Consider the following 45686-nt stretch of genomic DNA (forward strand, 5'->3'; position numbering starts at 1 on the left):
AGTGCGGCTCCCGAAGCTCGCCGGCTCCATCGCGCACCGCGCGCCTGAACGCCGCGACGCGAGCATCGTTCGCGCGCATCCCGATCGCCCTCCCTTGTGGCGACAGGAGCGCCCCTCGTACCACTTCGGCCTGCTCGTCGAACCGTGGAAAGACGGTGCGCGCGGCGGCGACGAGATCGGCTCTGCTCTCGGGATAAGGCCCCTGTCCGATCGAGGCCTGGTGCGAGGTCCACCAGGCGTCGAAGAGCGCCTCGCGCGTGGGGAAGTGGCGGTAGATCGTGCGCTCGGTGACCCCCGCCTCGGCGGCGATGCGCGCGAAGCCGAGCTCGCTGATGCCGACGTCCTTCAGGCACCGGCCGACCGCCTCGAGAATGAGGTCTCGGGTCGCTGCCTTCTGGCGCTCGCGCAGCGACCGGCGCGGGCCCGGCCGCGCATCTGTCAGTCGTAGTGCCCTCATGTCAGTACTACTGACACGAGAACGGATCGGTTGTCAAGCCGTGTGCGCTCGATGACCGAGCACGGCCAATGACGGCCTCCGGAAGCGGGTACGCTCGCTCATCCGCCCGCGCACGAGGAGCGTCGGGCAACGCAGGCGGCGCGCGCCGAGGTTTCGCTGGCTGCGCGCGGCTTTGCGGACCTGAAGGTGCGGAACAGCCTGAACTGGACGTCGTCGAGATTCAGGAAGGGATACTTACTCTTGAACTCGGCAAGGAGCTTCGGGAGCTCCCCGCGAGGCGTGTATTCGCGCCAGAGGATCGGGCCGCCCGAGCAGGCGAGATTGAAGTTCCCCACGTAGACGGTCTCTCCGGCGCCGACCGTGCGACACTTCCTCTCCAGGCGCATGCGCTCGCGAAGAGACACAGCCCGAGACACACCATCGACAGGCCGAGTCGCGGGCTGCGAATCACAGCACGTTGCCCTTTTTCAGCATCCGCGATCAGCGGCTATGGTTCTACACATCGAGCACCCCCCGACGGGAGAGGAGAAAAGCGATGAATCGGCTAGTTGCGCTGGGTGGAGTGTTTGTCGTCGGAATCGTGTTGGGTGGCCTGTCGACCGAGTTGGTTCATGCGCAGGCTCCCCCTCAATACGAAACGAAGCAGGTTCTGCAGGCGGATCTGACCAATCTTCCCGGTCAAGAAATCGTCGTCTTTGCATCGACGTGGCAGCCGGGCTTCAGCCTGCCTCTGCACATGCATCCGGACGGCCATGAGATCACATACGTCGTCGAAGGAGAGCAGACCTTCGAGATCGAAGGCGTCGGGACAAAGGTCGTAAAGGCAGGCGAGGCGATCTACACGCCGCCCAACACGCCGCACTTCGGTCGCAATGCCACGGACAAGATATCCAAGACCGTAGTGATCCGAGTCAAGGACAAGGCCAAGCCGATCATGGTCGAGATCAAGAGGTAGCTCGCCGAGGTCAACGAGGAGTCGAACTCACTCTCTCGCGCGATGTCCGGCCGCGGTGGCGCGGTTCGCGAGCGCGCGGGCGATCGCGTACGGCGTGGCGATCAGGGTCGGCCCGACCACGAGCGCTGCGCCTGGATAGGACGCTCCGAGGATCAGCCATTGGAAGACGGAGTCCATCAGGACTCCCATCAGAACGAGATTCGAGACGCTCTGCAGGCCGCTTCGCAGGAGCTGTCGCCGAAGGCTTCGCTCGAAGAGGAGTGCCCGCAGATACGGTGGCTGACCGGTGCGCGCATCGACTCGGCCCGCTCGAATTCCGAGCAGCGTCGCGATCAGAGGCTGGAGCAGGAAGCGGAAGCGGCCCGGGCCGACCAGCCGTTTGGGAATGTCGCTCAGGAACTCGCGAGAGAACAGGTAGAGCTGCCCTCGATCGAGGGCGTCGCGCAGTGACTGCGGCACCGATATCGCGAGCACGAGCAGCGTGAGCCCCGCGAGAGCGAGCGTCAGCCGTCGACCTCTCATCGCTGCGGGCGAGCCGGCCCGTCCATGCCGGCTCACTTCCGGCGCGGAGCCGGCGGCTTCTCCGTCTCGACGATGCCGGCGAGCTTCCCGAGGCCCAGTGCCTGCTCTGCGGTGGTCGTCGCGAACAGGTGCATGATGCGCGCGATGATCCCGGTCCAGCCCGTCTGGTGACTCGCGCCCAGCCCCGCGCCGTTGTCGCCGTGGAAGTATTCGTAGAAGAGCAGATGGTCGCGCCAGTGAGGATCTTCCTGGAACTTCTGCGCTCCGCCGAAGACCGCTCGCCGGCCGTGCTCGTCGCGCACGAAGATGCTCGCGAGCCGGCGCGCGATCTCCTCGGCAACCTGAAACAGCGTCATCTTGTGACCCGAGCCCGTCGGGCACTCGACGGTGAAGTCGTCGCCGTAGTACGTGTGGTAGAGCAGCAGCGCTCGGATGATCAAGCCGTTGACGGGCATCCAGATCGGCCCGCGCCAGTTGGAGTTGCCGCCGAACATGCCCGAGTCGGACTCCGCGGGCTGATAGGACACGCGATACTCCGTGCCCCCGGCGTCGAACACGAACGGGTGCTCGGCATGGTGGCGCGAGATCGAGCGAATCCCGTAGTCACTCAGGAACTCACGCTCGTCCAGCATCTTCTCGAGCACGCGCCGGAGCTTCGCCTCGTTGAGGATCGAGGCGAGCATGCGGCCCGAGTGACCGCGCGCCGTCGGATCGTGAATGAACGCCGTGAGCTCGGGCCGGGCGCGCAGGAAGCCGCTCAGGCGGTGCGAGAGCTCGGGATGGGCCTTCAGCACGGCGCCGTCGAATACGGTGACCGCGCACAGCGGGAGCAGACCGACCATCGAGCGCACCTTCAACCGCTGCGCGTGACCGTCGGGCAGCCGGAGCACGTCGTAGAAGAAGCCGTCTTCCTCGTCCCACATGCCGACGTCGTCGCCGGAGTGGAGCATCGACGAGGCGATCCACAGGAAGTGCTCGACGAATTTCAACGTCATGTCGAGATACGACGGCTTCTCTTGCACGAGCTCGACGGCGATCTCGAGCATGTTCTGGCAGAACAGCGCCATCCACGCGGTGCCGTCGGCTTGCTCGAGGTGACCGCCAGTCGGCAGCGGCGAGCTGCGGTCGAAGACGCCGATGTTGTCGAGCCCGAGGAAACCGCCTTCGAAGACGTTGTTGCCCGAGCGGTCCTTGCGATTGACCCACCACGTGAAGTTCAGCGTGAGCTTGTGGAACGAGCGCTCGAGCCATTCGACGTCGCCCTTGCCGCGCTGCAGCTTGTCCAGCCGATAGGTGAACGCGGTCGCCCAGGCGTGCACCGGCGGATTCACGTCGCCGAAGTTCCACTCGTACGCCGGGATCTGGCCGCTCGGGTGCAGGTATCGCTCCTGCAGCATCAGGTCGAGCTGCTGCTTGCCGAAGTCGACGTCGACCAGAGTCAAGGCGATGACGTGGAAGGCCAGGTCCCAGGCGGCATACCAGGGGTACTCCCACTTGTCTGGCATCGACACCACGTCGGCGTTGTACATGTGGTGCCAGCGGTCGTTGCGCACGCCCAGCCGCCGGTCGCGCTTGAACGGATCCGCGCCGCGCTCCTCGAGCCAGCGGTCGACGTCGAAGTAGTAGAACTGCTTCGACCAGAGCATGCCCGCAAGGGCTTGGCGCATGACGTTGCCCGCGTCCGCGCCGAGCGACGCGGGAATGACCGACGCGTAGAACTCGTCCGCTTCCCGGAGGCGCGCCCGAAACGACGCGTCGAAGCCGCTGCCGAAGGGCCCCTCGCCCTTGGCGGCGGGCCTCTTGTCCGAGAGCCTGAGCCGGAGGGTCCGTGACTCGCCCGGTCCGAGCTCGAGCGCGTAGTGAGTCGAGGCCTTCGTCCCCTGATGCTCGGGGTTCACCGCTTCCTTGCGGCCCGCGATGAAATACTGGTGGAACGCGTCCTTCACGTACGCGCTCGGATTGGGCTCCCCGAAGATCCGCTCGCGATTGGTCTCGTTCTCGCTGAAGAGAACCTGCGTCGCGCCCTCGGCGGCGAGATAGCGCTCGCCGAGATCCGGGTGCGCGGCCGAGATCAGCGCCGTGCCGCCTGCATGGGCCACCTGGCGCAGCACGGGGCGCGGCGCGTCACCGCCCCGCGACCAGACGTTCCGAAACAACAGCGTCGGCAGCACGTGGAGCGACGCCGCCTCGGGACCGCGATTGAAGACCGTGATCCGGATCAGGACGTCCTCCGGCGACTCCTTGGCGTACTCGACGAAGACGTCGAAGTAGCGATCGCCTTCGAAGACTCCCGTGTCGATCAGCTCGTATTCGAGCTCGTCGCGGCCGCGCTTGGCGTTCGTAGCGACGATTTCGTCGTAGGGGTACGCCGCCTGCGGGTACTTGTAGAGATACTTCATGTACGAGTGAGTCGGAGTCGAATCGAGGTAGAAGTAGTACTCCTTGACGTCCTCGCCGTGGTTCCCCTCGCTGTTCGTGAGTCCGAAGAGCCGCTCCTTCAGGATCGGATCCTTGCCGTTCCACAGCGCGAGCGAGAAGCACAGGAGCTGTTGGTCGTCGGAGATGCCCGCGAGCCCGTCCTCGCCCCAGCGATAGGCGCGCGAGCGCGCCTGGTCGTGGTTGAAGTAGTTCCAAGCGTCACCCGAGTCGCTGTAGTCCTCGCGCACCGTCCCCCACTGGCGCTCGCTCAGGTACGGGCCCCACTTCTTCCACGCGCTCTTGCCGGTCCGAGCGTCTTCGAGGCGCCGCGCTTCGGCGTTCACCGATGTACTCCTCCTGATTTCCTCGGGTTCCGCAGCGGAGCGCACTGCCAGCCACGTGCCAGCCTGCGCCGGGCGCGCGGTCTCACCAGTGGGGAGCGTTGCCACAGCCGGGCGTGGCTGAGGCGCGGAGTCATTCCCACCGAACGGGTCGGGATCGAACTCATGATAGGATCATCCGGGGAGGGCTGCCGCCGCAGTGAGTCGAGAATGAGCTGGCTGCTGCGCTTTCGGCTGAGACGGTTCGTTCGCCGCTCGCTCTGGCTCACGCCGGTGCTGGCGCTCGGCCTGGTCTGCATGGTCGCGCCGCTTCTCCTCCGGCTCGACCGCGCCATGGGCTGGGAATGGTTCGGCTTCACGCCGGATGGGGCGCGCGCGGTCCTGAGTGCGTTCACGGCTTCGATGCTCACCCTGGTCGTGTTCGTCGTGTCTTCGTTGCTGATCATCGTGCAGCTGGCCAGCGCGCAGCTGACTCCGCGGATCATTGCCATGGTCTTCGTCGACCGGCGCCTCAAGTGGGTGCTCAGCATCTTTGCCTTTGCCTACGGTTACACCATTGCCGCGTCGGGGCGAATCGAAGCGACGGCGCCGCAGCTGCCGGTCGCGTTCGCCATCTTCTGCAACCTGGCCTGCATCGCGCTCTTCTTCTGGTACGCGCAGTGGCTGGGTTCCTCGATGCGGCCGATCGCGGTGCTCCAGGCCGTGGCCAGTGAGGGGCACGCCGTGGTGGAGAGCGTCTATCCCGATCCGTTCGAGCCCGACGAGAAGCGGCCCGGCTGGTCCCCGGCTCCAGAAGCCGACGTCGTGGTGGTCGATCAGACCGAGAAGTCCGGCGTCGTTCTCGCGTTCAGTCTCGGCGACCTGCTGGCGTTGGCGCAACGCGCCGACGCGGTGATCGAGCTCGTGCCGCAGGTCGGTGACTTCGTGGCCCGAGGAGATCCGCTGTTTCGCATACGCAGGGGCGCTCGCGCCATCGACGTCGCTGCGCTGCGCGCGTGCATCGCCACCGGCCCCGAGCGCACGGTGGAGCAGGATCCGCGCTTCGCCTTTCGCATCATCGTGGACATCGCCAACAAGGCGCTGTCACCGGCCATCAACGATCCGACGACCGCCGTCCTGGCACTGGATCAAATCCATCACTTGCTGCTGGAGGTCGGCAAGCGCCGGCTCGACGCGGGACAGACGCGAGATGCGCAGGGTCGGCTGCGCCTGTGCTACCGGACACCCGACTGGATCGACTTCGTCGGCCTGGCCGTCACCGAAATTCGCCACTTCGGGGCCAGCAGCATGCAGGTGGCCCGCCGACTGCAAGCCATGATCGACCACCTGTTGAAGGTGCTGCCCGAGGCCCGCAAGGCGGCCTTGCGAGACGAGCTCGCCTTGCTGCGCGGCTCGGTCCAGCGCGTGTTTCCCGACGAGCAGGACCGCGCTCTGGCTCAGGTCGGCGACTTGCAAGGCTTGGGCAGCTGAGAGCCTGGCGCCACGCGCACTGACTCGTCGGCGCGTGCTAAGCTGCGCTCCTGAACGGAGGGAGTCAGTCATGCGCATTTTCGCAATTGCAGCCGCACTCGGTCTGTCACTCGCCCTGGGCGCGAGCGCTCACGCGGATACGGTGATGGCGACGCCGGTCTATCTGATCGCCGCGACCGGCACGACCTGTGCCGTCACCAACGTGGGCAAGAAGCCGGTCACGGTGACGATCCAGGTGATCAAGTACAGCGAGGCCGGCGACGTGCTGCAGCATTCCACGCAGCAGGTCGAGCCCAATGGGTCGACCGGCCAGGGCGCGAGCACTCCGGATCCCACGTACGTCTACTGCCGGGTCAGCGGCAAGTTCTCGAGGAGCAGCCTGCGCGTGGCGGGACTCGTAGGCGCGACCAGCACCACGATTCCGGGCTACTGACGGGAGTCACCAGCCGCCGGTCCGCAGCCATTCTTCGACCATGGGGATCCGGTCCCAGCCCCAGAAGGGCTCGCCGTCCACCACGAAGAACGGCGAGCCGAAGATCCCGCGCGCGACCGCGGCCTCACTCAGCGCGCGTGCGCGGTCCTTGATCACCGGCGCTTCCATGCCGGCCCGCACGAGAGTCACGTCGAGACCCAGCTCGCCGGCGAGCGCCGCCACGGCTTCCGCGTCGCTCGTGTCCAGCCGCCCGGAGTAGTAGCGGCGGAAGGTCTCGCGCGCGAAGGCCGTCTCGACGCCGGGTCGAGTCGTCTCGAGAAAGTAGAAGGCGCGCGTGGCGGGCAGGGCGACCTTCGGATGGTCCGCGGGTGGCTGGAAGGGCACCTGCAGGCGCCGCGCCGCCCGGGCCCAGTAAGGCCGTGCCCGACATGTAGGGGCGCCAGAGGATGGCGCGGCCGACGCGCGCGCCCAGCGCATCGACCTCCTGCGCGGCGAGATAGGCGTAGCCCGAGGAGAAGTCGAACCCGAATTCGATCGGCGCGCCGGCGGTCATGGCGAGCGCTACACGAGCGTCATGCCGCCGTCGACGATCAGGACCTGGCCGGTCGAGTAACTCGCGCGCATGAGGTGCAGGTAGGCCTCGGCCACTTCGTCCGGTGCGCCGGCGCGCGGCAGGGGCAGGCGCGCAGTCATGCGGCGGAGCTGCTCTTCGCGGCGCTCTTCGGGGATGCTGTTCCACACCTCGGTGAGCACGAGGCCCGGGCACACGGCATTCACGCGCACCGGGGCAAGGTCGACCGCGAGCGCACGAGTCAGGTGCTCGATGGCCCCCGCCATCGCCGTGTTGAGCGCCGCGCCCTTGCGCGGGCGGTGAGCGACCACGCCGTTGGTGAGGGTGATCGAGCCATCGGGCGAGATGCGGCCCTGCGCGTGCTTGATGGCCGCGAGCGCGCCCCAGAAGCGGACGGCGAACACCGCGGTGGCGCCGCTGAAATCCAGCTCGGCGACGGGCGTGCCGCTGCGCAGCGCGGGCCAGTCTCCGGCGGTGAACACCAGGTGATCGAAGGGGCCGAGATTGGCGAAGAAGGCGGCGACGCTGGCTTCATTCTTCACGTCGACTGCGGATCCGGACGCGCCGGCGCCCAGACGCTTCACTGCGTCCTCGACGTGGGCCGCGTGGCTCGACCCGACGACGACCTGCGCCCCCTCGCGGATGGCACGGTCCGCCACGGCAAAGCCGATGCCGGAGCTGCCGCCGATCACGACGACGCGCTTTTCCTCGAGCGTGGCAAGCGGCATGACGACACCTCCTGTGGGCTGCGAGAGCATGGCACACGGCGCTTCCGGTTCGGGCATTCTGTGCCCAGGAGGACCCCAGATGAAGCTCGCGCTCTACCTGCCCAACCTTCGCGACCGGATCACCGTCAGCGAGATCGTCGATCTCTCGCACGAGGCAGAGGCGCTGGGCTTCGACTCGGTGTGGTCACTCGACCGGATCGTGGTGCCCGAGGCCTCGGACCGCGCGGCGCTGGAGAAGCCGTTCGGCTTCATCCAGGAGTTTCCGCGCGCGCTGCCGGTGCCGGCGCGCGGGGCCTTCCTGCACGGCATGCCACTCATTCCGTATCTCGCCGCGATCACCAAGCGCGTGCGCCTGGGCGTGAGCATCATCGTCACGCCGTACCGCGCGCCGGGCGTCCTGGCTGCCGAGCTCGCGACCTGGGATCACCTGTGCAACGGGCGACTCAACGTGGCCGTGGGCTCGGGCTGGATGCCCGAGGAGTTCGCCGCGGCCAGCGCCGCGCACGTGTACGAGAAGCGCAACAAGCACGTGCGCGAGACCATCGAGGTCATGCAGGGCGTGTGGACCCACGAGCTGTTCGAGTATCACGGTGAGTTCGCCGACTTCCCGCTCTGCGGCTTCGGCGCGAAGCCGTTGCAGAAGCCGCGCCCGCCCATGTTCGTGGGCGGTCTGGCCAAGCCCGAGCTCGCGGCGAAGCGCGTGGCGAAATACGGCCTCGAGGGCTGGATCGGCATCATGGACACGCCCGGCGTGATCGCCGAGTGGCGCAAGGCGATCGAGAGCGAGCTCTCCAAGCTCGGACACGCGCGCAAGATCGACGAGCTCGAGATCATGAGCATGCTGCCGTTCGAGATCACGCGCGAGAAGACCGACCAGACCGACCGCGGCAAGGCGACGCCGACGCTCGTCGGCACCGCGCAGCAGCTCACCGACAACCTGAAGCGCTACCGCGACGCGGGACTCACCATGCCGCTGCTCTGGCCGCCGTTCAGCGGTACCCCGACCGCGAAGACCATCGGTGACATGCGGCGGCTGGTCGAGGAGATCCTGCCCAAGGTCTGACGAGGCTCGTGACCGAAGTCTGACTTCTGCAGAAGGTGATGCGCGTTTAATCGTCGCCGGTCCGCGCGGTCCGTAAGATCGCGCGCATGAGACACACGAAGATCCTCGGCATCGCGCTGGCGCTGTGCATGGCCCAGGCCCTTCCCGCCCGAGCCGCGCAAGTCAGCTTCCAGCTCTTCGGCAAGGTCACCAAAGTCACGGGCACGGCGCTCTCGGGTCTCGCCGCGCTCGGCGTGAAGAAGAACGCGCCGGTCACGATCGAGTGGACCGAGGAGCTCACGACGCCCGTCCACGACACGAATCCCGCGATTCACAGCACGAGCTACTGGGCCACCACGCCCGACAACGGGATCACCGCCTTCACGATCCAGATCGGAAGCTGGACCGCCACGGCCGCGAACGCGCCCGATCCGAATGCGATCACGGTGAACGTGATCAGCGTGGTCGACGGCTTCGAGGGCGGCTCGCAAGATACGCTGGACCTGTCCCACACGTCGACCGACACGGGAGACCTGATCAGCGACGGCGGCTCGCTCGGGTCGGAGATCGTGGTCAACCTGCTCGCCAAGCTCGGCGGCGGCAGCACGAGCCAGGCGCTGGGCGACCAGACGCCGAGTCAGTACCCGGACAGCTCGGGCTTCGTGAGTGGCTCGGGCGGCGAGGTCGACTTCACCATCCCCGGCCCCGACCCCACCGTGAAGTGCCGCGCGGCGCAGATCGCGAGCGCGGGCACGCTGTGCAAGAGCGCGCTGGGCTGCCTCGCGAGCCACGCGAAGGCGCCGGACAAGGATCCGATGAGCGTGAAGGTCGAGGCCTGCCTGGACAAGGCGCGCCAGAAGTTCATCACGGCCTTCGACAAGGAGACGTCGTCGGCGCTGAGTCACGGGCTGAGCTGCGGGACCGCCGAGGACGGCGCAACCTTCGAAGCCCACTTCGAGGTCGCCGCACTGGCGACCAAGAATCTCATCGATTCGGTCCAGCCTCAGGATCCGCCGGTCATCGCGCCCTTGTTCTCGGGCGCGGGCACGATGTGCAGCACGGGCGCCAAGGCCGAGTCCAAGAACGTGCAGAAGCCCTCCTCGAAGGTCGTGCTGTTGCGCGAGAACGCGCGCATCAAGCTCGGCAACGCCGCGAGCCAGCTCGTCGCGAAGGCCGAGAGCAAGGGAGTCACGTTCGATCCGGCGCCCGACGTTCCCGGAATCGTGTCGTCGGTCGACGCGCTGATCGACGACATCGTCGCGGAGGTCGACGGCGACTGAGCTACGCGGCCCGGATCAGCCGTCCCGGCAGCGCGCCCGTGGGCTCGTCGCGGAGTGACACGACCTCGCCCGAGACCAGAGTCGCCTCGTAGCCGCGCGCCCTCTGCAGGAAGCGCGCACCGCCGGCGGGCAGGTCGTGGGCCATGCGCGGCGGCTCGAGCTGCAGGCGCGTGAAGTCGACGAGGTTCAGGTCCGCCTTCTGGCCCGGCGCGATGCTTCCGCGGTCGGGCAGCCCGTACAGGTCGGCGGTGTCGCGCGTCATGCGCCGGATCACGAGCTCGAGCGGCAGGGTCGGGCCGCGCTTCCGGTCGCGCACCCAGTGCGTGAGCATGAACGTGGGAATGCTCGCGTCGCAGATGATGCCACAGTGCGCGCCGCCGTCGCCCAGGCCGAGCGCGGCACGCGGGTGCAGCAGCATCTCGCGGATCGGGTCACACGAGAGATCGCTGTAGTTCAGCACCGGCACGAGCAGGAGCTCCAGCCCGTCCTTCTCGAGCAGCTTGTCGTACAGCACGTCTTCGGGCTCGCGGCCGGCGCGCTTCGCCAGTGCCTCGATCGAGGCCTCGTACGGCGGCTCGTAGTCGGGCGGGTCGCCGATCGGGAAGGTCTTTCCGTACAGCGCCGCGAGCATCGACGGCACCTGCGCGCGCTCGGCCAGGATGCGCCGCTTCACCTCGGGATCGCGCAGCCGGGCCACGCGCTCGACCAGCGGCAGCGGGCGCAGTGACTCGAACGCGGGCCGGCCCGCGAACGGGTGGATCTTGGTCTGGTGTCCGATCAAGAGGCCGAACGGGCGGCCGGCGACCTGCGGAAACACCTGCGCGCCCTCGCGCGTGGCCTCGGCAGAGACTTCGAGCAGCTCCCGCCACAGCTTGGGGGCCGCGTCGAACTGCAGCATGGCGAACGTGACTGGCCGGCGGATCTCGGCCGAGAGCCGCCGCATCCAGTCCATCTCGCGCATGGGGCCGGCGATGTCCTCGCCCGCGGCACCGGCGCCCGCGAGCTCGAAGATGCCGCGGCCGAGCTCGCCCAGCACGCGCCCGATCCCGAACAGCTCGTCCTCCGCGGCGAACGTGCCCGGCACCGGCTCGCCGGTGATCGCGCGATGCACGATCGTGCGCGAGGTCGAGAAGCCCAGCGCCCCCGCCTCGAGCCCGCCGCGCACCAGCTCCGCCATCTGCGCGATGTCCTCGGCCGTGGCGGCCTCGTTCCGCGCGCCGCGCTCGCCCATCACGTACGCGCGCACCGCGCCGTGCGGCACCTGGGTGCCCACGTCGGCCGCGAAGCGGCGCCGCGCGAGCGCGTCGAGATACTCGGGAAAGGTCTCCCATTCCCACTGGATGCCTTCGGCCAGCGCCGCGCCGGGAATGTCCTCGACGCCTTCCATGAGTCCGATCAGGAACGGGTGCTGGTCCGGGCGCACGGGCGCGAAGCCCACGCCGCAGTTGCCCATCACCAGCGTAGTGACTCCGTGCCAGGTCGATGGCGCGAGCTGCGGGTCCCAGGTGGCCTGCCCGTCGTAGTGCGTGTGGATGTCGACGAAGCCGGGAGTGACCAGCAATCCGTCGGCGTCGAGCGTGCGCCGCGCGTCGCCCGACACCCGGCCCAGCTGGGCAATGCGCCCGCCGGTCACGGCCACGTCGGCCGTGCGCGGGGGCGCGCCCGTGCCGTCGACGACCGTCCCGCCGCGGATCACGAGATCGAACGACATCGGCGCTCTCCTCGAGCTGACTCAGGCGTTGAAGTCGAGCCGCAGCCCCGGCTTGGGCCAGGGCATCTTGAGCAGCAGCCCGCGGCCCGACACGGTGATCCACGCGGTCTTCATGTCCTTGCCGCCGAACGCGATGTTGGTGACCAGTGGGTCCTTGTACTGCGCGAGCGAGGTGAACTTCACCTTGCCCTTGGGTGAGATGGTCGAGATGCCGCTGTTGATCAGCGTGGCCACGCACACGTCGCCGTTGGCCTGCACCGCGAGTGAGTCGTAGAGCGAGTAGCCGGGCGTCTGGCCCACGTACACCCCGCCCGGCAGGAGCCCTTCCGATTTCGCGAGCTGGCCGGGCTTGCCGATCTTCGCGGCGAACAGCCGACCCGAGAACGTCTCGGCGTAGTACACGGTCTTCTCGTCGGGTGAGAGACCCACACCGTTCGGCCCGGCGAGCTCGTGGATCTGGCAGGAGATGTGACTGCCGTCGGGCCGCGCGTAGAACAGGCCGCCGTGCACGCGGTGGTGACTCGTCGACTTCGCGTGGTCGGTGAACCAGAAGCCGCCGGTCTTGTCGAACACGATGTCGTTCGGCCCCGAGAGCATGCGGTCGTCGCAGTGCGTGTAAAGCGTGTCGACCTTGCCGGTCGAGAGGTCCACGCGCTGGATCGAGCCGCTCTTGTAGTCCTCGGCCTGGTGACCCGGCAGCAGCACGCCTTGCACCTTGGCCCAGGCGAAGCCGCCGTTGTTGCAGATGTAGAGCGCGCCGTCGGGGCCGATCGCGGCGCCGTTCGGCCCGCCGCCCACGTGCGCCACGAGCTGCTTCTTCCCGTTCGGAAGCACGCGCGTGACGTCGCCGGAGTTGATCTCGACCACGATCACCGAGCCGTCGTCCATGACGACCGGCCCCTCGGGGAACTTCAGACCGGAGGCAACCTGGGTGATGGCCACGTGCGTGCTCCTCGTTGGTTCGAGGCCAGCATACACCGCGCGCGGTCGCGGCTCAGTGGGCCTCGAGCGCGTTCGCCGCGCCGTCGATCGCGTCGTCGACCGAGCCGACGAAGCCCGGGACGTCGGGGTCGGGGTCGAACACGACGCCCTTCTTCTCGGCCTTCTCGACGGCCTTGCCGGCGGCGGTGCCGAGTTTGTCGCGGCCCTTCTGGCGCGCGACGGCGAGCTTCGACGCGTCGGGCTTCGCGCTGTTCTTGCCCTCGGCCTTGATGCCCGCGCCGCAGGCGCTGGCGGCCGCGCCCAGCCACGACGACTCGAGCGCGGGGGTCGGAGGAGTCACCGCGTCGGCCCGGACGGCCGAGAAGGCGACCAGGTTGCCGATCACCATGCGCGCCACGTCGCCCGAGACGGAGAGCGGGCACGCGAGGTGCTTGCGCTCGGCGCCGACTCCGGCCTTGTCGAAGGCGGTCAGGAACTTGCCATCGGCCTTGGCCGTGCAGGCGTTCAGCACGGCGCTCGCGGGGTCCTTCTCGGGCGCCTTGGCGCGCCTGGCGAGACACTGGAAGCGCGACTGACAGAGCGCCGCGGCGGCGTTCAGCCGGGCCGTGTGACAGGCCGCCTTCGGGTCCTTGGTGCTGCCGCCCCCGCCGCTGCCTGGCTTGAACTCGAAGTACACCTGTCCGTAAGTGCCGGTGGCTGCGCCGACGAGGGTCGTGTACTTGTTCGGGTTCTGATCCAGCGCCTGCCCGTTGCTGGCGCTGGCCGAGCCCACGAACTGCAGCGAGAGGACCAGCTCGGGGGCGAGGTTCGGGTCGCCCAGCATGACGTGATTCGTGTCGTCGCCGGGCGCGGTGAGATACAGGATGTCCGCCGACGCGTTGTCACTCACCGAGACCAGATTCTGCATGGCCACCACCGCGTCGCTGCGGGACGCGGTCCAGCTCCCGATCTGGAGCTTTAGCTCCGCGATCGCGCCGGTGTAGTGGGTCTGGTCGGCGGCGTCCTGCGAGCCGGGTGTCGAGAGCTCGAGCGTGTAGTCGACCTGCACGGTCGCACCCTCGCTCACCCCCAGGTCGTGGAGAGCGCCGGTGTGGTCGCCGCCCAGCCCAGCCAGGACGTGCAGCACGCGCCCGGTGACGTGGTAGCTCTTGGTCGCGGCCCCGGCGGGGTCCGTCCAAGCGAAAGCCAGCAAAAGAAACGCGAAGACCCGCCGCACGCCGCCCGCCTCCGGATGAGAGCGCGCTCATTCTTTCAGAGCTCGAGGCTTCGCGCAAAGCTGGATCAGCGCGGCACGGCGGCGGCGATCGCCGCGAGCTCCTCGTCCGACAGCTTCCCCGAGAGTGTCTTGTGGCGCGGGCTCGTGCGCACGTGCTTCACGATGTCGTCGGCGCTGAGCTTGGTGCCGGCGAGCGCGGGCACCTTCATGGCCTTGGCGGCGGCGCTGTCGGCCTTGCCGTCGGCGCCGTGACAGCCGGCGCAGTTCTTGGTGAACAGCGCGGCGCCTTCGACCGCCGCCCCCGAGACGCGGGCCGTGAAGGGGAATGCGAGCACGAGTGCGAGGACGGCGAGGCGTGACTGCAGGGTGCGCATGAATTTCTCCCTTTAGAAGTGGTAGACCACACTCAGACTGAACAGGTGGGCGCCGTAGTTCTCGAGCCCGTCGTTCAGGAACACGTCGTTGTTCGTGCCGAGCAGGGGCTGTCCCTCCACGTTGCTCGTCAGGCGAGTCACTCCGAGCCCGTCGAACTGCCAGTCGTGCTGGTCGTAGCTCTCGTAGCGGTAGCGCGCGATCAGGCTCAGGTGCTCGTCGTAGCGATAGCGGAGGCTCGTGTTCGCCGCCCACAGCGTGTCGGCGATCTCGGGGAAGTCGACCGCGTCGGGCGGCGTGCCATTGGTCTGGTTGCGGCCGTTGCCGGCCTGGATGAAGAATCCGGCGCTGAACAGCACGCGCTCGGGCACGAGCTGGAGTGTCAGGTCGATGCCGCCGGTATGCGCGGTGTCCTGCTCCTGGCTGCGCCACACGGCCGTGCCGCCCGACGCCGCGCTGCGCATCAGCATCGCGATCCAGTCGTAGCTGTAGTAGGCCGAGATCTCGACGCGCGGATGCGGGTGGTAGCTGAGCTCGAAACCCACGTCCCAGCGGTCGTCGGAGAGCAGGCCGAAGTCACCCTGGGTCCAGTCCGTCAGGTGCATGTCGCCGGTGAGCGTGAGGTCCACGTTCTCGCGCAGGAAGAACTGCGACAGGAGCTGCAGGTTGTGACTGTGGTTGTCGGCCTCGTCGAACTTGCGGATCGGCGGAGTGAGTGGCGAGTGCGGCACGCCCGGCTCGATCGCGTCGAACGGGGCCAGCTCGTCGTAGCTGCTGCCGGTGCGCGTGCGATAGACGTACGACGTCTGGAAGCGCGCCCAGCTCCCGGCGCGGTAGTCGAGCCGCGCCTCGGGGCTGAACTCGTCCAGGTGCCGCACCTCGCGCTCGGGCCCGCGGTCCCAGTGCTCCCAGTTGAAGGCGAGCGTGGCCTTGGCCGCGCTGGTGATCCGGTAGGCGCCTTGCACGCCGGCGTTCTGCGTGATGAAGCTCGGCGCGAAGGAGCGGCGGGTCTCGGCGGTGAGTCCCGCGTCGGTGGTCGAGGTCTGCGTGAACAGGATCTCGTTGCTCTTGTTGTCGTAGTCGTAGATGCGGTAGCGCGCGGTCACGTCGAACGCGCGCGCCGGCCGCGCGGTGAACACGAAGTTGGCGAGCAGCGGGCGGACGTCGCCGCCCAGGTTGCTCGCGGGCAGCGGCGCGGGAGTCGACAGCGGATTCACCGTGAGCGCCACGAAGCTCTCGTCCTGGCGCCGGAAGCCGTAGGCGATCGTGCCCGCGAGACGTGACACGAACGGGGTCGGCAGCACGGTCGAGCCGCTCAGCGAGATCATGTGCGACAGGTTGTCCGGCGCCGCTGCGATCGCGCCCAGCGACGAGCCGCCCGCGAACGGCGCCGGGTTCTCGACCTGGAACGAGCGGAAGTGATTGTCGAAGTAGCTGAGCGTGTAGCTCGCGCCCAGGCTGTACGAGTCACGCGCGAACAAGAGCTCGGCCGAGCCCTCGCGCGTGTGCTCGTCGACCGGCTCGGGAAAGTGCACGAAGTTGCTGAAGCCGAAGGTGATCTGATCGGGCCGCCGCCCGTCGCGGTCGAGCGCGCGGTAGCCGGCGCGCAGCTCGGTGTCCTGGTTGGGCTTGTAGAACGCGCCGACGTTGGCCTCGTTGGCGTCGAAGCCGAGCTTCGCGTCCACGGCCGAGCTCGTGACCAGCGACTCGAAGCCCGCGGTGTCGGCGGGCGGAGCGCCGGGCAGGAACAGCTTGCCGCTGTCGACGCCGAGATAGGGCGACAGCGCCTGGTTGCTGTAGTTGTGCGGCAGGAGTGAGTACGCCCCCGAGATGCCCCAGTGACCAAAGCGCCCGCCCTCGAGGAAGTAGTCGGCGTCCTTCTCGCCCATGTCGAAGCCGCCGAAGTGGAGATAGTGCAGGTCGTCGAGATCCTGCAGCGTGAAGTCGGCCGCGCCGAACACTCCCTCGTGCGGGTCGCGGTATTCGAGGAACTTCGCCGAGTGGTCGTCGCCGAGGACTCCGCGCCCGCCCATCTCGAGCCAGCCCGAGAGAGTCGTGGGGCCCAAGTCCACGTCGGCGCGCGCCGGCGCGGCCCAGAGCGCCAGCCAACCGAGCGCGAGCAGCCATGGCTGGAGTCGGCGCATGCGGCGTCCTCAGCGGGTGAGCGCGAAGCCCGACGGGTGGTTCGAGCCGTGCACCTGGGTGTGACACTGCAGGCACGACGTGGCCACGGCGAAGCGGTCGTTGGGGTTGCGCGGACTGGTCGCGTGGCCGGTCGACACGTGACAGGTCTGGCAGAGCCGCGGCACGTTCATCTTCAGCATCGCGTGCCGCGTGCTGCCGTGGGGGTCGTGACAGTTCAGGCAGTCCTCGACCACCGGCGAGTGCTCCCACAGGAACGGGCCGCGCTTGTCGCCGTGGCAGGAGAGACATTCGTCGTTGACGGTGACGTGGCGGATCAGGTTCGGGTTCACGGTGCCGTGCGGCTGGTGACAGGAGCTGCAGCGCATCTTGCCTTCCGCGGCGGTGCTCACCTCGAACGAGCCCGGGCGCAGCGGCATGTGCGCATTGCGGAACGCGCGCGAGTACTGGGCGGGATGACAGCGCGCGCACGTCTCGACCTCGGTCGGCCCGGCGAGCAGGCGCGTCTGCGAGACACTCTCCATCAGCGTGTGGCACTTCGTGCACGCCACGTCGGCGGCCTGGTGCGCGCTGCCCGCCCAGTAGGTCCGGTCACCCCCGTGGTGACAGGCCATGCAGGCCGTGTTGATGCGCTGGGTGGCCTCGGGTGAGTCGTCGCCGAAGGGCACGAAGCCGCCGACGCCACGCCCGCCGCCCTGGCTCACGTGCGCCTCGCCGGGGCCGTGACAGGCCTCGCAGCCGTGCGCGGCCAGGGCCCCCTGCGCGTTCTTCGCGCTCAGCACGTGCGCGTGCGCGGTGTGTCCGTACTTCGCGCTGAAGCCGGGCTTCATGGACTCGTGACACGCCAGACAGGCCTCGTCGCCCACGTAGCCCGAGGCCGCGGCCTCCGGCTCGGCCGGCTTCGCCTCGGGGGTCTGCGTCCGGCACGCGCTCACTGCGGCGAGCAGCGCGCCGAAGAGCAGCCCCAGGCCGCGGCTCAATCCGAGCTCCGCGTGCGGAAGCGCGCCAAGAGAGCCAGCGCCACGCCCAGCACGACGCTGGGCGTTCCCAGGAACGTCGCGCGCGTGGCGGTGTCGCCGTTCAGATCGAAGAGTGACTGCGCCAACGGCACCAGACCCAGCGCGATCAGCACGCTCGCGAGCCGGATCATTTCCTGCTCCCATTCAGCGCTTCGGCTGGGTGCGCGGAAGGGTGACAGGCCCCGGTGCACGACATCTCGCGCGAGACGAGCGCCTTCTGGGTCTCGGGGTCGGTGTGGAACGGGACGGCGCGAAACTTCGGCGACTGCATGTGACACTCGAGGCAAGAATCGATGTCGAAAGGCTCGTTCATCGCGAGCGGGTACTGGTAGCTGCCCCAGAGCTCGTGCCACATGTGCCGCAGCCCGGCGCGCTTCGCGCTGAAGTCACCGAGCAGGCCGTACCCGCTGTGACACGTGTAGCAGGCGGTGTCTCCCTTGATCGCGCCGCTCTGGTAGTGGATCGAGGCCAGCGAGTCGTTGGCTTGCTTCATGCTCGCGACGACCGGGGCCATGGGCTCGTGGCAGGAGCCGCAGAACACGACCTCCTGGGTGCGGTCGAGCATGACCAGGTTCGCGATCAGGAGCGCGAATGCGGGCATTGCGACCAGCCCGAACAGTCCGACCTCGCCAGACACCCGGCCTCGGACCAGCGCGAACAGTGCAAAGCCGAACGCTGCGGCCGTCGCCGCGATCCCCAGCGCCCAGAGCAGGTGGAAGTGCGGCTTGGCCGCGAACAGCGGTCCCAGGTCTTCGCCCATCGGCGCCCCCCGGCGCGATGATATCAGCGCGCCGCGCCCCAGAGCAGGAGAATCCACGGCGTGCCCGCGATCAGGAAGATCGCGAGCAGGACCGCGGTCGACACCGCGCCCACGCGATACAGCTCGCGCTGGGTCACATAGCCGCTCGCGGCGAACAGCACGTTGGCGCTCGACGCCTGCGGAGTGAGTCCCGAGAAGTAGTTGCTCGCGAACAACAGCCCGAAGGCGAGCAGCGCCGCCGGCACGCCCCGGTCGACGCCGACCTCCAGGAACACCGGGAGCAGCGCCATCAGGTGCGCGGTCTGACTCACGAACAGGTAGTGCAGCACCACGTAGAGCGCGACCAGCAGCGCGTACACCGCCGGCCAGGGCAGCCCGGCGAGCGCCGCGGCGAGCTGGTGGCCCGCGAAGGTGGTGAAGCCGTAGCGATCGAGCGCGCTGGCCAGCGCGAACAGCGCCGCGAACCAGATGAACGTGCCCAGCGCCTCGCCCTCGCTCTTCAGGTGGTCGGCGGTGTAGACGCCGGTCGCCATGAGCAGCCCCAGCCCGAGAAACGCGACCGCCGTATTGTCGAGCCCGAGCACAGACGAGGTCGCCCACGCCAGCACCATGAGCACGAAGATCAGCGCGACCGTGCGCTCGTCGCGGGAGAGCGGTCCGAGCCGTGCGAGCGCCTCACGCGCGCGCTGCGGAGCATCGGGTGTGCGCTCGATCTCGGGCCGCGCGAGCCGGTACACGACCCACGGCATCGCGGCCAGCGCCACGAGCGAGGGCACGATCGCCGTCGCGAGCCAGCTCGCGAAGCCGATCTCGACCCCGTGCTCGCGCGCGAACTCGGCGCCCACCGGGTTGGCCGCCATGGCAGTCAGCCACAAGCCCGACGAGACCGCGAGACTCGTGATGCCACACAACATGAGATATTTGCCCATGCGCCCGGCGCTCCCGTCGTCGGGCCGCGAGTCACCGTGCAGCGCGAGTGACAGCGCGAGCGGATAGATCACGCCCGAGCGCGCGGTGTTGCTCGGGAAGCCCGGCGCGATCAGCGCATCGGTGAGGAACACGCTGTAGCCCAGTCCGAGCGTCGAGCCGCCGAAGCGCGCCACGACCAGGTGGCCGATGCGCGCGCCCAGGCCCGAAGTCACCACCGTGCGCGCCACCAGGAACGCCACCATGATCAGCAGGATCACGCTGCGCGAGAAACCCTGATAGGCGTCCTCGGCGGTCAGAGCGCCGGACAGCACCGCAATGGCCAGCGCCAGGATCGCGACCACCAGGATCGGGAAGGCCTCGAGCAGGATGGCCAGGATGGCGGCTGCGAACACGGCGAACGCGTGCCAGGCGCGCGGATCCAACCCCTCGGGCGCCGGCACGAGCCAGAGCGCCAGGCCGAGTGCGAGCGGCACGGCGACTCGCCACGGCTTCAAGTCCCATCACCCTCGAGGTCGGCGCGGCCCGTGTCCCGGATTCCTCTCACCAGATTCTCGCGCGCGCTCCTGGCCAGCCTGCGATAGGTGCTGCGCACCTCGTCGAACTCGCGCTCCTCGAGCTCCTCCAGGTCGAGCAGCGCGTTGTGCGCGCCCTCGGTGACTCGAATGAGCTCGTCGAGCTTGATCTGCAGAGACTCGGTGTCCCGGTTCTGGGTGTTCTGGATCAGGAATACCATCAGGAAGGTCGCGATCGTGGTGCCCGTGTTGATGATGAGCTGCCAGGTGTCGCTCCACTGGAACAGTGGACCGGTGGCTGCCCACGTCAGCACGATCGCACAGGCGAGGACGAACGACGCGGGCCGGCCGGTCGCGTGCGAGGTCGCCTTGGCGAGCCTCGCGAACCAGGAAGAAGCTTTGGTGGGTCTCATCGGGAACCTCCGCTGCGCAGGGTATGCTGGTGAGGATGGTCACCCTCTATCACGCTCCGCGCTCGCGCTCGACGCGAATCATCTGGCTGCTCGAAGAGCTCGGCGCCCCTTATGAAATCACCTACGTCGACATCCAGCGCCCCACGGGAGGCGCGCGCGATCCGCGCAATCCGCACCCGGACGGACGTGTGCCCACGCTCGTGCACGACGGAAGGCTCGTGACCGAGTCGATCGCGATCGCGCTCTACCTCACGGACCTGTTCCCGGCGAACGGCGTCGGGCCCACCGTGGCCGACCCCGAGCGCGGGGAGTATCTGACCTGGCTCGCGTACTACGCCGGGGTCATGGAGCCGGCGCTGATCGACCGCGCCAACCGCGCCGAGGAGGCGGCGAAGGTGGACCGGCGGGTGACCGACGCGCTGGCCAAGGCTCCCTATCTATTAGGTGAGAAGTTCTCGGCGGCCGACGTCTTTCTCGCCAGCATCATGCAGTTCCAGCGCAGCTTCCTGCCCCAAGTGAAGCTCCTGGACGACTTCATGGCGCGAGTCAGCGCGCGGCCGGCGCTGCAGCGCGCGATCCAGCGCGACGTCCCGCGTGTATGATGGCGGCCCCGTGAGCACCGAGACGATCACCACCGTACAGACCGCAGACGGGCCGATGGACCTCTACGAATCGCTGCCCGACGGCAAGCCGGTCGGGGCGGTGATCGTGATCCAGGAAGCGTTCGGCGTGAACGACCACATCCAGGACGTGACTCGCCGCTTCGCCGCCGCGGGCTACCGCGCCGTGGCGCCGACCCTCTTCCACCGCGCGGGCGGCGGCACGGCGGGCTACACGGACTTCGCCAAGGTCATGCCGCTGTTCAAGGGCCTGAACGACGACGCGATCGGAATGGACGTGGACGCGGCGCTCGCGCACCTGCGCGCCGCCGGCTTCCGCGACGCGCAGATCGGCATCGTGGGCTTCTGCTTCGGCGGGCGAGTCACCTTCCTGGTCGCGACCCGGCGCAAGCTCGGCGCGGCGGTCGGCTTCTACGGCGGCGGCATCGCGGTCGCGCGCCGGCCCGGCTTCCCGGTGCTGATCGGCGAGGTGGCCAAGCTCGCCACGCCCTGGCTCGGCCTGTTCGGCGACAAGGACCAGGGCATCCCCGTGGAAGACGTCGAGTTACTGCGCGAGACACTGAAGCGCGAAGCCGGGGTTCCGAACGCGATCGTGCGCTACCCCGACGCCGAGCACGGCTTCCACTGCGACGTGCGCGCGTCGTACCACGAAGCCTCGGCCAAGGACGCCTGGGCGCGGACCCTCGACTGGCTTCGGAGCCACCTCTCGGCCTGAGACCGCGCAGGACGGTGCTACGATCCCCGCCGTTCCGGAGGGGGGACGGGTGCTCTTCCACAGCGTGCGCTTCTTCTACCTGTTTGCCGCGGCGTTCGCGCTGTACTGGGCGCTGCGCAGCCAGCGCGCGCGCATGCTGGTGCTGCTGTTCGCCAGCATCTACTTCTACGCGCGCTGGAATCCGTGGCTCGTGGGACTGGTGCTGGGCACGGCGCTGTTCGACTACTGGATCGCGATTCGGATCGAAGACACCGAAGACCCGCGCCGGCGCCGCCTGCTCCTCTCGGCGAGCCTGTGCGTCACGCTCGGCCTGCTGGCTTTCTTCAAGTACACGAACTTCCTCGTGTCACTCGCCTGGCCGCTGGCTCGCACGCTGGGCGCGGCCGGCGCGGCGCCGTTCTTCCACATCGTGCTCCCGCTCGGTATCTCGTTCTACACGTTCGAGACGGTGAGCTACGTGGTCGACGTGTACCGGCGGCGGCTGCCTGCCGAGCGCAAGCTCTTGGACTACTCGCTCTTCCTCTTGTTCTTCCCGCACCTGATCGCGGGGCCGATCGTGCGGCCCGCCGACTTCCTGCCGCAGCTGCGGGTCTTGCAGCGCTTCGACTGGACCCGCATGGAGCTCGGGCTGCGGTTCTTCGTGCTGGGCTTCATCAAGAAGGCGGTGATCGCCGACCAGGTCGCTCTGCTGGTCGACCCGGTGTACGCCGCGCCGGGTGACTACTCGACGGGCGCACTGTGGGCCGCCACCATCGCGTACGCGATCCAGATCTACTGTGACTTCTCGGGCTACTCCGACATGGCGATCGGCTGCGCGCACGCGTTCGGGCTGCGCCTGCCGCAGAACTTCGACCTGCCGTACTTCTCGCTGAACATCGCCGAGTTCTGGCGCCGCTGGCACATCTCGCTCTCGAGCTGGCTGCGCGACTATCTGTACATCCCCCTGGGCGGGAACCGCGGCTCGTCCGCGGCGACCTACCGCAATCTGCTCGTGACCATGCTGCTGGGCGGGCTCTGGCACGGCGCCGCCTGGACCTTCGTGTTGTGGGGCGCGTATCACGGGGCGCTCCTGGCGCTGCACCGCGCGCTGCCCTGGCCGCGCTGGCTCGACCAGCCGCTGTTCGCGCCGCTGCGCGCGGGAGTCACCTTCGTGGCGGTGTGCCTGGGCTGGGTGCTGTTCCGGGCGCACAGCCTGGCCGACGCCGGCACGATCTACGCGCGGCTGCTCGCACCGGCGGCGGGCATCTCACTCACGCCCGCCGTCGCCGGCACGTTCGCGCTCTTGTCCGGGGTGGTGCTCGTGGCGCACGTGGTCGGCCGCTTCGCCGACGTGGATGCGCTCGCGCGCCGGCTGCCCGTGCCGCTGGCGGCCGCGGCGTTCGCGGCGGCGCTGATTGCCGCGCAGCTCTTCATGCCCGACGAAGGCGGTGCCTTCATCTACTTCCAGTTCTGAGACGCGATGGACCAGACACGACCTCCGGACGAGCAACGCAAGTCACGGCGCACGCTGGCGCTGGCGGCGCTGCTCTTTCTGGCGGCGGAGCTCGCGATCGGGCTGGCGCTCGACCGCGCGCCGCTCCACGTGCGCTTTCGCGAGGCGTCCGACGCCCTGGCGCGGGTGCGCTCTGCAGGGCCGAGCCCCGACGTGCTCTTGTTCGGCAGCTCGCGCTTCAAGGCGCTGATCCTGCCCTCGGTGGTCGAAGCGCGTCTGCGCGAGAAGTTCGGCGACCGCGCGCCGCGAGTCACCACGCTCTCGTTCAACGGCGGCGATCTGGTGGGCACCGACATCCTGCTCGACCACGTGCTCGCCCAGGGCGCGCGGCCGAAGCTCGCGCTCATCGAGCTGACTCCCGAGTGGGTGCGCTACCCGATCCCGTTCCTGAACGGCCAGCTCCTGCGCGCGTTCACCTGGCGCGACGTCTACGAGTGGCTGCCCGAGCTCATGCTCGGCACGCGGCGCACGCTGTTGTGCGCGCGGCTGTTCCCCGCGTACTGCTACCGCAACGAGCTCCTGACCTGGATGGTCGGCTGGCCACCGCCCTATCTCGCCGCGCCGGCGAGCCCGAGTCAGCCGCCCGCGCGCGGTCACGCCGACGACCCGAAGCACGGCGCGGGCCGCTGGGCGCGCCGCATGCACGGCTACCAGACCAGCCCGCGCGCGCTCGCGCTGCTCGAGCGCGTGCTCGTGCGCTGCCGTGCCCACGGCATCGAGTGTGTGGTGGTCGTGCCGCCGATCTCGAGCACCCACCGCCAGCTCTTGAGTGGCCACATCCAGCAAACGTTTGCCGCCTCCGTGGCGCGCCTGGAGGCGCAAGACCCGTTTCCGCTGGCCGACTTCAGCGACCGGCTGCCCGACGACGGCTTCCACGACAGCACGCACGGCAACCGCTCGGGCGGCGAGCGCTTCAGCCAGATCGTCGCCGACGAAGTGATCGCGCCGAGATGGAAGGGCCCCTAGCCGAGCGAAGGCCGTCCTACTCAGAGGGGAAGGAAGCGGAAGGCGTCGCCCCGACGCTCGACCCGGCCTGCGGGACGGGTCGCGAAGTGAGTCCCGAGGAACAGCGCGCGCGTGTCGGCGGCCCGGCCCAGCATCCGGCGCCGGGTGGCGCGCGCCTGATCGGGGTCCTCGTCGCCGGTCTCGGCCCAGGCGAGCTCCGCGCACTGCACCGGATGGTGCAGGAAGTCACCGGAGACGAGGGCGGTCTCGCCGCGTGACTCGACCCAGAGCGACACGTGGCCGGGCGTGTGACCCGGCGTGGGCTCGAGCCGCAGCCCGCCGCCCAGGTCGAGGTCGGGCGGCACCACGTCGGCCAGCCCCGCAGCCAGGATCGGCGCGATCGAGTCCTCGTACACGCCGTCGATGCCCGGGTTGCTCTCCTTGCGGATCCAGTCGAGCTCGGCCTGCGTGTAGAGGTGCCGCGCGTTCGGGAACGTGGGCACCCACGTGCCGTCGGTGAGCCGCGTGTCCCAGCCGCAGTGGTCGGCGTGCAGGTGCGTGTGGACCACCGTGTCGATGCGCTCCGGTGCGAAGCCGGCGGCCGCGAAGCGCTCGAGGAACGGCCAGCTCTGCATGTTCCAGAACGGCATCGGCCGCGGCTTCTGGTTGCCGACGCAGGGATCGACCAGCACGCGCCGCCCGCGCGACTCGATCACGAACGCCTGCACGCGCAGAGTGACTCGCCCCTGCGCGTCGGCGAAGTCGGGCACGAGCCACGCCGCGTGCCGCGCCACGTCCTCGTCCGAAACACCCACGAAGAACAGGCCGGGGGGAATGTGCGGAGTCTCGTTCTCCACCACGGCGGTCAGCGTGCAGTCGCCGACCTGCCAGCGTTGGACGTCCATTGCGGGCGAGCTACTTGGCCCCCGACTTCGCCGCCGGTGACTCGGGCTCGGCCGGGTAGTAGGGCTCGATCTTCTCGAGGATGCCCTTGGCCTCGTCGAGCTTGGGGCGCGTGACGGCCGTGATGTCCACGCGCTGCGCCAGCACCTCGGTGTCGCGCCGGATCTGCTGCAGCCGCTTGTACGTGGGCAGCGTCTCCTCCATGCCGGCGCCGTCCTTCAGCGACGCGTGCATCGAGGTCGCGGACTGCTCGATCATCCGCAGGTTGTCCATGATCTCGTAGAGCTTCCGCTTGTAGGCCGGGTTGTTGTAGTTGGGGCTTCCACGCACCACGTCGCGCAACCCACTCACTGACTTCTCGAGCTGTCCGGCCAGCGCAGTCACCACCTCTTGGTTCCACGCCTGCGTCTGCGCATGCGCCCCGGTGCTCGCGAAGACCAGGAGCGCTGCCAACGGGACGACGAGTGAGCGGGCCATCGCGGTCTCCCTCTTGCGGTTCGGCCGGCGGCAGCATGGCACGCCGCAAGCGCGCCTGTCGACTGCGAAAACCAGCGATTGCAGAGCGCACGTTCGCCCTCGCGCCCGATCGTGTACGATTTCCCCCTGAGGAGGTTCGGGCATGAGGCGTCGCCGGGCGGTCACTCTCGCGTGGTTCACCGCGATAGTGTTGGGGTGCTCGCAGACCGGCGCGCAGGAGTCACCGCCGGCTCCGCCACAGACGCCGCCGCCCCCGCCGCCCGCGCAGAGTGCGCCCGCGCAGCCCGCCGCCGATCAGGCGAGCCAGCAGAAGCTCAGCGCGAGTGAGATCGAGCAGCTCGTTGCGCCGATCGCGCTCTATCCCGACGACCTGATCGCGAGCGTGCTCATGGCATCGACCTATCCGCTCGAGGTGGTCGAGGCGGCGCGCTGGATCAAGGACCCGGCCAACGCGAAGCTGAAGGGCGATGCGCTCGACAAGGCGCTCGCGAAGCAGGACTGGGACGACAGCGTGAAGGCGCTGGCTCCATTCGCGTCGGTGCTCGAGAACATGGACAAGAACCTCGACTGGACGCAGAAGCTCGGCGACGCGGTGCTCGAGCAGCAGAAAGACGTCATGGACGCGATCCAGCGCCTGCGCGGCAAGGCCCAGGCGGCGGGCAATCTCAAGACCGACGACAAGCAGACGGTCAAGACCGAGACCAACCCGACGACGAACACGCAGACCATCATCATCCAGCCGACGAATCCCCAGACGGTGTACGTGCCGACATACCAGCCCACCGTGGTCTACGGCGGCTGGCCGTACCCGGCGTATCCGCCCTACTACTGGGCGCCGCCGCCGGGAGCCGCGTTCGCGGCCGGCATGTTCTGGGGCGCGGCGATCACTGCCAGCGTCGGCTACTGGGGTCACGCGGGCTGCGGCTGGGAAGGCGGTGACATCAACATCAACAACAGCACCAACATCAGCCGCGGCGACAACACGAACATCGATCGCGGTGACCGCGGAGATCGCGGTGACCGGGGTGACCGGGGCGACCGGGGTGACCGCGGGGACCGTGGCGACCGCGGCGGACGCAACGACAAGGCCGGCAACCGCGGCGGCGGCGGAAACCAGAAGTGGTCACACGACCCCAGTCACCGCAAGGGCGTGAACTACAAGGACAACGCCACGCGCGACAAGTTCGGCAAGGGCCAGGCGCGCGACGCGCAGGCGCGGCAGGACTTCCGCGGCCGCTCGCAGAACGGCGGCGCCGGCAACCGGGCCAACTCCGGTCTCGGCACGGGCGGCAACCGGCAGGGCGTGGGCGATCGCGGCGGCCAGGGCATGGGCACCGGAGGCAATCGCCAGGGTGCGGGCGACCGGGGCAACAAGGGCATGGGCTCGGCCGGCGACCGCGGCGGCGCCAGCGCGTCGAACCGGAGCAGCGGCGCGTTCGACCGCGGCGGCGGCGGCAGCGCGGCGCGCGCCAGCTCCTCGCGCGGCAACAGCAGCTTCGGCGGCTCACGTGGCGGCGGCGGCGGTTCCCGTGGCGGCGGCGGCGGACGGGGCGGTGGCGGTGGCGGACGCGGCGGCGGCGGCCGGCGGCGCTAGCGAGAGGAAACGGAGATGAAGACGACTCACTCGATGACCCGGAGACTCGCGATCGCGTGTGCCGCGGCGTTCCTCGCGCTGGGCGCGACGAGCAAGGTCGCGCCGCAGAAGTTCGACTCACCGGAGGCCGCGGCGGACGCGCTCCTCAACGCGGCCAAGACGTCCGACAACAAGGCGCTGTGGGCAGTCTTCGGCTCGGGAGCCGAGGGCGTGATCGGCTCGGGCGATCCGGTGGCCGACCAGAACACGCGGGACGACTTCGTCACGAGCTACGGGGCCAAGCACAGCATCGAGCGCGACGGCGACACGAAGGCGGTCCTGGTCTACGGCGACGACGACTTCCCCTTTCCCGTACCGATCGTGAAGCACGGGGACAAGTGGAGCTTCGACGTCGAGGCGGGCAAGGAGGAGATCCTCGCGCGGCGTGTCGGGCGCAACGAGCTCGCCGCGATCCAAGTGTGTCTCGCCTACGTCGACGCGCAGCGCGAGTACGCGTCGGTCGACCGCAACCACGACGGCCTGTTCGAGTACGCGCAGAAGCTGATCAGCTCGCCCGGTCAGCACGATGGCCTGTACTGGCCCACCCAGGACGGCGAGCCTCCGAGCCCGGTCGGCGAGCTGGTCGCGAACGCACGCAGCGAGGGTTACTCGATCAAGGGCGGCGGACGGGAGCCGTACCACGGCTACCTGTACAAGTCACTCAAGAGGCAGGGCAAGAACGCGCCGGGTGGCGCCTACGACTACATCGTGCGCGGGCACCAGATCGGCGGCTATGCGCTGGTCGCGTACCCGGCGCAGTATCGCAACTCGGGCATCATGACCTTCGTCGTGAATCACGACGGCGCCGTGTACTCGAAGGACCTCGGCCCGAACACGGCGAAGGTCGCGTCCGCGATGACCAGCTTCGACCCCGACAAGACCTGGAAGAAGGAAGAGGACCTCTCCTCGGGCTCGGAGGCGCCCGCGCCGCCGAGTCAGTGAATGTCGGCGTGCTTGTAGAGGATGCGCCGCACCTCTTCGATGGTCTGCGTGGTCGCCTGAGTCGAGTGACCGCAGGGGCAGACCACGAGCTCGGATTCGACCGGCTCGATGTGCGCGCTGGAGTAGCGCACCACGCCGTCCTCGCCGGTCTGGATCGGCTCCTGCAGCACGGGGATGATCGAGTTCACCCTCACCCAGGACGCGATCGGGAGTGAGTAGAGCGTCCGGAGCCCCGGGTTGGACCAGTCCATGTTGTCGACTGCGGTGGGCATCTTCCACGAGCCGCGCAGCGCGACCTGCTCGCGCAGCTGGCCCAGCTCGAGGGCGGCGTTGGTGAACGCCGCGGGCATGGCCACGAAGCGCCGCGCGAGCATGCCGAGCCAGTTCTCGGCGATGTAGCTGCCCTTGTGCGGCGTGGAGATGAACACCACGCGCTTCACGAACGGCAGCGCGTCGAAGAACACCGCACGCTTCAAAAGCGTGCTCGTGTCTTGGCTCAGCTTCACCGACGTGAACGAGACGCCCGAGATGTTGTTCCAGAACTGGTTCCCGCTGCTCACCACCATGAGCTTGGTGAGCAGCCCGCCCTGGCTGTGGCCGATCACGACCATCTGCCGGAGCGCCGGGTCCTTGCCCTCGGGGTCGATGTCCGAGAGCGCCGCCTCCAGTGACTCGCGCAGGTTCGCCGCCGAAGTCAGCACGGGTTGGCCGCTGTTGTAGACGAAGAACCAGAGCTGGTAGCGGCTCGCCACGCGCGGGTCGCCCAGCAGCTCGTTGCCCATCTCCGCCCAGCGCGCCGGGCTCGACGCGGTGCCGTGCACGAACACGACCGGGATGCGTCCGGGCCGGTAGGGAGTCAGGAAGATCAGGCCCTTGTTCTTGCCCGCGCTGGGCAGCGTGAACTCCGGGCGCCGGAAGCCGGCGATCTCGAAGTCCCACACGGGCGCGTGATCGAGCCGGTAGGCGATCGTGGCGCTGGGCTCGGACTCGAGCGGGACCTGGCGGCCGTCGATCTCGACCGAGGGTGTCTCGTCGGCGTCGTAGATCTCGAGTGACCCCTTCACCTTGGCGCGGTCGAGGCCGGCGCGGGCGTCCGGCATGCGGAGCAGGACCGTCAGCGGCACCTTCGCGTTCGGCGGGATCCAGCGGTCGTGGGCGGTCCCCTCGCCATCGACCTGCGCGGCGACCGCGGCGCCGATGCCCGCGCGGCGATAGCGGTTGCGCAGGCCGTGGATCTTCAGGTCGCGCAGCGACACGAAGTGCTGGAGCTGGTAGCCGCCGTAGCGAAACTCGTGCTCCGGAGGACTCAGCACGAACGCGCCGAAGGGCAGCGGGATCTCGCGCGGCGAGAGATCGAGCGTGGTCTGGTCGTCGCGCTCCGCGGCTGCCAGCCCCTCGGTGATGCCGCGGTTGTACAGGTCGAGCGCCAGGCGGATGTGCCCGTCGTAGGGCGTGGGATTCAGGGCGGGATTCTTCGGGAACAGGAACGCCCAGGCGTAGACCGCCGCTGCGAGATACTCGCCGCGGTCGCCGGTCTTGAGCGCCGACTCGAACCAGAGCTCCGAGAGCGCGAACAGCCGGCCGACCTCGTCGGGGCCGCCCAGCCCGCTCCGGAGCTGCGCGAGCGCCTCGCGCGGGTTCTCGCGGTAGAGATCGGCCAGGCCCAGCCGCTCGAGATACTCGCGCGACAGGCTGGTCGGCTCGTCGCCGGTGAGCGCGCTCTGCCCGAGCTCGAGGTCCGCCTCGCGCGGCGAGACGGGGTCGACGCCGATCGGCGTGGCGCAGGCGACAAAGAGCGCGCTGGCCAGGAGCAGCGCGCCCAGGCGGTCAGTGAATGCCCGCATGCTCGTAGAGGATGCGCCGCACTTCCTCGATCGTGGGTGGAGTGGCCTGCGTGGAGTGACCGGACGGATACACGACGAGCTCCGACTCCACCGGCTCGATGTGCGCGCTCTGATACGCCACCACGCCGTCCTTGGCCGTGGCGTACGGCTCGCTCAGCACCGGGATGATCGAGTTCACCTTCACCCAGGGCGCGATCGGCAGCGAGTACAGCGTGCGCAGGCCGGGGTTCGACCAGTCCATGTTGTCGACGGCCGTGGGCACGCGCCAGCCGCCGCGCAGCGCCGCCTGCTGGCGCAGGGTCCCGAGCTCCGTCACCGAATTGGTGACGGCCGCCGGGAAGTTCACGAACCGGCGCGCGAGCATGCCGAGCCAGTTCTCGGCGATGTAGCTGCCCTTGTGCGGCGTCGAGATGAACACCACGCGAGTCACGAAAGGCAGAGGCTCGAAGAAGGCTGCGCGCTTCAGGAGCGCGCGCGTGTCGTCGCTCATCTTCACGTCTGCGAAAGGCACGTCGCTGGCGTTCTTCCAGAACGCGTCGCCGCTCTTCACCACCAGGAGCTTGGTGAGCAGCCCCCCCTGGCTGTGACCGACCACGACCACGTTCCGGAGCGCGGGGTCCTTGCCCTGCGGGTCCATGTCGTGCACAGCCGACTGAAGTGACTCGCGCAGGTTCGCGGCAGAGACCAGGATCGGCTGACCGCTGTTGTAGATGAAGAACCAGAGCTGGAAGCGGCTGGCGACGCGCGGGTCGCCGAGCAGCTCGTTGGCCATCTCGGCCCAGCGCGCCGGGCTCGAGGCCGTGCCGTGCACGAACACCACGGGGATCCGCCCCGGCCGGTACGGATTCAGGAAGAACAGACCCTTGGTCTTGGCTGCGCCGGGCAGCGTGAAGTCGGGCCGGCGGAAGCCGGCGATCTCGAAGTCCCAGACGGGCGCCTTGTCGAGCCGGTAGGCGATCGTCGCGCTGGGCTCGCTCTCGAGCGGGACGGGCCGGCCGTCGATCTGGACCGACGGTGTCTCGTCGGCGTCGTAGAGCTCGAGTGACCCGTTCACCTTTGCGCCGGCAATGCCCGCGCGCACGTCGGCCAGGCGGACCAGCGCAGTCACCGGAACCTTCGCGTTCGGCGGGATCCACTTCGTGCCCTCGGCGCCGGGCGCTGCCTCCACCTGCGCGCCCAGCGCCGAGCCGATGCCCGCGCGCCGGTAGCGATTGCGCATGCCGCGGATCTCCACGTCTCGCATGGACACGAAGTGTTTCAGCCGGTAGCCGCCGTAGCGGAACTCCGTGGCCGGTCCGGTCATGACGAACGTGCCGAACGGCAGCGGGATCTCGCGCGGCGTGAGATCGAGCACCGTCTCGTCGTCGCGGTCCGGCGCGGCCAGACCCTCGGTGATCCCGCGGTTGTACAGGTCGAGCGCCTGGCGCATGTGGCCGTCGTAGGGCGTGGGGTTCTGGGCCGGGTCCTTCGGGAACAGGAACGCCCAGGCGTAGATCGCCGAAGCGAGATACTCGCCGTGGTCGCCGGACTTCAGCGCCGACTCGAACCAGAGCTCGGACAGGGCGAACAGCCGGCCGACCTCGTCGGGGCCGCCCAGCCCGTTGCGCAGCTGCGACAGGGCCTCATGCGGGTTCTTCTCGTACAGGTCGACCAGCCCCAGCCGTTCCAGATACTCGCGGGAGAGCGTGGTCGTGCGGTCGCCGTTGAGGATGCTCTGACCGAGACCGCGGTCGGCGTCGCGCGCGGACAGATGGGTGACGCCGATGGGCGTCGCGCACGCCAGCACCAGCGTTGCCGCGAAGCCGAACGCCAGCGCCGCGGCGCGCTTTTCTCGCCCCGAGCCCATCGCCGCGGCGAGCGTACGACGGACGCCCCCGCGTAGCCAGCTTGGCGTATGATTCGCGAAGCGGTCCGTCCGCATGGGGAGGATTTCATGAAAGCGGTCAGCGCGTTTGCAGCGGTAGCAGCAGTGTCTGCGGGGCTCGTCGCGAGCCACGCCGCGGCGCAGCTCGTGATCTACCCGGCGAAGAACCAGTCGGCGGAGCAGCAGAGCAAAGACGAATCGGAGTGCCAGACCTGGGCGAAGGGCAACACGGGCGTCGATCCGGTAGCCGTGGCGAACTCGGCCGCGCAGCCCGCGCCGGTAGCTGCGGCACCCCCGGCGCAGGGCCAGCGCGTGCGCGGTGCCGCGCGCGGTGCGGCGGCGGGCGCGGCCATCGGCGCGGTCGCCGGCGACGCAGGCAAGGGCGCGGCGATCGGCGCGACCACGGGCGCGGTCGCGGGCGGCGTGCGCAAGCGGCGCCAGGCCGACGCGGCGAACCAGCAGGCCCAGGCCCAAGGCCAGCAGCAGACCGCGGACCGACAGGCGCAGATGGCCACGTTCAACAAGGCATACACGGCGTGTCTCGAGGGCCGCGGCTACAGCGTGAAGTGAGAGGAAGATCCGGATGCCCCCGACGGACCGACTGACCGACATCTACCAGACGGCGACTCTGTGGCTCGTGCCGTTCGGGCTCAAGGTGCTCGGCGCGATCGCGCTGTGGATCATCGGCCGCCAGCTGATCCACCTGGTCGTGTCACTGATGCAGCGTGGCTTGCGCCGCCAGCCGATCGACCCCACGGTGATCGGCTTCGTCGGCTCGGCGGTCACGGTCACTCTGAACATCATTCTGGTCGTCGCCCTGCTGGGCTTCTTCGGCGTCGAGACCACGAGCTTCGCAGCGCTGCTGGCGGGCGCGGGCCTGGCGGTCGGCACCGCCTGGAGCGGGCTGCTCGCGAACTTCGCGGCCGGGATCTTCCTGATGGTCCTGCGGCCGTTCAAGGCGGGTGACTTCGTGACCGCCGGCGGAATCACCGGCACCGTCGAGGAAATCGGTCTGTTCGCGACCACGCTCAACACGCCCGACAACATCCGCACCTTCGTCGGCAACAACAAGGTGCTGTCCGACACGCTGCAGAACTTCTCGTCGAACCCGTACCGGCGCGTCGACCTGGTCGCGCAGCTCGCGGCCAGCGTCGATCACAACGCGGCGATCCGCATCCTGCGCGAGCGCGTCGCGAAGGTGCCGCACGTGCTGGCCGATCCGGCGCCGTCGCTCGAGATCCTGGAGTTCACCTCGTTCGGCCCGAAGCTGGCGGTCCGCCCGTTCTGCCACAACGACCACTACTGGCAGGTGTACTTCGACACGAACCGGGTGATTCGCGAGGCGCTCGGCGAGGCGGGCTTCCCTGCGCCCGAACAGCTCGTGCTCGTGCGGCAGAGCGCCTAGAGTGAAACGCCGCAGTCTCTCGGTCGCGGTGTGTGTGGGGCTGCTCGCGCTCGCTGCGTGCAGCACGGTCGAGGTGAACTCCGACTGGGATCCGGGGGCCCGCTTGGACGGGCTCCACACCTGGGCCTGGCAGTCGCAGACCCCCACGGTCACGGGCAACGCGCGCCTGGACGACCCGCTCGTCCACGAGCGCATCCAGGGGGCGGTCGAGAAGTCTCTGGCGGCGAAGGGCTTCAGCAAGTCGCTCTCGGGCAAGCCGGACTTCTGGGTGGCCTACCACATCGCCTTGCAGCAGAAGCTGGACGCCCACACGATCTACACCGGCTACGGACCTTACCGGGGCTGGTATGGTGTCGGCGGCGCCCAGACGGTGGTGGATACCTACGACGTGGGTACCCTGCTGATCGACTTCATCAGCCCTGATTCGAACAATGTAATCTGGCGCGGAAGCGGCCAGTCACGTATTCAGGAGCTGAAAACCCCCGAAGAACGGCAGGCTCGCATTCAGGACGCCGTAGACCGTATTCTCAGACAGTTCCCGCCTCAGAAGAAGTAGTCTCGGGAGACGCAAGCGCTGACTCTCCGCGCCAAGGCGCGGCGAAACTGCAAGGAGGGCCACCCATGAGATATCTCGCGATCGCCTCACTGTTCCTCGTTTCTACATTCGCGGCCCACGTGGCGCGCGCGGATGACAAAGACCCGTACGAGCGGTCAGGGGGATACGTCGGGGTCGGCGGCACCTATGGAATCGAGTTCATGAACCACGCCTTCGACGACGCGCTCGCGCCGCTGAATGCGACCACCACGAACTCGTGGGGCGCGCACGGCACGGCGGGCTACCAGTTCTCGAAGTGGATCTCGACCGAGGTCGAGTACGAGTGGATGAAGGGCTTCAACACGCGCGCCGCCGGGGTCGCCATCACCCGGCTGGAGACACAGACCGCGACGCTCAACCTGAAGGTCCACGCGCCCTACCGCCAGTTCCAGCCCTACGTGCTGGTGGGCGCGGGCGCCGGGTGGATCAGCCAGGACAAGAACTTCTTCGGGCAGCTCGACGTGACCTCACCGGCCTTCGTGGCCCGCTTCGGCGCCGGCTTGGACTACTACTTCACGCCGAGCTTCTTCCTGAACGTCGGCTCCGACTTCGTGCTCAACTCGGCACGAGTCTCGCAAGGTGGCGGCAAGGGCCGTGGACTCGACTATCTCGCGACGCAGATCGGATTCGGATACCGCTTCTGAGCTGAATCTCGACGCCGGCGCGGCGCGGAGTCGGAGCGGCTCCGCGCTGCGCCCGCTCGTCGCTGCCTGCCTCGGGCTCGCGGCCCTCTTGTGCGCCTTCTCGGCCAGCGCCGACGAGGGCGATTTCGCGCGGCGCGGCCCGTATTTCGGGGTCGGCGCCTCGCGCGCCATGAACACCTTCGAGCACACCTTCGACGACGCCGTACCCGTCGCCGGAGTCAGCGTGAGCGACACGTGGGGCCTGAACGCGCGCGCCGGCTACCAGTTCGCGCGCTGGTTCTCGACCGAGCTCGAGTACGAGTTTCTCGACGGCTTCGGCGTGCGCGCGGCCGGCGTGCGCGTGGCCGAGCTCACGACTCACGCGATCACCGTGAACGCGAAGTTCAGCATCCCGGCGGGCCGCTTCCAGCCCTACCTGCTCGTGGGCCTGGGTGTGATCGTGCCGGACATCGAGGACAAGTCGTTCGTCGACTTCAGCGCCGACAACGCGCCCGCCGGGCGCCTGGGTCTGGGCGTGGACTTCTACGCGACGCGCAACGTGACTCTCTGCCTCGGCTTCGAGTCGATCGTGAACGGCGCTCGGGTGAAGTCCCGCGTGTCGGGTATCTCGGACGAGAGCCACGGCCTGAACTACGTGGCGCTGCAGCTCGGGCTGGCGTTCCACTTCTGAGCTAGCCTCCCCGCCCGATGAAAACGCGTGTCGCCGCCGCGCTCCTGGTCTGCCTCGTGAGCCTCGTGACTCGCACCGCGCGCGCGGACGGAGAGTTCGCCCGCTCGGGGGCGTACATCGGCGTGGGCGCTTCGCGCTCGCTCAACCTGGTGGAAGACTTCCTGGCCGACGATCCCGTGCTGAAGCACATCGACGCCAGCGACAACTGGGGCGTGAACGCGCGCGCGGGCTACCGCCTGACCTCCTGGTTCGCGCTGGAGGCGGAGTACGAGTGGCTCGACGACTTCAACGTGCGCTTCGGCGGCATCGACCTGGGCACGATCGGCGCCCAGTCGGCCACCGCGAACTTGAAGCTGATCGGACCGTTCGGACGCTTCCAGCCGTATTTCCTGCTGGGCGCCGGCGCAATCTGGGTCTCTGTCCACGACCGCTTCGGCGCGATCGACGTCACGAGCCCCGCCTTCGCGGGTCGCGTCGGCATCGGCATGGACGTGTTCCTGACGCAGAGCTTCTACCTGAACGTCGGGGCCGAGGGCCTGCTCTCTCCCGCCAAGGTCAGCCTGAATACCGGCAGCCTCGACGCCTCGGCGCACGGCGTGGGCGCGGTGAACATTCAGGCCGGGCTCGGCTGGCGCTTCTGAGCGGCGCGCCCCACGGCCAGCGCCGCCCCCGCGGCCAGGGCCGCGAGGCCCGCGCCGGCGACCAAGGTGGCGCGCAGCCCCAGTGACTCGCCCAGCCAGCCGCCCGCCGCGGCACCCGCCAGCATGGCGGCGCCGTTCAACAGCCGCAGCGCGCCGCCCACGCGCCCCAGCAGGTGTCCGGGCGTGATGCGCTGGCGCAGGCTGCGCTGGTGCACCTCGTACAGCACGTAGCCGCCGTCGCCCACGACTTGCTGCGCCGAGACCGCGGCGACACCGAGCAGTGTCGCCCCGGGCGCGGCCGAGAGCACGAGCGGCCCGGCCGCGTACAGCGCGAGGCCCGCGACCATCGCCGGTCCGCCCGCGAGGCGCTCGGGCACGCGGTCGGCGAGCAGGGCGCTCGTGAGCGAAGCCACCGCGCCCAGCGCCGCCAGCACGCCGATCACGCCCGCGCCGAAGCCGAGCTCGCGGTACACGAACAGCATGTAGACCGTGCCGACCATCTGGCCGGCGGCCCCTGCCAGCATGCCGGCCGCGGCCACGCCGCGCAGCACGGGCACGCGGCCGATCTCGCGCACGCCGGCGAACAGCTCGCTCGCGCGGCGCCGGCCGGGTGCCGGCGGCGCAAGCTCGGGCTCGGGCGTGCGGATGCGCGCGATCATTGCCGCCGACGCCAGGTAGCTGAGTGCGTCGGCGAGCAGCGCGACCGGCGCCGACAGCCACTGCACGAGCCAGCCGCCCAGCGCGAAGCCGAAGGCCTCGGCGCTCGAGTCACCCGCCTGCAGCCGGCCGTTCGCGCGCACGAGCTCCGCGGGCGGCACGAGCGTCGGCAGGAGCGCGTGCTCCGCCACGTCGAACGCGAAGTCGAACAGCCCGCGACAGAACGCGAACGCGACCAGGTGAGTCATGGTGAGCGCGCCCGCGAAGGCCGCCGCCGGCACCGAGACCAGCAGCACGGCGCGCGCCAGGTCGGCAGTGACCAGCACCGGGCGCCGCCGCACGCGGTCGATGCCGTGCGCCGCGAACAGCCCGAGCGCGAGCCCGGGGATCAGCGCCGCCGAGTTCAGCGCCGCGAGCTGGCCCGGAGTGGCGTGCAGCAGCTCGATCGCCGCCAGCGGCAGCGCGAGCGCCGTCAGCATCGAGCCGAAGTTCGAGACCGTGGCCGCAGCCAGCAGCCGGACGAAGTCGCGGTTCACGCGCCCAGTGACTGCGCGATCTGCCAGCCGGCGACCGCGAGCGGACCGACGCTGCTCGCCAGCAGCGTGGCGTGCTCGCTCGAGGCCGTGCCGTCGCGCACGCGCCCCTGGATGCCCTGCAGGATGCACGCGTTGCGGAACAGGTGGAACGCGCGGTACCAGGCGAACGACTCGATCGACGGACGCCCGGTGCGCCGGCAATAGCTCGCCGCGTAGGCATCGAGCGAGGGCAGGCCGAACGCCTCGAGGTCCAGCCCGCGGAACGCGCCCAGCTCGAACCACGGCATGCACAGGTAGGTGAAGTCACCGAGCGGATGACCCAGGGTCGAGATCTCCCAGTCGAGCACGGCGACCACCCGTGGCTCGCTCGGGTGGATGATGACGTTGTCGAGCTTGAAGTCGCCATGGATGATCGACGTGTCGTCGCCCGGCGGAATGCTGCGCGGCAGCCACTCGGCGAGCCGGTCCATCTCGGGCTGGGGCGCCTCGACCGAGGCGTAGTACTGCTTCGACCAGCGCGAGATCTGGCGCGTGAAGTAATTGCCGGGCCGCCCGTAGTCTTCGAGCCCGAGCCGCTCGGGGTCGAGCGCGTGCAGGCGGGCCAACACCTCGCAGAGTGAGTCGTAGATCGCGAAACGCTCGCGCTTCGACTGGTCGGGCAGGTGCGGCTCCCAGAACACGCGGCCTTCCACGCACTCCATCACGTAGAACCAGGTGCCGATCACCGAGTCATCGGTGCAGAGCGCGTGGGTGCGCGGCACGGGCACGCCCGAGCCCTGCAGCGCCGACAGCACGCGGTACTCGCGGTCCACGGCGTGCGCCGAGGGCAGGAGCTGGCCGGGCGGCTTGCGCCTCACCACGTAGCGCGTGCCGCCGGCCGCCACGCGGTAGGTCGGATTGCTCTGGCCGCCCTTGAACTGCTCGACCTCGAGCGCGCCGCGAAAGCCGTCCACGTGCTCGCGCATCCAGGCCTCGAGCCGGGCGCGGTCGAACCGGTGTCGCTCGCGCACCGGTTCGGTACCGGAGAAGATCTCCTGCCGTTCCCCCATGAGTGGCCCGTATCCTACGCTAAGCTTCGCGCGCGTTTTCCTGGGAGACCCCCGATGAAGATCTCCGAGTTCATCCAGCACCACTATCGGCACTTCAACGCCGCGAGCGTCGTGGACGCGGCCGAGGCCTACAAGAAACAGCTCGAGGGCGGCGGGAAGATGTTTCTCGCCATGGCCGGCGCGATGAGCACCGCCGAGCTCGGCCTGTCACTCGCCGAGATGATCCGGCGCGACAAGATCCACGCGATCTCGTGCACCGGGGCGAACCTCGAAGAGGACGTGTTCAACCTGGTCGCGCACGACCACTACAAGCGCATCCCGGGCTGGCGCAACCTGACCCCCGCGGACGAGAAGGCGCTCGAGCGCGCCGGTCTCAATCGGGTCACCGACACGTGCATCCCCGAGGACAAGGCGTTCCGCGCGATCGAGAAACACGTGCTCGACCTGTGGCTGCGCGCCGACCAGCAGAAGAAACGCTACTTCCCGCACGAGATCCTGTACCAGCTCCTGCTCGAGGGTCGGGTGCGTGACTCGTACCAGATCGACCCGGCCGGCTCGTGGCTGCTCGCGGCGGCCGAAAAGAACCTGCCGATCTTCGTGCCCGGCTGGGAGGACTCGACGCTCGGCAACATCTTCGTGTCTCACGTGCTGTCGGGGGAGCTGTCGAACTTCCAGATCGTGAAGGGCGGGCTCGAGACCATGGCCGAGCTGGCGCGCTGGTACGTTTCGACCACCATGGGCAAGTCCCTCGAGGAGCTGCCGCAGGTGGAAGTCACCGGGCACGATGCGGTCGGCATGCGCGCCATTCCGGGCTCGAAGGCGCGCTCCACGGTCGGCTTCTTCCAGATCGGCGGCGGCATCGCGGGTGACTTCCCGATCTGCGTCGTGCCCATGATCCACCAGGACCTGCGCCGACCGTGCCCGTACTGGGCGTACTTCTGCCAGATCAGCGACTCCACCACGAGCTACGGAAGTTACTCTGGCGCATTCCCGACGGAGAAGATCACCTGGGGCAAGCTCGACGAGGCGACGCCGATGTTCCTGATCGAATCCGACGCCACGATCGTGGCTCCGCTGATCTTCGCCTCCGTCTTGGGCTGGTAGGGCTCCACTAGGCCCCGTGGCACTTCTTGAACTTCTTGCCCGAGCCGCACGGGCAGGGGTCGTTGCGGCCGATCTTCGGCTCGCCGCGCACGTACGGCGCCTGCGGCTCTTCGTCGTGGTCATCGTGGTGGTGGTGCGAGTGACCGTGCTCTAGAGCGTGCTCGAGGTCCTCGAGTGAGTCGTTCACCGCGTTGCGCAGGCGGGCGAGCTTGTCGCCGCTGGTGCGCGCGGCGAACGCGACCAGCGCCTTCAGCACCGGGCCGACGTGCCGCGCGAGCGAGTCACCAGGCTCGAATCGCTCGGGCACCGAGTGGAACAGCCAGCCGTGCACGTCGCCGGTGGAGAGCTGCGCGAGCGGCCGGCCGACCTCGTCGAGCGCCGCGCGCAGCCGGTGCGCGATCTCACGGCGCTCGTCCTCGCTCGGGCCCGAGATCGCGGCCGCCTCTGCGGAGCGCAGGAAATCTTCGAGCTCGAAGCTACTCACGAGCGGTCACACTCGGGTTCAAGGCGAAAGTCAGTACGCCCGCGGCGGCGAGCAGGAACCCGCACAGCTCGCGCAGGCTGACGTGCTCGCCCAGGACGAGATAGGACACCCCGAGCGACAGGATCGGCGCCGACGGCACCACGATCGCCGTGGCGCGCGGCAGGTCGAGTCGTTTCACGGCCGCGTACCACGCGAGAGTCCCTCCGAACGACAGCAGCGCTCCTTGTAGCGCGACGATCGGAAGAAAGCTCCCGAGATCGGAACGCGGGGGCAGCGCGGCCGGACCGTCGAGCGCGAGCCACGCCACGGCGAGGGCGAGGCTCCCGTAGACGTAGCGCGCGCCCGAGAGCTGCAGCGGGTCGAACGTGGTGAGCTGCTTGAGCGCGATCCAGTGCGAGGTCTGCCAGGCCAGGGGCGTCGCGAGCAGGAACGCCAGCCCCAGCCAGGGGGAGCTCGGCGCCGTGCCGATGGCCAGCGCGATCCCGGCGGCGATCGCGAGCACGGCCGCGATGCGCCGCTTGGCCGTCGGATAGCCGAGCACGAAGCGCGTGCCGATCAGCGAGTAGATCGGCTCGGTCTGCACGCAGAGCGCGGTCTCCACGGCCGTGGAGCGCTGCGCGCCCGAGTAATACAAGAGAAACGCCACGGCCGTGCCGAGCGTGCCGATCAGCACGAGCCAGCGGAAGTCGCGCAGCAGGAGCCGCAGCTTGCCTTGCGCGACCAGGAACACGAGACAGACCAGCGCCGCGAACGCGCTGGTGAAGAGCGCGATCGTGAGTCCGTCGGCGTGCGCGGTCGTGAGCTTCGCGACCGCGGGCACGAACGCGCTGTTCACGACGCAGTAGCCGGCGAAGGCGAGGCCGGAGGCATCGCCGCGCCGGCGCGTCAGGGACTCACTCGCGCTGCTCTCCACCCCACCCTCGCTCAGGCGCGCAGTATAGACGGCAGCCCGTCGCGCAGCAGCGCCTGGGCGGCGCGCGCGCCGTCGATCGCGGCGCTCATGATGCCGCCCGCGCTGCCCGCGCCCTCACCCACCGGGAACAGGTTCGAGAAGCCGCGCGCGCGCAGCGTCTCGGGGTCGCGCGCGATGCGCACCGGCCCCGAGCTGCGAGACTCGACGCCGACCAAGAGGCCCGACTCGGTCGCAAAGCCGGGGAGCGTGCGCTCGAATTGGCTGAGCGCCCGACGCAGGGCGTCGCGCACGAGCTCGGGCAGGAGTGAGTCGACGCGCGCGGGTCGTGTGCCGAAGCGGTAGCTCGAGCGGCCGGTCGCGGCGGACACGGCTCCCGCGAGAAAGTCGGGCGCGCGCTGCGCGGGCGCCGTGTAGTCGCTGCCGCCTGCTTCGAACGCGCGGCGCTCGAGCGCCTCCTGCAGCTCCACGCCCGCGAACGGGCCGTCGCCGAATTCGCGCGGCCCCAGCGTGGTGACCACGGCCGCGTTGGCCCACGGGGACGAGTGGCGCGAGTTGCTCATGCCGTTCGTGCACAAGAGCCCGGGCGCCGAGACACTCGCCACGATCTGTCCGCCCGGACACATGCAGAAGCTGTGCGCTCCCGGCGCGCCCGCGCCCGGCCGGCAAGTCAATGCGTAGTACGCGGGCCCGAGCGAGCGCGCCTCGGCCGAATCACCGTAGCGGCCCAGGTCGACCAGCGTCTGGGGGTGCTCGATGCGCACGCCGAGCTGGAACGGCTTGGCCTCGACGGGCAGCCCCTGCGCCGCGAGCGCGCGCCAGGTGTCGCGCGCGGAGTGACCGGGCGCGAACACGAGCGCGGCACAGGGCAGCTCGCCCGCGGGAGTCACCAGCGCCGTCACGGCGCCGCTCTCGATGCGAAGCTCGCCGACCCGCGTGCGCCAGTGGAAGCGCACGCCCGCCGACTCGAGGCGCCCGCGCAGGGCCGGCAGCACGCGGTGCAGCCGGTCGGTGCCCACGTGCGCGCGGGCGTCGTACAGGATGTCGGCAGGCGCGCCGCACGCCACGAGCTCCTCGAGCAGCGGCACCTCGAGCTCGTGCTCGACGCGCGTGTAGAGCTTGCCGTCCGAGTAAGTGCCCGCGCCGCCCTCGCCGAACAGGAGGTTGCTCTCGGGGTCGGGCACGCGCGTGCGCTGGAAACGGGCGAGGTCCCGGCCGCGCTCGCCGAGCTCTGCGCCCCGGTCGACGAGGTCGACCGGCACGCCGTTGCGAGCGAGCACGAGCGCCGCGAACAACCCGGCCGGGCCCGCGCCGAGCACGGCCACCCGCCGGCCCGCGAGCGAGGCGTGCACGCGCTCGAGCTCGATCCGGCCCGGCTCCGGCGCCGGCACGACCCGGCCCGTGCGCTCCGCGCGCGCGAGTGACTCGGAGCGGAAGCCCGCGTCGACCACGAGGTCCACGTGCACCACGAAGCGCAGCTGCCGCACGCCGCGCACGCGCCGCGCGTCGACCGACTTGCGCGCGATGCGCAGGCCGCGCAGTGCGTCGGCGGGAACTCCGGCCGCCGCGAGCGCGCGCTCGCGCAGCACCGACTCGGGCTCGCCGATGCCGAGCTCCAGGCCGAGCACGCGCCAGGTCGCCAGGGCCAAGGGACGGTCAGCGCTCGGCCGAGCGGCGGTACAGCTCGGCGACGATGCGCTCGATCGGAGTCTCTTCGAGGGTCAGGTCGGCGATCGGCGCGCGCTCGGCGAGCCAGGCGATCAGCCGCGCCGCCGGGATCCGGTCGCGGTCGAAGCGGATCACGAGCCGCGTGCGCGCGCGCTCCTCGAGCTGCGCCCCGTCGGGCAGCCCGCCCGCCGGCGCGTCCGTCTCGAAGTCGACGCTGAGCCGGCGCTCGGCGGTCACCGTGCGCCGCACGTCGTCCACCGAGCCGTCGTAGACCACGCGTCCGTGATCGATCAGGATCATGCGCGGGCAGAGTCTCTCGATGTCGGCCAGGTCGTGGGTGGTGAGCAGGATGGTCGTTCGGCGCTCACGGTTCTCGGCGGCGAGAAACTCGCGGATCGCCTCCTTCGCCACCACGTCGAGGCCGATCGTCGGCTCGTCGAGGAACAAAATGCGCGGCGCGTGCAGCAGCGCCGCGCCCAGCTCGCAGCGCATGCGTTGCCCGAGCGAAAGCTTCCGCACCGGCACGTCGAGCAGCGCGCCGACCCCCAAGAGCTCCGACAGGCGCGCGAGCTGCTCGCGGTGCTCGCGCTCCGGCGTGCCGTATACGTGACGCAGAAGTGTGTAGGACTCGATCACCGGCAGGTCCCACCACAGCTGGGTGCGCTGCCCGAACACGGCCCCCAGCCGCGCGGTGTGTGCGATCCGGTCGCGGCGGGGCTCGAGACCGCCGACCAGCGCGCGACCTCCGGACGGCTCGAGCACGCCGGTCAGCATCTTGATCGTGGTCGACTTGCCGGCGCCGTTGGGGCCGATGAAGCCCACGAACTCGCCGTCGGCGATCCGGAACGAGACACCATCGACCGCGCGCACCAGGTCGGACTGCCGTTCGACCAGGTTGCGGAACGCGCCCAGGAACCCGCGGTGGTGCCGCGCGACGCGGAAGGTCTTCTCGAGCTTCTCGACCTCGATCACGCTCAGCTCCCCGTCGACTCGTAGCGCCGCAGGCCGCGCGCAAACGCCGCCATGCCCAGGCCCATGCACGCCAGACACGCGAACGGCGACAGCCAGGGCAGCGCCACCGGCCAGCCCGCCGACTCGGTGCGGCCCAGCGCCGCCAGCGCCGGGAAGTAGTTCGCAAACGCGAGGGGCACGCCCCAGGTGATCGCGCGCCGGAACCAGTCGGCGTAGATCGACACCGGGTACGACAGCGCGGCGCTGCCGCCGTAAGTCAGGATGTTCTGCAGCTCCGACGCCTCGCCCAGCGTGTAGAAGGCGGACGCCGCGCCCAGCATGACCACGCCGGCGAAGCAGGCGATGCCCCCGAGGACTCCCAGGCCCACCCAGGCCAGTGACTCGGGCCCGAGACGCAGCGCGGCGCAGGCCAGCACCAGCACGACCAGGCCCTGCGCGATGCGCGCCAGCTTGCGCGCCTCGAATTCGTACGCCGCGACCTGCAGGATCAGCGAGCGCGGCCGCAGCAGCAGCCGGTCGAGGTCGCCGCGCAGGAGATACACCGTGAAATTCTCGAAGCCGCGCAGGGTCACCTCCACCGTGCCCCACGACGTGGCCACCATACCGTAGAGCAGCGCCAGCTCGGGGAAGCGCCAGCCGTCCAGGTGCCCGAAGTAGCGCGCGAGCACCCAGACCGGCGCGAGGTCCGACACGATCACGCCGAAGTCGATCGCGCTGCGCAGCGCGAACGAGCCGCGGTACTGCATCTGCGAGCGCAGGCCCGCCGAGGCCATGTGGAGATACAGCCGGATCGCGTCGAGCACGCTAGCCCCCCTGCGTCACGAGCCGGCGCAGGCCACGGGTCTCGAGCAGCCGACCCAGCGTCGCGAGCGCCGCTGCCCACACGACCTGGTGCAGCAGGCCGAACGCCAGCGCGCCGCCCGACAGCCGCCCTGCGAGCAGCGCCACGGGCGTGTAGAGCGTGGCTCGGAACGGCAGCGCGTCGGCCAGCCAGCGCAGTGTCTCGGGGTAGAAGTCGAGTGGCACGAACACGCCGCCCAGGAAGCTGTTCACGAACACGATCGCCGAGAGCTCTGCATTCGACGACTCGCGCCAGAACGCCGACGAACAGGCGGCGAACCACAGCCCCGCCGACACGGCGAGCGACAGCGCGAGTGACACGGGGAACAGCGCGAGCTCCCAGCGCAGCGGCGGCAGCAGCCCGTACACGAGCCAGCCCGCCGCGAACACGGCTGGCGCGCGAGTCAAGAGATAGTAGAGCCCCGTGCCGTACCGCTCGGCCAGCTCGCGCCCGTAGAGAGTCACGGGCCGGAGCAGGTCCGAGACGATCTCACCGGTGCGGATGCGCTCGCCCAGGTTGAAGCGCCAGTCGGGGAAGATCCCGATCACCATCAAGAGTGATTCCGACGCGGCGAAGTACAGCACGGCGTCCTGCGGCCGCCAGCCGGCCGCGTCGCCGCGCGCCCGGAAGAACGCGAGCAGCACCTGCGCGTGGACCAGGAGGAAGAAGAAGTTCACGGCCACGCCGGTCCAGTTGGCCAGCCGGTAAGTCGCGCGCCGCTGGAACGCGAGCCGCGCGAACTGGAGGTAAGGGCGCAGCGATCCCATCGGGCCCCTCCGCGCGTCGACCGCCCGCCGGCGGTCGAACCGGGCGGGGATGGTTAGCGGATCCCCGGTATCCTGCAACCGGCGATGCCCGCGAACGAGCTCTCGCGCGAGTGGTACGAGACCTTTCTCGACCCCATCCCGGCCGAGCTGACCGAGTCCGAGGTGGCCTGGATCGAGCGCCAGGCGCCGCCCGGGCAGTTCCCGCGGGTGCTCGACGTGTGCTGCGGACCCGGCCGGCACACCGCCGCGCTCGCGCTGCGGGGCTACCAGGTGCTGGGCGTGGACGCGAACGGCGACGCGCTGGCTCGCGCCGTCCTTTCCGCGCCGCGCGCTGCCGCCTTCCGCCGGCTGGACATGCGCTCACTCGACTCACTGGCCGAGTCGTTCGATCTGATCACGAACCTGTGGCACAGCTTCGGCTACTTCGACGACGCCGGAAATGCCGACGTGCTGCGCCAGATGGGCGCGCGCCTGCGGGTGGGCGGGCGGCTTTTGATCGACCTGTACAACCGCGACCACATCGCGACGCTGCCGCTGGTGGAGAGCTACGAACGCGGCGGCCGGCGCGTGGCGAGCCGCCGCTCGTGGGACGGGCCGCGCCACCGGGTCGAGCTCGAGTACGAAGGCGGCGGCCGGGACGAGGTCGAGTTCCGCCTGTACGACCCGGCCGAATTCGCCGCGCTCGCGCGCGGCGCGGGTCTCGGCCCGAAGCTCGCCTGCGCCTGGTTCCGGGAGTCACTCGTCCCGAGCGCCGAGCACGCGCGCATGCAGTTCGTGCTCGCGCCCGAGCCATGATGCAGAGCGCGGCGCGAGCGGCGCTGTCGCGCGGCCGAAGCCGGGGTGCGCCGGGCGATCCGCGGCCTGCTCGAAGAGATGCAGGAGCGCGCGCTCGCTCCGTGCGGCGCGGGGGTCGTCGTCGTGCGCCCGGTCGACCCCGCGCGCGTGCGCGGCGCCCATGCGCGCGCGCACGCGGCCGAGCGCCAGCTGTATCTCGACGCGGTGCTGGCCTGCTTCGCGCAAGCCGACGTGCCCATCGTCGTCTCGGTCGACGAGCGGGTGCGGGCTGAAGCGGCC

47 protein-coding genes are annotated in these 45686 nt (G+C 69.6%); 20 read left to right on the plus strand and 27 right to left on the minus strand.

The window, feature by feature from the left end:
• A partial coding sequence (locus tag VMR86_17225; protein ID HTO08793.1) for a helix-turn-helix domain-containing protein occupies window positions 1–457 on the minus strand: 457 nt, incomplete at its 3' end.
• Window positions 458–992: 535 nt separating this feature from the next.
• Between VMR86_17225 and VMR86_17230 the strand changes: the two genes are divergently transcribed.
• Window positions 993–1412, plus strand: a complete 420-nt coding sequence (locus VMR86_17230) for a cupin domain-containing protein (GenBank protein ID HTO08794.1) — start codon at window positions 993–995, stop codon at window positions 1410–1412.
• Window positions 1413–1439: 27 nt separating this feature from the next.
• Here VMR86_17230 and VMR86_17235 read toward each other — a convergent pair whose 3' ends face one another.
• Both VMR86_17235 and VMR86_17240 read right to left on the minus strand, forming a co-directional pair.
• On the minus strand, window positions 1440–1871 hold the full coding sequence (locus tag VMR86_17235; protein HTO08795.1) for a hypothetical protein: 432 nt from the start codon (window positions 1869–1871) through the stop codon (window positions 1440–1442).
• 95 nt (window positions 1872–1966) lie between these two features.
• Entirely contained in the window at window positions 1967–4696 is a 2730-nt protein-coding gene (locus VMR86_17240; GenBank protein HTO08796.1) for a glucosidase, read from the minus strand.
• Between the two features lie 207 nt (window positions 4697–4903).
• Here VMR86_17240 and VMR86_17245 point away from each other — a divergent pair, with 207 nt between their 5' ends.
• Both VMR86_17245 and VMR86_17250 read left to right on the plus strand, forming a co-directional pair.
• On the plus strand, window positions 4904–6163 hold the full coding sequence (locus VMR86_17245) for a DUF2254 domain-containing protein (protein HTO08797.1): 1260 nt from the start codon (window positions 4904–4906) through the stop codon (window positions 6161–6163).
• A gap of 70 nt (window positions 6164–6233) precedes the next feature.
• On the plus strand, window positions 6234–6596 hold the full coding sequence (locus tag VMR86_17250; protein ID HTO08798.1) for a hypothetical protein: 363 nt from the start codon (window positions 6234–6236) through the stop codon (window positions 6594–6596).
• A gap of 6 nt (window positions 6597–6602) precedes the next feature.
• Here VMR86_17250 and VMR86_17255 read toward each other — a convergent pair whose 3' ends face one another.
• Both VMR86_17255 and VMR86_17260 read right to left on the minus strand, forming a co-directional pair.
• Complete coding sequence (locus VMR86_17255) at window positions 6603–6980, minus strand: DsbA family protein (protein HTO08799.1); 378 nt, start codon at window positions 6978–6980, stop codon at window positions 6603–6605.
• Between the two features lie 177 nt (window positions 6981–7157).
• The gene (locus VMR86_17260) at window positions 7158–7895 is read right to left on the minus strand and encodes an SDR family oxidoreductase (GenBank protein ID HTO08800.1); all 738 of its coding nucleotides are present in this window, start codon (window positions 7893–7895) and stop codon (window positions 7158–7160) included.
• A 79-nt stretch (window positions 7896–7974) separates the two neighbouring features.
• On the opposite strand from VMR86_17260, the gene VMR86_17265 reads away from it, so the two are divergent.
• Window positions 7975–8958 (plus strand): LLM class flavin-dependent oxidoreductase, encoded by a 984-nt coding sequence (locus tag VMR86_17265; protein HTO08801.1) that lies wholly within the window; start codon window positions 7975–7977, stop codon window positions 8956–8958.
• An 86-nt stretch (window positions 8959–9044) separates the two neighbouring features.
• A complete protein-coding gene (locus tag VMR86_17270) occupies window positions 9045–10217 on the plus strand; it encodes a hypothetical protein (protein ID HTO08802.1) in 1173 nt (390 codons plus the stop codon).
• A 1-nt stretch (window position 10218) separates the two neighbouring features.
• Here VMR86_17270 and VMR86_17275 read toward each other — a convergent pair whose 3' ends face one another.
• The 10 genes from VMR86_17275 to VMR86_17320 form a co-directional block, all read right to left on the minus strand.
• The gene (locus VMR86_17275; protein ID HTO08803.1) at window positions 10219–11928 is read right to left on the minus strand and encodes an amidohydrolase family protein; all 1710 of its coding nucleotides are present in this window, start codon (window positions 11926–11928) and stop codon (window positions 10219–10221) included.
• A 21-nt stretch (window positions 11929–11949) separates the two neighbouring features.
• Window positions 11950–12870 (minus strand): SMP-30/gluconolactonase/LRE family protein, encoded by a 921-nt coding sequence (locus VMR86_17280; protein ID HTO08804.1) that lies wholly within the window; start codon window positions 12868–12870, stop codon window positions 11950–11952.
• A 52-nt stretch (window positions 12871–12922) separates the two neighbouring features.
• Window positions 12923–14086, minus strand: coding sequence for a hypothetical protein (locus VMR86_17285; protein HTO08805.1), 1164 nt, complete (start codon window positions 14084–14086; stop codon window positions 12923–12925).
• A gap of 65 nt (window positions 14087–14151) precedes the next feature.
• Window positions 14152–14460: a cytochrome c gene (locus VMR86_17290; protein HTO08806.1), complete on the minus strand. Its 309-nt coding sequence runs from the start codon at window positions 14458–14460 to the stop codon at window positions 14152–14154.
• A 12-nt stretch (window positions 14461–14472) separates the two neighbouring features.
• Window positions 14473–16602 carry an MtrB/PioB family decaheme-associated outer membrane protein gene (locus VMR86_17295; GenBank protein ID HTO08807.1) on the minus strand — a complete coding sequence of 710 codons (2130 nt, stop codon included), beginning with the start codon at window positions 16600–16602 and terminating at the stop codon, window positions 14473–14475.
• Between the two features lie 9 nt (window positions 16603–16611).
• Window positions 16612–17580: a DmsE family decaheme c-type cytochrome gene (locus VMR86_17300; GenBank protein HTO08808.1), complete on the minus strand. Its 969-nt coding sequence runs from the start codon at window positions 17578–17580 to the stop codon at window positions 16612–16614.
• Complete coding sequence (locus tag VMR86_17305) at window positions 17577–17750, minus strand: hypothetical protein (GenBank protein ID HTO08809.1); 174 nt, start codon at window positions 17748–17750, stop codon at window positions 17577–17579. The genes VMR86_17300 and VMR86_17305 overlap by 4 nt, the downstream gene beginning before the upstream one ends.
• Window positions 17747–18379, minus strand: a complete 633-nt coding sequence (locus tag VMR86_17310; GenBank protein HTO08810.1) for a hypothetical protein — start codon at window positions 18377–18379, stop codon at window positions 17747–17749. The genes VMR86_17305 and VMR86_17310 overlap by 4 nt, the downstream gene beginning before the upstream one ends.
• Before the next feature lie 23 nt (window positions 18380–18402).
• On the minus strand, window positions 18403–19803 hold the full coding sequence (locus VMR86_17315) for a DASS family sodium-coupled anion symporter (GenBank protein HTO08811.1): 1401 nt from the start codon (window positions 19801–19803) through the stop codon (window positions 18403–18405).
• Window positions 19800–20234 (minus strand): low affinity iron permease family protein, encoded by a 435-nt coding sequence (locus tag VMR86_17320; protein ID HTO08812.1) that lies wholly within the window; start codon window positions 20232–20234, stop codon window positions 19800–19802. Before VMR86_17320 ends, VMR86_17315 begins: the two co-directional genes overlap by 4 nt.
• Before the next feature lie 35 nt (window positions 20235–20269).
• Between VMR86_17320 and VMR86_17325 the strand changes: the two genes are divergently transcribed.
• The 4 genes from VMR86_17325 to VMR86_17340 are packed head-to-tail and all read left to right on the plus strand — an operon-like array spanning window position 20270 to window position 24027.
• The gene (locus VMR86_17325; protein ID HTO08813.1) at window positions 20270–20836 is read left to right on the plus strand and encodes a glutathione S-transferase; all 567 of its coding nucleotides are present in this window, start codon (window positions 20270–20272) and stop codon (window positions 20834–20836) included.
• Window positions 20837–20846: 10 nt separating this feature from the next.
• Window positions 20847–21569, plus strand: a complete 723-nt coding sequence (locus VMR86_17330) for a dienelactone hydrolase family protein (GenBank protein ID HTO08814.1) — start codon at window positions 20847–20849, stop codon at window positions 21567–21569.
• Window positions 21570–21618: 49 nt separating this feature from the next.
• On the plus strand, window positions 21619–23022 hold the full coding sequence (locus VMR86_17335; protein HTO08815.1) for an MBOAT family protein: 1404 nt from the start codon (window positions 21619–21621) through the stop codon (window positions 23020–23022).
• Window positions 23023–23028: 6 nt separating this feature from the next.
• Entirely contained in the window at window positions 23029–24027 is a 999-nt protein-coding gene (locus VMR86_17340; GenBank protein ID HTO08816.1) for a hypothetical protein, read from the plus strand.
• A 20-nt stretch (window positions 24028–24047) separates the two neighbouring features.
• Here VMR86_17340 and VMR86_17345 read toward each other — a convergent pair whose 3' ends face one another.
• Window positions 24048–24911 (minus strand): MBL fold metallo-hydrolase, encoded by an 864-nt coding sequence (locus VMR86_17345; protein ID HTO08817.1) that lies wholly within the window; start codon window positions 24909–24911, stop codon window positions 24048–24050.
• A gap of 10 nt (window positions 24912–24921) precedes the next feature.
• On the minus strand, window positions 24922–25386 hold the full coding sequence (locus VMR86_17350; protein HTO08818.1) for a hypothetical protein: 465 nt from the start codon (window positions 25384–25386) through the stop codon (window positions 24922–24924).
• A gap of 142 nt (window positions 25387–25528) precedes the next feature.
• Here VMR86_17350 and VMR86_17355 point away from each other — a divergent pair, with 142 nt between their 5' ends.
• Together VMR86_17355 and VMR86_17360 are read left to right on the plus strand one after the other, a co-directional pair.
• On the plus strand, window positions 25529–26980 hold the full coding sequence (locus VMR86_17355; GenBank protein ID HTO08819.1) for a DUF3300 domain-containing protein: 1452 nt from the start codon (window positions 25529–25531) through the stop codon (window positions 26978–26980).
• A 15-nt stretch (window positions 26981–26995) separates the two neighbouring features.
• Complete coding sequence (locus VMR86_17360; GenBank protein HTO08820.1) at window positions 26996–27961, plus strand: DUF2950 domain-containing protein; 966 nt, start codon at window positions 26996–26998, stop codon at window positions 27959–27961.
• On the opposite strand, the gene VMR86_17365 is transcribed toward VMR86_17360, so the two are convergent.
• Both VMR86_17365 and VMR86_17370 read right to left on the minus strand, forming a co-directional pair.
• Window positions 27955–29805: a hypothetical protein gene (locus tag VMR86_17365; protein HTO08821.1), complete on the minus strand. Its 1851-nt coding sequence runs from the start codon at window positions 29803–29805 to the stop codon at window positions 27955–27957. The two genes, VMR86_17360 and VMR86_17365, sit on opposite strands and share 7 nt — an antisense overlap.
• On the minus strand, window positions 29789–31651 hold the full coding sequence (locus tag VMR86_17370; GenBank protein ID HTO08822.1) for an alpha/beta fold hydrolase: 1863 nt from the start codon (window positions 31649–31651) through the stop codon (window positions 29789–29791). Before VMR86_17370 ends, VMR86_17365 begins: the two co-directional genes overlap by 17 nt.
• 87 nt (window positions 31652–31738) lie before the next feature.
• On the opposite strand from VMR86_17370, the gene VMR86_17375 reads away from it, so the two are divergent.
• From VMR86_17375 to VMR86_17400, 6 genes are all read left to right on the plus strand, one after another.
• On the plus strand, window positions 31739–32239 hold the full coding sequence (locus VMR86_17375; protein HTO08823.1) for a glycine zipper family protein: 501 nt from the start codon (window positions 31739–31741) through the stop codon (window positions 32237–32239).
• Window positions 32240–32252: 13 nt separating this feature from the next.
• Window positions 32253–33074 carry a mechanosensitive ion channel family protein gene (locus VMR86_17380; protein HTO08824.1) on the plus strand — a complete coding sequence of 274 codons (822 nt, stop codon included), beginning with the start codon at window positions 32253–32255 and terminating at the stop codon, window positions 33072–33074.
• Window position 33075: 1 nt separating this feature from the next.
• Window positions 33076–33630 carry a DUF4136 domain-containing protein gene (locus VMR86_17385; protein ID HTO08825.1) on the plus strand — a complete coding sequence of 185 codons (555 nt, stop codon included), beginning with the start codon at window positions 33076–33078 and terminating at the stop codon, window positions 33628–33630.
• A 65-nt stretch (window positions 33631–33695) separates the two neighbouring features.
• A complete protein-coding gene (locus VMR86_17390; GenBank protein ID HTO08826.1) occupies window positions 33696–34313 on the plus strand; it encodes an outer membrane beta-barrel protein in 618 nt (205 codons plus the stop codon).
• Between the two features lie 88 nt (window positions 34314–34401).
• On the plus strand, window positions 34402–34983 hold the full coding sequence (locus VMR86_17395; protein ID HTO08827.1) for an outer membrane beta-barrel protein: 582 nt from the start codon (window positions 34402–34404) through the stop codon (window positions 34981–34983).
• 17 nt (window positions 34984–35000) lie between these two features.
• Window positions 35001–35624 (plus strand): porin family protein, encoded by a 624-nt coding sequence (locus tag VMR86_17400; GenBank protein ID HTO08828.1) that lies wholly within the window; start codon window positions 35001–35003, stop codon window positions 35622–35624.
• On the opposite strand, the gene VMR86_17405 is transcribed toward VMR86_17400, so the two are convergent.
• Window positions 35597–36817 (minus strand): MFS transporter, encoded by a 1221-nt coding sequence (locus tag VMR86_17405; protein ID HTO08829.1) that lies wholly within the window; start codon window positions 36815–36817, stop codon window positions 35597–35599. The two genes, VMR86_17400 and VMR86_17405, sit on opposite strands and share 28 nt — an antisense overlap.
• Complete coding sequence (locus VMR86_17410) at window positions 36814–37866, minus strand: phosphotransferase (protein HTO08830.1); 1053 nt, start codon at window positions 37864–37866, stop codon at window positions 36814–36816. The genes VMR86_17405 and VMR86_17410 overlap by 4 nt, the downstream gene beginning before the upstream one ends.
• Window positions 37867–37920: 54 nt before the next feature.
• On the opposite strand from VMR86_17410, the gene VMR86_17415 reads away from it, so the two are divergent.
• Complete coding sequence (locus VMR86_17415) at window positions 37921–38970, plus strand: deoxyhypusine synthase family protein (protein HTO08831.1); 1050 nt, start codon at window positions 37921–37923, stop codon at window positions 38968–38970.
• Window positions 38971–38977: 7 nt separating this feature from the next.
• Here the strand turns inward: VMR86_17415 and VMR86_17420 are convergent, their stop codons facing one another.
• The 6 genes from VMR86_17420 to VMR86_17445 all read right to left on the minus strand — a co-directional run bounded on the left by VMR86_17420 (window position 38978) and on the right by VMR86_17445 (window position 44612).
• Window positions 38978–39169: an SEC-C metal-binding domain-containing protein gene (locus VMR86_17420; GenBank protein HTO08832.1), complete on the minus strand. Its 192-nt coding sequence runs from the start codon at window positions 39167–39169 to the stop codon at window positions 38978–38980.
• A gap of 277 nt (window positions 39170–39446) precedes the next feature.
• Window positions 39447–40367 carry a DMT family transporter gene (locus tag VMR86_17425; protein HTO08833.1) on the minus strand — a complete coding sequence of 307 codons (921 nt, stop codon included), beginning with the start codon at window positions 40365–40367 and terminating at the stop codon, window positions 39447–39449.
• An 11-nt stretch (window positions 40368–40378) separates the two neighbouring features.
• Complete coding sequence (locus VMR86_17430; GenBank protein ID HTO08834.1) at window positions 40379–42013, minus strand: NAD(P)/FAD-dependent oxidoreductase; 1635 nt, start codon at window positions 42011–42013, stop codon at window positions 40379–40381.
• 7 nt (window positions 42014–42020) lie between these two features.
• Window positions 42021–43004, minus strand: coding sequence for an ATP-binding cassette domain-containing protein (locus VMR86_17435; protein ID HTO08835.1), 984 nt, complete (start codon window positions 43002–43004; stop codon window positions 42021–42023).
• Window positions 43005–43006: 2 nt separating this feature from the next.
• Window positions 43007–43807 (minus strand): ABC-2 family transporter protein, encoded by an 801-nt coding sequence (locus VMR86_17440; GenBank protein ID HTO08836.1) that lies wholly within the window; start codon window positions 43805–43807, stop codon window positions 43007–43009.
• Between the two features lies 1 nt (window position 43808).
• Entirely contained in the window at window positions 43809–44612 is an 804-nt protein-coding gene (locus VMR86_17445; GenBank protein HTO08837.1) for an ABC-2 family transporter protein, read from the minus strand.
• 84 nt (window positions 44613–44696) lie between these two features.
• Here VMR86_17445 and VMR86_17450 point away from each other — a divergent pair, with 84 nt between their 5' ends.
• Both VMR86_17450 and VMR86_17455 read left to right on the plus strand, forming a co-directional pair.
• Entirely contained in the window at window positions 44697–45407 is a 711-nt protein-coding gene (locus VMR86_17450) for a class I SAM-dependent methyltransferase (GenBank protein HTO08838.1), read from the plus strand.
• Window positions 45408–45452: 45 nt separating this feature from the next.
• Window positions 45453–45686, plus strand: a 234-nt coding sequence (locus VMR86_17455) for a hypothetical protein (GenBank protein ID HTO08839.1), incomplete at its 3' end; no start/stop codon positions are given.

This window comes from Myxococcota bacterium (assembly GCA_035498015.1).
In the GTDB taxonomy this organism is placed as follows: Bacteria; Myxococcota_A; UBA9160; order SZUA-336; family SZUA-336; genus VGRW01.

Coding starts and splice junctions, on each gene's coding strand:
- VMR86_17230 (HTO08794.1), top strand. CDS start 993: ATGAATCGGCTAGTTGCGCTGGGTGGAGTGTTTGTCGTCGGAATCGTG.
- VMR86_17245 (HTO08797.1), top strand. CDS start 4,904: ATGAGCTGGCTGCTGCGCTTTCGGCTGAGACGGTTCGTTCGCCGCTCG.
- VMR86_17250 (HTO08798.1), top strand. CDS start 6,234: ATGCGCATTTTCGCAATTGCAGCCGCACTCGGTCTGTCACTCGCCCTG.
- VMR86_17260 (HTO08800.1), bottom strand. CDS start 7,895: ATGCCGCTTGCCACGCTCGAGGAAAAGCGCGTCGTCGTGATCGGCGGC.
- VMR86_17265 (HTO08801.1), top strand. CDS start 7,975: ATGAAGCTCGCGCTCTACCTGCCCAACCTTCGCGACCGGATCACCGTC.
- VMR86_17270 (HTO08802.1), top strand. CDS start 9,045: ATGAGACACACGAAGATCCTCGGCATCGCGCTGGCGCTGTGCATGGCC.
- VMR86_17275 (HTO08803.1), bottom strand. CDS start 11,928: ATGTCGTTCGATCTCGTGATCCGCGGCGGGACGGTCGTCGACGGCACG.
- VMR86_17290 (HTO08806.1), bottom strand. CDS start 14,460: ATGCGCACCCTGCAGTCACGCCTCGCCGTCCTCGCACTCGTGCTCGCA.
- VMR86_17295 (HTO08807.1), bottom strand. CDS start 16,602: ATGCGCCGACTCCAGCCATGGCTGCTCGCGCTCGGTTGGCTGGCGCTC.
- VMR86_17305 (HTO08809.1), bottom strand. CDS start 17,750: ATGATCCGGCTCGCGAGCGTGCTGATCGCGCTGGGTCTGGTGCCGTTG.
- VMR86_17310 (HTO08810.1), bottom strand. CDS start 18,379: ATGGGCGAAGACCTGGGACCGCTGTTCGCGGCCAAGCCGCACTTCCAC.
- VMR86_17320 (HTO08812.1), bottom strand. CDS start 20,234: ATGAGACCCACCAAAGCTTCTTCCTGGTTCGCGAGGCTCGCCAAGGCG.
- VMR86_17325 (HTO08813.1), top strand. CDS start 20,270: ATGGTCACCCTCTATCACGCTCCGCGCTCGCGCTCGACGCGAATCATC.
- VMR86_17340 (HTO08816.1), top strand. CDS start 23,029: ATGGACCAGACACGACCTCCGGACGAGCAACGCAAGTCACGGCGCACG.
- VMR86_17345 (HTO08817.1), bottom strand. CDS start 24,911: ATGGACGTCCAACGCTGGCAGGTCGGCGACTGCACGCTGACCGCCGTG.
- VMR86_17350 (HTO08818.1), bottom strand. CDS start 25,386: ATGGCCCGCTCACTCGTCGTCCCGTTGGCAGCGCTCCTGGTCTTCGCG.
- VMR86_17355 (HTO08819.1), top strand. CDS start 25,529: ATGAGGCGTCGCCGGGCGGTCACTCTCGCGTGGTTCACCGCGATAGTG.
- VMR86_17360 (HTO08820.1), top strand. CDS start 26,996: ATGAAGACGACTCACTCGATGACCCGGAGACTCGCGATCGCGTGTGCC.
- VMR86_17365 (HTO08821.1), bottom strand. CDS start 29,805: ATGCGGGCATTCACTGACCGCCTGGGCGCGCTGCTCCTGGCCAGCGCG.
- VMR86_17370 (HTO08822.1), bottom strand. CDS start 31,651: ATGGGCTCGGGGCGAGAAAAGCGCGCCGCGGCGCTGGCGTTCGGCTTC.
- VMR86_17375 (HTO08823.1), top strand. CDS start 31,739: ATGAAAGCGGTCAGCGCGTTTGCAGCGGTAGCAGCAGTGTCTGCGGGG.
- VMR86_17380 (HTO08824.1), top strand. CDS start 32,253: ATGCCCCCGACGGACCGACTGACCGACATCTACCAGACGGCGACTCTG.
- VMR86_17390 (HTO08826.1), top strand. CDS start 33,696: ATGAGATATCTCGCGATCGCCTCACTGTTCCTCGTTTCTACATTCGCG.
- VMR86_17400 (HTO08828.1), top strand. CDS start 35,001: ATGAAAACGCGTGTCGCCGCCGCGCTCCTGGTCTGCCTCGTGAGCCTC.
- VMR86_17410 (HTO08830.1), bottom strand. CDS start 37,866: ATGGGGGAACGGCAGGAGATCTTCTCCGGTACCGAACCGGTGCGCGAG.
- VMR86_17415 (HTO08831.1), top strand. CDS start 37,921: ATGAAGATCTCCGAGTTCATCCAGCACCACTATCGGCACTTCAACGCC.
- VMR86_17445 (HTO08837.1), bottom strand. CDS start 44,612: ATGGGATCGCTGCGCCCTTACCTCCAGTTCGCGCGGCTCGCGTTCCAG.
- VMR86_17450 (HTO08838.1), top strand. CDS start 44,697: ATGCCCGCGAACGAGCTCTCGCGCGAGTGGTACGAGACCTTTCTCGAC.